Below are 57,671 nucleotides of genomic sequence, written 5' to 3' on the forward strand. Positions count from 1 at the left end.
GACGAACAGGCTGAGCCAGATGCTCGCTTGTGTATTGAATAAAAATTTTCGGTTCGTGCTTTTCGTATGAAACGCACGTCGTTTTGCAAGTAAATATCCACCAAGCGACAAGACGATTAACAGAATGAGTACAAACTGCATATGGATGACCTCCTTTTCTTTCTATATCTGTTTGTATCATATCAATATTTAGAGGAGCTGTGCACTGTGAAAGAACAAATCAGACAATTGATTGAACAAGCATCGACAATCATCATTCATCGGCATGAACGCCCGGACCCTGACGCGCTAGGCAGTCAGTTTGGATTACAGTTGGTTTTACAAAATCGATTTCCCGAAAAAACAGTGAAAGCGGTCGGCGAGATGGCAAGCTCACTTGCATTCATGGGGGCGCTTGATTCTGTGGAAGCAGCGGAGTATAAGCAGGCACTCGTCATCGTCCTGGATACAGCTAATCAAGGACGGATTGATGGAGCGGAAGCGTTGAATGGTCAGCAAACGATTAAAATCGACCACCATCCGGACGAAGATCCCTATGCCGACGTTCAAATCGTTGATACAACCGTCAGTTCGACGTCGGAGCTGTTGGTCCATCTCTTAAATGAATGGGGCTATGAAATCCCGGCGGCAGCAGCGATTCAATTTTATGCAGGGATCGTCGGAGATACAGGTCGTTTTCAATTCAGAGGCACGACAAGCCGGACGTTTTCCGTCGCAGCGCAACTGCTCGATACGGGAATTGATACGGATTGGCTCTATCGAAACATGTACCAGACGGAACTGGTCGCTTTACAGTTACAAGGTTATGTGTTGCAACATATCCAGTTGACGAAAGCGGGTGTCGGGTATGTCGTGTTGACACAGGATACATTGGCGACATTCGATGCGACCGTTGAACAAGCGTCCCTTCTCGTCAACAGCTTTGCAGGTCTGAAAGGCTTAAAAGCATGGGCATTGTTCCTTGAAACAGACAAGGAAGTTCGTGTCCGTCTGCGTTCGAAAGGACCAGTCATTAATGAGGTAGCCAAAGAATTTAATGGTGGCGGACATCCGATGGCATCGGGTGCGACGATCAAAGATTTGACGGAAGTGGATACGGTCGTCTCCCGTTTGAATGAAGTGGCAGAAGCCTTTACGTTCTAATAGAAAAAGGCTGCTCGCCATCATCCTGTTTCGGATACATGGCGAACAGCTTTTTTTAGCATCAATGAGTGGAAGCCTCTTCTTGGGGGATGAACCAAATTCCCCGTTCTGTGTGATCTTCAATGACGTTTAATTCAAGTTCTTTAACGGACTTACGGATTTTTTCAGCGATTTCTTCAGTCTCGGTAAATGCGGTTACCCCTAATTTCAGTTGTTCTACTTTTTCGCGGGCAATCTGGCTACGGTTTAAAATCATGGCAAACTCTCCTTCCGTTCAAGTCATGATGTTCTCTTTTTATTGTAGCGAAAAATGATGGGGATGGCGAGACTGAGAAGCGCATAGATATGAAACTTCTGAAAACGTTTCATTTATAACGAAATATAACCAAATGAGGATGGAGGAAAAAGAATGATCCAACTAAATGTCCGTACAGCATACAGTCCGTTGCAAAGTACGATTCGGATGGATCGTTATCTGGATGAGGTCAAACGACGCGGCTTTTCAGCTGCAGCCATCTGTGAGACATCTTTGACAGGAGTTCCGGCGTTTATGGCAGGTTGTGCGCAACGGGAATTGACTCCGATTGTCGGATTCGAACAAGTCATAGAACCGGATGAACTCACGATTCTGTGGTATGCGAAGACGAGTCATGGACTAAAAGCACTCTACCGACTTGCTAGTGAGATGCCTGTGGACGACTACGCGGAACTGATCGCCGTCCTGGAACCGAAACGACAAGCTCCGGAAGATGAAGCACGCTTACGGCGTCTCGTCGCCCAGTGGATGGGGTCAGCGCACAAAGCGACGATTTTTCTCGGCGTCAAGGCGGTCCGTTCGACCGTTGAACGCGACAGCAGGGAACAGTACCGTCAAGCGGCGAATGCCCTTGGGATCGAAACGATTCCGATTGATCCCGTTCGTTACCTCTTTCGTGAAGAGGTAGAAGCATTTCAAGCTTTACGTGCGATTGACGAAGGGTCGACGTTCGCTGAACAAAAAATCAATCGGTTGGCTCACTTTAAACTAATGGAAGAGTTACACGAACAGTTTACTGATCGGGAACTACGATTGCTGAAACAATGGGCAGAATCGCAGGAGACATTGACGTTGCCTTTTCAATCGCGTCCTCTCCCGCAAGTGACGAATGATTCGAATCACGTGCTGAACCGTTTGGCGCATGATGGCTTACTGGCACATGGTCACACCGGGGAAGAAGCGACAAAACGGTTGAAGTATGAGCTTGAAGTCATTGAAAAGACAGGATTTGCTGACTACTTTTTGATTGTCGAAGACTTAGTACGCCATGCGAAGGTGAAAGGAATCCGTGTAGGACCCGGACGTGGATCGGCCGCAGGATCGCTCGTCAGTTATGCCCTCGGGATTACGACCGTTGATCCTCTGAAGTACGGTTTGTTATTTGAACGTTTCCTGAATCCAGAGCGGATTTCGATGCCGGATATCGATATTGATATCGAAGATGAGCGGAGGGAAGAAGTGCTTGAGTACCTGGTCGAGCGGTACGGAAAACAACATGTCGGTCAGATCGGAACGTTATCGACTCTTGGAGCGAAAGCCGCATTACGCGATGTCGCACGGGTATTAGAGTTTTCTAAAGATGAAACGGACGCGGCAGCAAAACAGTTGGGAAAGGTGACGACGTTACAAGGCCTTGAACAACAGGCATCGATCTACCGTTGGTTCTCGGGCAGTGAAAAACGACGCCAACTACTGCAACTTGCGCAAGCAATTGAAGGATTACCAAGACAACGTTCGATTCATGCCGCTGGTGTCATCATTGGGTCAGATGAATTAATCGAGACGACACCGGTTGATTTGAACGCAAGTGGACGATTCGTCACACAATATTTAATGAAGGCAATCGAACAACAAGGATTGCTGAAGATTGACTTATTAGGGTTACGGAATTTAACACGGCTGCGTCAGATGGAACAATTGATTCAGCATACGTCCCCCGATTTCTCGGTGGAACGGATACCGGACGAGGACAAAGCGACGTTACGATTATTCGCGAAAGGGGAGACGGATCAAATTTTCCAATTTGAATCGGCCGGGATGAAGCAGACGTTACGGGAGGTCAAGCCAAGCCGGTTCGAGGATTTAGTCGCGACGATGTCACTATTCCGTCCGGGACCGATGAAATTCATTGATCTCTATGCGAAACGAAAAGCCGGTCAACCCTATCAAATGGTACATCCGATTTTAGAAGAGATTTTAGCAGCGACGTACGGCGTCATCGTCTATCAGGAACAAATCATGGAGATTACACGCCGGGTCGCCGGATTTACATTAGCACAGGCTGATCTGTTACGACGGGCAATCTCGAAAAAAAGTAGTCAGTCTGTAGAAGCGGAAAAACAGCGTTTTATCGAAGGTGCGGTACAAAATGATTTTGATTTAACGGTCGCCGAAACGTTGTACGATCAAATCGAACGGTTTGCCGGATATGGGTTTAACCGTAGTCACGCCGTGGCGTATACGAAAATCAGTTATGCCCTCGGATACATGAAGGCCCATTATCCACAAATCTTTTCATTGGTATCGATCGATCAACCGGAACGTCTCGTGCGTGTCATGCGGGAAAAACGCCTTCCGGTACTGCCGCCTGATATTTGGATGTCGGATTACCGTTCGGCATTAGAAGGTAAAGGAATCCGGCTTGGGATTCAAACACTTCGGGGAATCACGGAAAAAGACTTTCAGACGTTACGGGAAGCGGCCAAAACCTCGCAGACAATCACACAATTGTTGTCAGCGGTCGGGTGGGGGAAAAAAGAACGAACGAAGATTGAACTTTTGTTATACAGCGGAGCGCTCGATCGTGCGACTCATGGAGACCGGGGGCAGGCGGAACAGGAAGTCCTTGATTACTTTACGATGGCGTCGAATACACTTCTTCCGGATGAACTCGCAAGCCTCGGACGAAGAAAGACAACGGCACAAACGAACCGGACAGCGACGGACTGGGCACGCCTTGAGCGCGAGTCGCTCGGGTTTTGGTTGACCTATTCTCCGTTGATGACCGCAATGAAGCCGCCGGTTGAGACGACGCATTTCCAAACGGTTTCCCTTGAAGGAAATCAAACCAATTATCTGGTCTGTTACATTGAGCAAATCCGTGAATTTAAAACAAAACGTGCCCAGACGATGGCGGTCATGCATGCCGTTGATGGATATTCGACGGAAGAAGTCGTCGTTTTTCCGCAACAGTATGCAGCGTTTAAACGTTCGTTGTATATCGGAAACGTCTTGTTGATTGAAGTGAAGGTACAAGAACGCGAAGGCAATCGTCAATTCGTCCTAGAACGGTTACGTCCTTTAGGGCAGGATGTGTTATTCGTCAAACTATCGTCTAAAAATGATCTCGCTGTTCTTGAACGGATGCTCGAAACCGTCCCCGGCGATATTCCGGTCGTCGTTCGTTATGCTGATACGAATGAGACCAAATCATTGCCTGGAATATATGCCGTTCAACAGGAAGAGGAATTGATGGCGCAGCTCCGAATCCGATTCGGGGAAGCGAATATCATCCTGAAAAATGTCCCTCGTTCGAACTAGTAGTAGGTAATAAGATTTGTTATAATAAGGGGTAATTGGTCTGACCAATGACCGCCGGAATAAGGAAATGACGCATGCGTCAGGAAGGTGGTGCTGTACCAATGGAGAAAAAGCGGAATGCTTTTGAAATGAATATTTCAGCAATCAAAACGATGATCGAACAGGATGGTTTTGTGCCGGGAGATCGAATTCCATCAGAACGTGAATTGGCAGAACGACTGTCGATTAGCCGTCCGTCCGTCCGCGAAGCACTTCGGACGTTAGCCTACCTCGGAATCATCGAGACGAGGCACGGGGGAGGTAGTTTTCTTTTAAACCGTGATGACCATACCTATATTCAGATCATCGCACAATTTTTAGTGACCGGCGATTCAAAGTTTGAAGATTTGGCAGGAACACTTCGTTTGCTTGAACAGGCAGCATTTGTTCAACTCGCAGACGTGTCCATTCTAGAAGCTCACGTCGATTCCGACGCGGTCTTTCGTGAAACGCTGATCGCTACAATCGATAACGATTTGTTTGAGCGGATTTGGCGGCAAGTGAATGCCTTCTATCAAAGTTTTGGTCAAGGGGAGCTCTATACGCGAGCGGAACGGGAAGCTTTTCTAAAACGCTCGTAGGAACCACAAGGGGGAACTAACGTGCAAGCATTTTTTCGAAAACCTAAAAAATTTGTCACTTTGACATCAAAAGAACAACGGGTCGATGTACCGGTTGGTTTAATGACTAAATGTCCGAAGTGCAAACTGATCCAATATACGAAACAACTCGAAGCGAACTTAAAAGTCTGTGCCTGTGGTTACCATCATCCACTGACAGCTACCGAACGATTTGAACAATTGTTTGACGCTGGAACGATTACGTATTTTGATTTACCAGCAGTGAAGGCAGATCCACTCGATTTTCAGGATTATCCGGAAAAGCTGAAAGGAGATCAAGTACGGACAGGGCTTGAAGAAGCGATTGTTTGTGGTGTGGGTCAAGTGAATGGATATCCGCTTGTAGCCTGTGTCATGGATGCACGTTTTCGGATGGGCTCAATGGGGGCGGCAGTCGGAGCTGCGATTGCAGAAGCCATCCGTTACGCAACAAAAGAACGGTTGCCCGTGACAATCTTTTCGGCTTCAGGTGGAGCACGGATGCAAGAAGGAATGGTCAGCCTGATGCAGATGGCGAAATCGAGCTTATTCCTGAAACAACATTCGGATGCAGGGCTATTGTATGTTTCCTGTATGACGCATCCGACGACAGGCGGAGTATCGGCAAGTTTTGCCATGTTGGGTGATTTTAATATCGCAGAACCCGGTGCCTTGATTGGCTTTGCCGGCCGTCGGATCATTGAACAGACGATTCGTGAAAAATTACCGGAAGACTTCCAAACGTCAGAGTTCTTACTGCAGGCGGGACAACTCGACGATGTCGTATCGCGACACGACTTGAAAACCTACTACACACGTATTCTGATGATGCACTCGGAGGGAACCAATCATGCAACCATTTGATCAACCAGTAATCGCATTGCGCGAAAAAATATTAGAACTGCACGACATGGCAGAGACGCAAGGGCTTGATTTTAAAGAAGAACTGAATTTATTGGAAGAACGGCTACGTCGATTAGAACTCGATATTTACGGGAATATGAAAGCGTGGAACCGTGTGCAACTGGCACGGCATCCGGAACGTCCGACGACACTCGATTATGTTCGTCTGATCTGTGACGATTTCATTGAACTACATGGTGATCGGCACGGATATGATGATGCGGCGATCGTTGGAGGGATTGCGATGCTGAGTGGTCAAGCCGTGACAATCATTGGTCATCAGCGAGGAAAAGATACGAAGGAAAATATTCGCCGGAATTTTGGTATGCCCCATCCTGAAGGCTATCGAAAAGCGTTACGCTTGATGCAACAAGCGGTGAAGTTTAATCGTCCGATCATCACGTTTATTGATACGAAAGGCGCGTATCCTGGCCGGGCAGCGGAAGAACGAGGGCAAAGCGAAGCCATCGCGAAGAATCTCTTTGAAATGGCTGGAATGCCTGTGCCGATTATTTCAATCGTCATCGGTGAAGGCGGATCGGGTGGAGCACTTGGAATCGGTGTCTGTGATCAGCTGCTGATGTTAGAGAACTCCACGTATTCCGTCATTTCACCTGAAGGTGCAGCTGCTCTTCTTTGGAAAGATGCCAGTCTTGCTGAAAAAGCGGCAGAATCGATGAAAATTACGGCGCCGGATTTACTTCGACTCGGAATCGCGGATGGCATCATCTCTGAAGTCATCGGTGGAGCGCATTTAGATGTTTCATTACAGGCCGATAAAGTAAAATCTGTTCTAGAACAAAAACTTGCCCAACTGACCCGTTTGACACCAGAACAGTTAATCGAGAAGCGCACAGAAAAATATCACCAAATTGGCACATAACCTGCATGTAATCGCTATCATGATTGGCATTCCTTATTTCGTGATGGGATGAACAAACTGCTGTAGAAAGTTTATGCAGTCTGCCCTGTTGTAAAACAACAAAACTACGTGCTATTTTAGACTAAGATTAATGGAGAGGTGATTAACGTGAGTTTGAAACGGATTGCTGTTTTAACAAGTGGAGGCGACGCACCAGGCATGAACGCTGCAGTGCGTGCTGTAACACGTAAGGCGATTTTTCATGGACTGGAAGTATTTGGCGTCTATAACGGATATCAAGGTCTGATTAACGGAGATCTCGTCCAATTGAACCTAGGTTCAGTCGGTGACATCATTCAACGAGGCGGAACATTCCTTCGTTCTGCACGTTGCCCAGAGTTCCGGACAGAAGAAGGACGTGCGAAAGCTGTCGTCAATCTGAAGAAATTCGAAATTGATGCACTCGTTGTCGTTGGTGGTGACGGGTCTTATCGTGGTGCTCAAAAATTGACGGGACTTGGTTTCCCGACAATCGGTCTCCCGGGAACGATTGATAACGATATTCCAGGTACGGATTACACGATTGGTTTCGATACAGCACTCAACACGGCACTGGAAGCGATTGATAAGATTCGTGATACAGCGTCGTCGCATGAGCGGACGTATGTCATCGAAGTCATGGGACGCGACGCAGGGGATATCGCTCTCTATGCTGGATTAGCTGGCGGAGCGGAATCAATCTTGGTCCCTGAACGACCAGAAGATTTAAAAGAAGTCCTAAACCGGATTCAAAGCGGTGTCAATCGTGGTAAAAAACACTCGATCGTCATCGTGGCAGAAGGTGCCGGACGTGCGCAGGATGTTGGAGACGAGATTGCCAAAGAGACCGGACTTGATACACGTGTCACAGTATTAGGTCATGTTCAACGTGGTGGTGCGCCGACAGCTGCTGACCGTGTATTGGCAAGTCGAATGGGTGCCTATGCAATCGACATCTTGCTTGAAGGTAAGCAAGGACGTGTCGTTGGTGTACGTGGTGGCAAGATGATTGATCTTGATATCGATGAGGCGTTGGACGAAAACAAACACGAACTGGATCTTGAAATCTTAGAGTTGTCAAAACAACTATCAATCTAAGATAGACCGATTATCAGTCGGAGTAGAATAGGTTTTATTGGCATTGTGATTGAACAGCCAAACATTGTAGGAGGTTTATGGAATATGCGCAGAACTAAAATTGTATGTACGATTGGACCGGCGTCAGAAAAACGTCTTCCAGAAATGATTGAAGCGGGTATGAACGTTGCTCGTCTTAACTTCTCACACGGTGACTATGAAGAACACGGTGCCCGGATCACGGACATCCGCCGTGCAGCGGAAGAAGCAAACAAATTAGTCACAATCCTTTTAGATACAAAAGGTCCTGAAATCCGCACGCATACATTTGAAGAAGGCAAAGCCCTTCTCGTACGCGGCAAACAAGTCATCGTCGTCAGCGGTGACGCAAACGAAATCGTCGGAACAGCAGACAAGTTCTCTGTGACATATGATGGTTTATATGATGATGTCGAAGTCGGTTCGATGATCATGTTAGATGATGGGTTAATCGGACTTCGTGTCGCAGAAAAACTCGAAAACCGTGAACTCCTTTGTGATATCGAAAACGAAGGAATCATCAAAACGAAAAAAGGTGTTAACTTACCAAACGTAAAAGTTAACTTACCTGCTTTGACAGACAAAGATATCGCAGACATCGAGTTCGGAATTCGTAGCGACATCGATTTGATCGCTGCTTCATTCGTTCGTCGTGCATCTGATGTCGTTGCCATTCGTCAATTGCTCGAAAAACACAATGCAAGCCACATTAAAATCTTCCCGAAAATTGAAAACCAAGAAGGTGTCGATAACATCGAAGAAATCATCGCGATTTCAGACGGTCTGATGGTTGCACGTGGTGATCTTGGAATCGAGATTCCGACGGAAGAAGTTACACCAACACAAAAAGATCTCATCAAAATTTGTAATGATTACGGTAAACCGGTCATCACAGCAACGCAAATGCTTGACTCGATGCAACGTTTCCCACGTCCGACACGTGCAGAAGCATCAGACGTCGCGAACGCGATTCTTGATGGAACAGATGCGATCATGCTTTCAGGTGAAACAGCAGCCGGGGATTACCCGATTGAATCTGTTCAAATGATGCACACGATCGCAAAACGGACAGAAAAAATGCTCGACTACAAGATGCTCCTGAAAGATCGTCAAACACGCAGTGAGCACACTGTGACGGATGCAATCGCTCAAGCCGTTACGCATACAGCCATCAACTTGGACGCTAAAGCAATCTTGACACCGACTCAGTCTGGTTACACAGCTGCCCGGATTTCAAAATACCGTCCAGAGTCAAACATCGTTGCCGTCACACCGAGCGCGCGTGTTGCACGTCAACTCAATATCGTTTGGGGTGTTTACCCGATTGTTGTCGACCATTTGTCAGACAACACGGATGATATGTTGACACTTGCTGCTGATACAGCAAAAGAAGCAGGATTTGTTACAGACGGTGACCTCGTCGTCATCTCTGCAGGTATCCCGGCTCTTACAGCAGGTACAACAAACATGTTAAAAATCCACATCGTCGGTAAAGAGATCACAAACGGTCGCGGAATCGGTGAACGTGGTGTCGTTGGCGAAGTCGTCATCGCGCATACAGCTGAAGAAGCAAACGCAAAAGCAAAACCAGGTATGATTCTTATCACGAACTCAACGGATCGTGACATGATGCCTGCAATCGAGATGGCTGCAGCAATGGTCACAGTAGACGGCGGATTGACAAGCCATGCTGGAATCGTTGGTCCTTCACTCGGTAAACCGGTTATCGTCGGTGTTGAAAATGCCATGACAATCTTCACAGATGGTCAACGTATTTCAATCGATCCTTTAACAGGTAAATTGTACAACGCATAATCAATGAAACGGATATGGCAAAAGCCATATCCGTTTTTTCAAATCGGGGGTTTGCACATGGAAGCCTATCTTTTTTTGATTGGTCTCGTGTTGATTGGTGTCATCGCTCAAAATAAATCGTTGATCATTGCAGCTGCTTTTTTGCTCATCATCAAAGCGATTGGTCTCGACGGTCGCCTGTTCCCGTCCTTACAGGCGAAAGGCATCACATGGGGAGTCACGTTGATCACGGCGGCGATCCTAGTACCAATTGCAACGGGAGACATCGGATTTAGAGAGCTGCTGAATAGTGTACGGGGACATATCGGTATCATTTCATTTTTAGCAGGAATTTTTGTTGCAATCATTGCAGCCCACGGCGTTGGTCTGATGAAAGAAGATCCGCTCGTCACGACTGCACTGCTTGCTGGAACGATATTGGCCGTCGGACTGTTTCGAGGTGTACCGGTTGGTCCGTTGATCGGAGCAGGAATCGCAGCTCTTGTCATTGGAATGTGGGATATCATCGTCAAAGCAATCAGTGGTTAAGTGATGTAACGATAGTGAAGTGAATTAATTTTTTGATAATAGTATGCAAGTTCGTTCACTTTTTGGTTAATTTTGTTTATACTAAGGACAGAAACAAGATGGTCTATTCAAGAGCAAACGGTTCGGCGTGGGGAACGACTCTTGCGTAGACGTCTTTTTTTCAATACGGAAATGAAAGCGTTTTAAATTTCTGGGGGAAAAAAAGGGGGATTTTTGTATGACACAAACAAAAGGTTTAGAAGGAATCGTCGCGACAGCATCGAAGATCAGTTCGATCATTGATGGTCAGTTGACGTATGGTGGGTATACAATTGATGATTTGGCGGAGCACGCCTCATTTGAAGAAGTGGTCTTTTTACTTTGGAATGACCGCTTACCAAAAGAAGACGAACTGAAGCAACTTTCAGAAGCTTTGATTTCTGAAGCAACAGTCGCACCAGCAGTCCTTGAGACATTAAAAGTGGCGCCAAAAACCGCCAACGCGATGTCAGCCATTCGTACTGCTTTATCACAACTCGCATTATACGATGAATCGGCTGAAGATATGTCGACAGAGGCGAATTACGCTAAAGCCATCAAACTCCAAGCGCAGATTGCGACACTCGTAACAGCGTATGCACGAATCAAAAAAGGCCAAGAGCCGGTTGCACCGAAAGCAGGACTTTCATACGCAGCGAACTTCCTCTACATGCTGACAGGCGAAGAGCCGACAGAAGTAGCAGAAAAAGCCTTTAATCAAGCGCTTGTGCTGCATGCGGATCATGAGCTGAACGCTTCGACGTTTACAGCACGTGTCTGTGTTGCGACATTATCGGATATCTATTCAGGCGTCACGGCTGCGATGGGGGCACTCAAAGGTCCACTTCACGGTGGAGCGAACGAAGCCGTCATGAAAATGTTGCTGGAAATTGATTCAGTTGAAAAGGTTGACGAGTATGTTCATAATAAACTTAAGAACAAGGAAAAAATCATGGGCTTCGGTCACCGTGTCTACAAGGACGGCGATCCACGTGCGAAGCACCTCCAGGAGATGAGCCGTCAATTGACAGCTCAAATCGGAGAACCGAAATGGTACGAGATGTCAGTCAAGATTGACCAAATCGTCCAATCGGAAAAAGGATTGAAACCGAACGTCGATTTCTATTCGGCTTCGACGTACCATGCACTTGGACTTGATACGGAATTGTTTACACCAATCTTTGCCGTCAGTCGTATGTCAGGTTGGTTAGCGCACATTTTAGAGCAGTATAGCGACAACCGCCTCATTCGTCCACGCGCCGATTATATTGGTGAAACACACCGGACATACGTGTCCATGAACGAACGTTAAAAAAGACGGAGAGGAGAAATCCTCTCCTGCTTTTTGATGACATCAATCATATTCAAGGGGGATTTTACAAATGGCTACAATTCAAGGCGAAAACATCACAGTAACAAACGGGACACTTAACGTACCAAATGCACCAATCATTCCTTTCATCATCGGTGATGGCACTGGACCTGATATCTGGAATGCTGCAGTTCGTGTCTTTGACGCTGCTGTCGAAAAAGCATACAACGGTGAAAAGAAGATTGAATGGAAAGAAGTCTACGCTGGAGAAAAAGCCTTCAACAAAACAGGCAACTGGCTTCCGGAAGAAACACTTGACCTGATTCGCGAACACATCATCGCGATCAAAGGACCACTCACGACACCGGTCGGCGGCGGAATCCGTTCGTTAAACGTTGCGCTTCGTCAAGAACTTGATTTGTATACATGTCTTCGCCCGGTCCGTTACTTCACAGGTGTTCCTTCACCGGTTAAACGCCCAGAAGATACAGACATGGTCATCTTCCGCGAAAACACAGAAGATATCTACGCTGGGATCGAGTATGCGTCAGGCAGCGAAGAAGCACAAAAATTACTTAACTTCCTGCAAACAGAGATGGGTGTCAACAAAATCCGTTTCCCTGAAACGTCTGGTCTCGGAATCAAGCCGATTTCTAAAGAAGGAACAGAACGTCTTGTCCGTGCAGCGATTGAATATGCACTCGAAAACAAACGTGCTTCATTGACGCTCGTTCACAAAGGTAACATCATGAAGTTCACAGAAGGTGCATTCAAAAACTGGGGTTATGAACTCGCAGAACGTGAATACGCAGAACATGTCTTCACATGGAACCAGTATGACCGAATCAAGGATGAAGAAGGTGCTGACGCAGCAAACAAAGCACAGTCTGAAGCAGAAGCAGCAGGCAAGTTGATCGTCAAAGATTCGATTGCTGATATCTTCTTACAACAAATCTTGACGCGTCCAAAAGAGTTTGATGTTGTCGCAACAATGAACTTGAATGGTGATTACATTTCAGATGCTCTTGCAGCACAAGTCGGTGGAATCGGGATTGCACCTGGTGCCAACATCAACTACATGACAGGTCACGCGATTTTCGAGGCGACTCACGGTACAGCACCGAAATATGCAGGACTTGATAAAGTAAACCCATCTTCTGTCATTCTTTCAGGAGAAATGATGTTCCGTCACCTTGGATGGAATGAAGTCGCTGACTTAATCATTCAATCGATGGAAAAATCAATTGAAAACAAAGTCGTCACGTATGACTTCGCACGTCTCATGGATGGTGCGACAGAAGTGAAATGTTCTGAATTCGCGGACGAACTCATCAAGAATATGTAATTTAATCTTGACTAGGGGGACTGGACAATGAATCGACGGAAAAAGATTTCGGTCATCGGGAGTGGATTCACAGGGGCAACAACAGCACTGTACCTTGCTCAAAAAGAGTTAGGGGATATCGTGCTCGTTGATATGCCGCAACAGGAAAACGCGACCAAAGGAAAAGCACTTGATATGCAGGAAACAGCACCGATTCAAGGTTTTGATGCCTGGATCAACGGGACATCGGATTATCAAGACATCGAAGGATCTGACATTGTCGTCATCACGGCGGGGATTGCCAGAAAACCCGGGATGAGTCGCGAAGATCTTGTCAGCACGAATGCAAATGTCATGAAAGCCGTTACGAAAGAAATCGTGACCCATGCACCGGAATCCATCATCATCGTGTTGACGAACCCTGTCGATGCGATGACATATACCGTCTTTCAAGCATCCGGTTTTCCGAAAGAACGCGTTATCGGCCAGTCCGGTGTATTAGATACAGCACGTTTTCGGACGTTCGTCGCAATGGAACTGAATGTCTCCGTTAAGGATATTTCCGGATTCGTGCTCGGTGGGCACGGGGATGACATGGTTCCCTTGTTACGCTATTCCTATGCAGGTGGTATCCCACTGGAAAAACTGATTTCACCTGAACGATTAGCGGCCATCGTTGAGCGAACACGTAAAGGTGGCGGCGAAATCGTCCAGTTACTTGGAAATGGCTCGGCCTATTATGCACCGGCAGCGGCCATTGTTGAGATGGTGGAAGCGATTCTAAAAGATCAGCGGCGAATTTTGCCGGCGATTGCCTATCTCGAAGGAGAGTACGGATATGAGGACTTGTACCTCGGTGTTCCGACTATTCTTGGGGGAAATGGTGTTGAACAAGTGCTCGAGTTGGAATTGACGCCAGATGAGAAGCAAGGTCTGGATCGGTCTGTTTCAACGGTTCGTTCCGTTCTTGCGCTTCTGTGAAGCAATGATTTTTAAAAGTATGATGTAAAGGTGAGTTCGATTAATAAATCGGTCTCATCTTTTTTGTGTAGTTTTTTTGAAGCAAACTAAAATCAATGAAGGGGAGGTGACTTTGCTTGAGTTTCCTCTTTTTGTAAAAAACATGTAGCATGAATGCTACTTATTTAGGGTAAACGAATAAAGTACGCTATTTTTGAAAATTCAAAGGGGGAACCATCATGCGCGCTGTCACTTATCAAGGTACAAAAAATGTCGAAGTGAAAGATGTCCAGGATCCGTCGATTGAGAAGAACGATGATATCATCGTCAAGATTACGTCTACTGCTATCTGTGGGTCAGATTTGCATATCTATCAAGGAAACATGCCGGCGAAAAAGGATTATGTCATTGGACATGAACCGATGGGGATCGTCGAAGAAGTAGGCCCTGACGTGACGAAGGTCAAGCGGGGCGATCGGGTTGTCTTACCGTTCAACGTTGCGTGTGGTCATTGTTTCTACTGTGATCACGATATGGAGAGTCAGTGTGATAATTCCAATGGGAACCCACACGTCGATACAGGCGGCTATTTTGGATTTACGGAAGAGTTCGGCGGGCATCCCGGTGGACAAGCAGAGTACTTAAAAGTCCCGTTTGGAAACTTCATGCCGCTCGTCGTTCCTGAATCATGTGAACTGGAAGACGAAGCGTTGTTGTTTTTGTCGGATGTTATTCCGACAGCGTACTGGAGCGTCATCAATTCAGGGGTCAAAAAAGGGGATACCGTCGTCGTCTTGGGGTCAGGACCTGTCGGATTGATGACACAGAAATTCGCCTGGATGCAAGGAGCAAAACGGGTCATTGCGGTCGATGAACAAGTGTACCGTCTGAATCATGCGAAGATGACGAATCGGGTCGAGACCGTCAACTTACAAGATCATCAGGAAACCGGACAATATTTAAAAGAACTGACACAAGGCGGGGCGGACGTCGTCATTGATTGTGTCGGATTTGACGGGAAGATGTCCGCGCTTGAAAAAGTGGAACAGAAGATCGGGTTACAAGGCGGAACATTGAGTGCAATCAATATCGCCAAAGACGCTGTCCGGAAATTCGGAACGGTCCAACTGACAGGGGTCTATGCCAAAAAATACAATCAATTCCCGCTCGGTGATTTCTTCACCCGAAACATCACGTTGAAGATGGGGCAAGCACCGGTCGTCCATCTGATGCCGGAATTGTTCCAAAAAATCATCAATCAGGAATTTGATCCAACCGATATCATCACCCATAAAATTGATTTGGAGCAGGCGGCTCATGCCTACCAAACGTTTAATGATCATGCTGATGGATGTATCAAAGTCATCTTGAAACCATAATGAAAATCATACAAAAAGACCGCTTCGAATCGAAAGCGGTCTTTTGCATGAAGATATTTCTTTTGATTTATCCGATACGCGTCACAGATTAAAAGAACAGGACGGGCCAAAGGAAACCAACGGCCAAACCAAGCAGAAGACCTACAAAGACCTGGAACTCGGTATGTCCAACCAATTCGTTGAGCAACGGTGTTTCGTGGCGGATTCCTTTGAAGTAATCATTCAGCAGTTTGGCTTGAAGACCAACGGCTTGGCGGACTCCGGTCGCATCATACATGATGATGACGGCGAAAATCGCAGCGAGGGCAAACAGCGATGAGCTAAAGCCTTCTTGAAAACCAATTACGACAGCCAGTGCGACGACAGTCGAACTATGTGAACTCGGCATGCCGCCTGAGGCAAACATGATTTCAAGATCAAATTTCTTTGTCTTAATTAAACCGGTGACGAGTTTTGCGGCTTGGGCGATGAACCAAGCGGTGATTGCTGCAAATAACGGGTTATTCCATTCCATATCCATTCCTCCACATGATGACGATATGTAACTGTTTCCCCAATTCCTCCATTTCAACACGGGAAACTACTGGAAGAACGAGTCCGACCTTAAAGATTGTGTAAAGAAACGACGGAAAGATTTGTGGTTTAGTAGTGAAAGTCGTTAAGATGAAGACAGAAGAAGTGGATTCCACGGAATTCCTCATTCAAAGATGAAATGCGCTGAGGAGGCCAACTGTCTTGAAAGATAAAATAATCGTTGTCGATGATGAACTCTCGATTGCCACACTTTTAAAGTTTAATTTAGAGCAAGCCGGTTTTATTGTTGAAACTGCCCATGATGGTATGACGGGTCTGAAGTTAGCGGAGAAACAAGATGCTGCGTTGATCGTCCTCGATCTCATGTTGCCGGAACTGGATGGACTGGAAGTCTGTAAACGACTGCGCCAACAAAAAATCAATACACCGATTTTAATGCTGACGGCAAAAGATGATGAGTTTGACAAGGTACTCGGTCTGGAGCTTGGAGCAGATGACTATTTGACGAAGCCGTTTAGTCCGCGTGAAGTTGTGGCACGTGTCAAAGCCATCCTGCGCCGGATGAACCAGCAAACCGTTGCGGAAGAAGTGACGGATGGGACAATCTTGATTGGAGACGTCAAAATCGTGCCGGATAACTACGAAGCATTCAAAGCGGAAGAGCGACTCGAATTAACACCAAAGGAATTTGAACTGTTGGTGTATCTCGCGAAAAATAAGGGACGTGTCTTGACGCGTGACCAGTTATTGTCCGCCATTTGGAATTATGACTTCGTCGGGGATACACGGATCGTTGACGTCCATATCAGTCATGTCCGTGAAAAAATCGAACCGAATACGAAAAAGCCGATCTACATTAAAACGATTCGAGGATTAGGTTATAAGATGGAGGAGCCGAAAGCGGAATGAGTAAATACCGCAAACGATTCATTCTGAAAATGTTGTCTTTTATCAGCCTAGTATTAATCGCACTGGGCTTTTTGCTTGGACAATCATTTAAAGATTTTTATATCAATAATGAAAAAGAAAAATTAGTGGATGAGACTTCACTGGTGGAGACGATTTTACGGGAGCGGACGGTTCCGGATATGGCAGCATATGTCGATAAAATGTATGCCGAATCGAATTTCGACATGATTTTATTTAATGGTCGTGGGGAAATCATTGCCGGAACTCCGGTCGATGTCACGAAGCTGAACGTGCGGGCCATCAATTTTTCTGCCATTCCGAACGATGGAACCTTCGAATCGAAAGTCGATGAGACGAGTCTGCAATATACGAAACCTGTCCTGACGGCTGACGGCGGGGAAGTCTACATCAGTTTCATCCGCTATACAAAAGATTTGAACATGATTTATTCGCGGATTTGGACCGTCATCATCTTATCTCTTCTGACTTCGCTTTGTATTATTTTCTTCGCTGTCTACAGTTCGACAAAACGTTTTTTACGACCGATTGCGGAAGCGACAGAAGTCTTATACGAGTTGTCACACGGGAACTATAAATCACGTGTCTACGAATTGACTGCACCGGATGAATCGAGAGATCTCGGGAAATCCATTAATCTGTTGGCCCGGAACCTAGAAAATGCGTCTTCCGGCGAAGCGATGCAACGGGCGCGGCTTGAGTCTCTGATTGAATACATGGGGGCCGGCTTGATGTTGATTGATGAAAAAGGCTATGTCTTGCTTGTCAATCGAACATACCGCGAAATGTTCAATATCTATGACCAATCGAACGGACAGTTGTACTACCGGGTCTTACCAAATGAAAAGATGAGTCAAGTGATCGAAGATGTCTACCTGACGGAAAAACCAAACCGGAAACAATCGAGTGTCCGATTTGGTTTGAACAGTCGGACTTTCATGGTCAGTGCAGCACCGATTTTCGGAAAAAACGGACGGGTCCAAGGGACGACAGTCGTATTTAACGATATTACAGAGATCAAAAAGCTCGAACAGATGCGCAAAGACTTCGTCGCAAATGTCAGTCATGAGTTAAAGACCCCACTGACTTCCATCAAAGGATTTGCCGAAACACTACTCGATGGAGCGCAAGACGTACCGGAAATCAGGGAACAGTTCCTGAACATCATCCACGATGAATCCGAGCGGATGCAGACACTGGTTGAAGATTTACTTGAACTGTCGCGTCTTGAGCAGGACAATTATCAGCTGGAGACGACGATTGTCGACGTCACAAGCTTACTTCGTGAAACAGCAACGCTGTTACAACGAAAAGCAACGGAAAAGCAGATGACGATTCACCTCGAAACAGAAGAAGAAGTGTTTATCCGTGCAGATTTAAATCGTTTGAAGCAAGTCGTCGTCAATCTTGTAGCAAACGCCTTGAACTATACGCCGAACGGTGGGAATGTCTGGATCAGTCTAGAGGACGGGGAAGAAGCCGTCATGCTCCGCATTAAGGATGATGGGATCGGGATTCATCCGAAAGAGATGCAACGGATTTTTGAAAGGTTTTACCGGGTGGACAAAGCACGAAGCCGGAACTCGGGCGGGACAGGTCTTGGTCTGGCGATTGTGAAGCATATCATTGATCTCCACCATGGAACGATTGAAGTCGAATCTGAAGAAAATGTCGGGACAACCTTTACGATACGTTTACCCAAAAAGGGATGAGGATTCATATTCCCTTTACAGAAGGATCGTATGCTTAAAGTACCTTCTTCATCATCTGTGCCTCGACTGGTTCAGCTCCCATGTCGGGACACGCAGTGGCGACTGGCTTTTTAGCTGGTCGTCTTTTTTTGTCTGCTTTTTTAGCGAACAAATGTGTGTAGAGTGATACAATAAGAACAGAAAATCTTCCAAAGGGGCGTAGATGATGGAAAATAAACTTTTATTGATTGATGGAAACTCACTGACGTATCGTGCTTTTTTTGCGTTACCACCGATGACGGATGCGCAAGGACGCAACACGAATGCTGCTTACGGTTTCACGATGATGTTGTTGAAATTACTTGAAGAGGAACAGCCGACACACATGCTCGTCGCATTTGATGCATCGAGCGAAACGTTCCGGCATGACGTATATCAAGAATATAAAGGAAGTCGTGAAAAGACACCTTCCGAGCTTCGGGAACAGTTTCCGATTGTGCGGGACATCTGCGAAGCGTTAGGCATTCAAATGATGGAACTGCATCGTTATGAAGCGGATGATCTGATTGGTACATTGGCACAAACGATGCCGGCTGATCGAATCCGAATCGTGACGGGAGATAAGGATTTACTTCAACTCGTGACGGATCAGGTCGAAGTGTTGATTACGAAGCGTGGCATCACAGACGTTCTCTGTATGACAGAAGAATTATTTGCCGAAACTTATGGTGGACTGAAGCCAATCCAGATGATTGATCTGAAAGGGTTGATGGGTGATAAATCCGATAACATTCCAGGAGTGCCGGGAATCGGTGAAAAAACAGCCATCAAATTGATTTCTGCGTATGGATCCGTCGAAGGTCTGTACGAGCATGTCGAAGACTTAAAAGGGAAACAAAAAGAAAAAGTCGTCGCAAATGAAGAATTGGCTCGATTGTCGAAAGAACTGGCGACCATCAAGTTGGACGTTCCACTCGATGTGACACTCGACGATTTACAAATCAGTGACGTCGATACACAAGTACCGTATTCATTGTTCCAATCACTTGGCTTTAAGTCCTTGACGAACCGGTTTGCTCCGGTCGTCGAAGAAGCGGATAAAGAACAGTTAAACATCCAAGCGATTACTTCGCTCCCGTCAGATGTGACAGACGCTGTTTTGGTCGTTGAACAACTGCGTGAAGATTATATGGAAGAAGACATTATTGGATTCGGTATCGCAACGCCGGATCAAATTTATGTCGCTTCATCTGAACTCGTCAATGATCCGGCATTCCGTGACTGGATTGAATCAGAACATCAAAAAATTTGTCTGGATGCGAAGCAAGTTGCGTTTGCTTTACGTAAACACGGGTTAAAATTAACGGCATATGATGACTTGTTACTCGCCGGTTATTTATTGAACTTGAGCGGAGGGACCACCCTGGCTTCGATTGCCGGACATTACATGCTGATGGCACCAAACGAAGAATCCGTTTTAGGGAAAGGTGCAAAACGTCTTGCTCCGGCAGACGAGTTGTTGCATCCTTACTTGGCGGAAAAAGCGCGCATGATTGAACTGTTGTTCCCGAAAGTCAAAGAAGAACTGAAGGCAAACCAGCAGTTTGAATTATACGAAACGCTGGAACGTCCATTATCCGGCGTGTTGGCAGAAATGGAATGGACCGGAATTCGCGTCGACGTTGGAACACTTCAGGAGATGCAAACAGATTTGGCCGGACGTCTACATGATTTAGAACAACTGATTTACGGAGAAGTCGGAGAAGAGTTCAACATCAACTCGCCGAAACAACTCGGCGTCATCTTGTTTGAAAAACTTGAATTACCTGCCTTCAAGAAAACGAAGACCGGTTATTCAACAGCGGCCGATGTACTTGAAAAACTTCGTCCGTTACATCCGGTCATCGACCACATCATGTTATACCGGGAATTACAAAAACTGCAATCGACGTATGTCGAAGGGTTGCAGAAGGTCATCAAGGAAGATGGGAAAATTCATACACGATTCGCCCAAACGATTGCTCAGACGGGACGCCTCAGCTCTGTTAACCCGAACTTACAAAACATTCCGGTCCGGATCGAGGAAGGTCGGAAAATCCGCAAAGCGTTCGTTCCGAGTGAACCGGGCTGGTCCTTGTACGCCGCCGACTATTCCCAAATCGAATTGCGGGTCATGGCGCATATGTCGGAAGACAAAACACTTGTCCAAGCGTTCTTGGACGATGCCGATATTCACACACAGACAGCGAGCAGTGTCTTTGGTGTCGCACCCAATGACGTCACAGGTAATATGCGCCGTCAGGCCAAAGCCGTCAACTTCGGAATCATTTACGGCATCAGTGATTACGGTTTGTCACAGAACTTGAATATCTCACGTAAAGAGGCGCAAGACTTCATTGACCGTTACTTTGAATTGTTCCCGCAAATCAAGTTGTTCATGGATGCCGCCATCGAAAAAGCACGTATGAACGGTTTCGTCGAAACATTGATGAATCGTCGTCGGAATATTCCCGATATCAATTCGAAAAACTTTAATTTACGCGGTTTTGCAGAACGGACGGCCATTAATACACCAATACAGGGTTCAGCAGCCGACATCATCAAAAAAGCAATGCTCGATGTTCATGCAGCACTGGAAGCATCTCCGCTGCAGGCTCGTCTGTTACTACAAGTACACGATGAATTGATCTTTGAAGCGCCGGATGAAGAACTGGATGCACTGAAGACGCTAGTCAAACAAGCCATGGAACAGACGGTTCACTTATCTGTACCATTACGCGTTGATGGGGATGCCGGTCATTCATGGTACGAAACTAAATAAGAAGTTGTCAGAGGAGGAAGTAAGTTGCCTGAATTACCTGAAGTCGAGACCGTCAGACGAAGCTTGGAACGGACGGTCTCCGGAAAAACGATTTCTTCTGTCAAAGTATTTCATCCGAAGATGATTCGGGGAATGGAAGTCGCACCGTTCGTTGACGCATTGAAGCAAGAGCGAATCGAACGCGTCGAACGTCGGGGGAAATTTTTACTATTTACGTTTGAACGGTTTTATCTCGTCAGTCATTTGCGGATGGAAGGGAAGTACTTCCCTTATCCACAGGCGATTGAGAAAGATAAGCATACCCATGTCATCTTCCGCTTTACAGACGGCTCGGAACTGCATTACAACGATGTCCGGAAATTCGGCACGATGGAGTTACGGGATAAAGAGACGGCCATGCAGGTTCCGCCGCTTGCGCAACTCGAACGGGAACCGTTTGATCCGACGTTTACGGCTGAAGTTTTGGCTGAAAACCTGATTCGGAAAAAACGCAGTCCGATTAAAACGGCATTGCTCGATCAATCGATTTTTTTAGGACTGGGAAACATTTATGTCGATGAAACGCTGTTTGCGGCCCGGGTCCATCCGTTAACGAAAGCGGGTGCACTGACACTCGACGACATCTCACGGATTCATGTCGCTGGTGTCGAGGTCTTGAAAAAAGCCGTCGAAAGCGGCGGAAGTACGATTCGGAGTTATGTGTCGCCGACCGGAAAAGGGGAGTTCCAATTGCAATTGGCGGTATACGGGCAAACCGGGGCACCTTGCCCTAGATGCGGGACGGCAATCGAAAAAATTAAAGTCGGCGGACGAGGGACGCACTTCTGCCCGACCTGTCAACAGGTGGCTTTATGAGAATCGGACTGACCGGAGGAATTGCAACCGGAAAAAGTACGGTATCTGCTTATTTGCAACAACAGGGTGTCGTCGTCATCGATGCCGATTTGGTCGCCCGACAAGTCATCGAACCGGGCGGATTGGCTTATGCGGAAGTCAAAGCAGCATTTCCGACAGCTTTCATCGACGGACAGCTGGTCCGTTCCAAGTTGGGTGATATCATTTTTCACGATAATGAAAAGCGGATAATCCTGAATGAATTGATGCATCCGAAAATTCGGAAACAGATGTTAGAAATGGCGACTCAACAGGAACAGACTGGACAATCCATCGTCGTTTTTGATATTCCATTGCTGTTAGAAGGAGACTGGAAACAACTTGTCGATCAAGTCGTAGTGGTCTACTGTCCTGCCGAATTACAAAAGCAACGGCTGATGGAGCGAAATCACCTAACAGCTGAAGAAGCACAGGCCAGAATGAATGCGCAACTGGATATCGAACAGAAAAAGCGTCTGGCAGACTACGTTCTGACCAATGAAAGTACACGAGAAGCATTATACCGACAAATCGATAGCTGGTTAAAAACGATTCGTCCCGTATAAAGGCAAATCTCTTGGATCTGTTTTCTATCTCGAAAAGTGTTTTCGTCATCCAAGTGGGAGAAAGTTACCAACTTCTCTCACTTTTTTTAGATTACGTAATGAAATCGCTTACATTTCATGATATAGTTCTATCTGTAAACGGAGCATCATCCGTCACATTGAAGGGGGATCCGCAAATGGGAGTCAAGGTGGCAGTTAACGGTTTTGGTCGAATTGGTCGAATGGTATTCCGGCGTCTCATCGCTGAGGGGAAAAGTGAGGTCGTCGCCATTAACGCAAGTTATCCGGTGGAAACATTGGCACATCTCATCAAATATGACACGGTTCACGGGAAATTTACTTATCCAGTTGACATCATTGACGGGGCATTGATGGTAAATGGACGACACATTCAAATCGTCAGCGAACGCGATCCGGAGCAGTTGCCGTGGGGACAACTGGGCATCGATATCGTTGTCGAAGCAACAGGGAAGTTTAATTCGAAAACGGGTGCTGAGAAACATTTGACGGCTGGGGCAAAAAAAGTCGTCATCACTGCACCGGCAAAAGGGGATCTGCGCACGATCGTCATGGGGGTCAATGACGAGATGTATGATCATGAGACGGACGCAATCGTCTCGAACGCTTCATGCACGACGAACTGTCTTGCACCTGTCGTTCAAGTCATCGACCGGGCATTCGGAATTGAATCGGGTCTTGTGACGACGATTCATGCCTTTACGAATGATCAAAATAATATCGATAATCCGCATAAGGATTTACGCCGGGCACGTGCTTGCGGATCGTCGATCATTCCGACTTCGACCGGAGCTGCCAAAGCGATTTCACTCGTCTTACCGCATCTCGAAGGGAAACTCAACGGACTGGCACTCCGTGTTCCGACACCAAACGTTTCACTGGTCGATCTGGTTGTGGAAGTCAGCCGTGATACGACCGTCGCTGAAGTCAATGAAGCATTCGTCAAGGCAGCGGACGGAGCACTCGACGGCATACTCGGTCTGACGATGGAACCGCTCGTTTCGATTGACTTTAACGGAGAAGAAAAGTCGACAGTCGTCGACGGTCTATCGACGATGGTCATGGGAGGACGACAGGTTAAAGTCCTCGCCTGGTACGACAATGAATGGGGTTACTCATGCCGTGTCGTCGATCTCGTTCATCTGGTCGGTGCACATATCGAGGCAAGTGGAAACGAACAAAAACAACTGGAGTTAAAATAAAATAATAATGAAGAATCGCTCTACAGCAACCTGTAGAGCGTTTTCTTTAAGAAAATATATTAAAATTCGAAATTTATCCTTGTGTATCTTTTTGATACTCGCTATAATTCAAATCGTGAACTTCAATCGGTCTGGCAATCGCAGCTTAAAGGGTTAGGACCTCTCTGGACTAACTTTCCCCCGTGGGTGCGAACGACTCAGGCGCAAAGTAAGTGATCGACTACTTTGAAGACCATTGAATGTAGGGGGGATCCACAAATGGATACTATGGGAAGACACATTATTGCAGAACTTTGGGATTGTAATCCTGAAAAATTGAACGACATGGAATTTGTAGAACGACTTTTTGTTGATGCAGCACTTCAAGCAGGTGCGGAAGTACGCGAAGTCGCATTCCATAAGTTTGCTCCACACGGCGTCAGCGGCGTCGTTATTATTTCTGAATCGCACTTAACGATTCACAGTTTCCCAGAGCATGGTTATGCATCGGTTGATGTATTTACATGTGGCGATCGAATCGATCCAGCCATCGCAGCGCATTATATCGCTGACGGACTCGATGCGAAAATCCGTGAAAATGTCGAAATTCCACGTGGTATGGGACCTGTTGAAGTTCCAGCTGCTACGGTTCAGCACGTTAACTGACAAAAACACGAATCAACAAGCTCTCGTCTTATGGCGAGGGCTTTTTAATATGTCTGACGTCTGTTATTCTTAATAGTAGAAGAAAACAGAAAAAGGTGATGACGGAATGGGACTGAAGGAACGATTACAAAAACAAATGGAAACGTCGGATACACATAAAAATGAAAAGTTACGGACCCATTACTATGCAGCAACGGTAGAAATGTTGTTTACGGGAGTGGAGGCGACGGTAACGAAGCAACAGGGAACAGTTAAGCGAATCGATCAAGGACGCGGAGAACTTGCGTTTAGTGCACCTGGCTTAGATGGTCTTGCGACTGTCATCATGGTGGGATCCGGCCGTACGGCAGTTGACCTTTTTTTACACCGTGACGGGTTGCTTGGTCCCGACCTTGAAAAATGGATCGAGTCAATTTATCAAGGGCTTGATTCGACGTATCGCTTAAAAATGATCGGTACGAAAGAAATTACGTGAATGGAGGTACGACATGCGTTGTCCAGCCTGCAACTATAACGGGACAAAAGTATTAGATTCGCGACCCGTGCAAGATTTTGGTTCGATTCGCAGACGGCGGGAATGTGAATCATGTGGCTATCGTTTTACGACATTTGAGATGGTGGAACAAACTCCTCTCATCATCGTCAAAAAAGATGGAACACGTGACGAATTCAATCGGGACAAAATCTTGCGTGGATTAGTCCGAGCATGTGAAAAACGTCCGATTTCCATTGAACAACTGGAAACAGTCGTCAGCCGGGTTGAAAAAACACTACGAGCAACAGCACAACATGAAATTCCGAGCGAACAGGTCGGACGGCTTGTGCTGAATGAACTCGCTTCTGTCGATGAAGTGGCGTATGTTCGGTTTGCCAGTGTCTATAAGCAATTTAAAGACATCAATGTCTTTTTCCAAGAATTATCCGAATTGATGGAACGTCATCAAGACAACGAACGGGAAAATCAAACCTAATGAAGGAGAGGTCGTCTGACTGTTCAGAACGCCCTCTCTTTTTCTCACGAAAGAAGGGATGAAGCAAATGATGGAACGTGAATTGTCAGGGACCGATCTCTGCTTGATCATGAGTAATGGCGTCGTCGACCGGGAAGCGTATCAGTCCCTCTACTATCTGTATCAGCCAATCATTGGTGTAAAGGCGCTTGGTCTGTACCAAACGTTTTGGAGTGAGATGATTCCCGGTAAGACGAAGTCGCAATACATCTCGCATGCAGAACTGGGCACGTTGCTCGGATTTTCAGTCGATGAATTCAAAGAAGAACTGTTTAAACTCGAAGGGATTGGTTTAATCCGGACGTTTGAAGCAAAACAGGCGGCCTACCGATATGTCTATCAAATCCGTGTCCCGTTAGCACCGAACACATTTTTAAATGACGGAGTGCTGTCGAGCTTACTGTTCTACCGCGTCGGTGAAATTCGTTTCCGAGCCTTGCAGAACCGTTTCCGGACGGATCCGTTACCTAAAAATGTTGTCGACCGGACCGTCCGGTTTGATCAAGTATTTGACGTTAAGGCGGGACTTGCCTCTGCGCATCAGCCGAAATCTTATGCGAAACAGGAACGGGCAGCCTATGAATTTGACTATTCGTTTGATCTTGAAGAAATGAAACGTCAAACCGATCGGTTCTTGCCCCGGAGCTTTTATACGAAATCGATTGACCATCTTCTGTTGAAGCTCGCTTATGTCACACAATCGAATGAAGCACTCATGGCAGAGCTCCTGAACGCCCGTTTCCGTCATGAAGCGTACTTGCCGATGACAGACAGTGAAAAGCAAGAACGGTGTAAACAGATGATGTTATCTGCGAAGCAGAAACTCAGCCGGGAAAAGAAAGCCAAGGTTGCAGTTCTCGAAGAAGTAGAAGTCGGAGAGCTGAGCGAAACGGAGACGATGGAAGGAACGCATCCGAAGCATTACGTTGCGAAACTAAGAAAAGTCAAAGCGTTGTCGGAGCGAGATGAAGAGTTGATTCAGCAACTAATCATCGACTATGAGATGTCGTCCGGAATTGTCAACGCTGCTTATTATTACGCGTTGGTCATTAAAAAGGATAACCGTTTCAGTAAAAACTTCCTTCTTTCCATCGTTGATGACTGGAAACAAAAAGGATACGTTACGGCAGCCGAAGCATTGGCTAAAACGAAAGAACAAGACGAATTGATTTCGAAAAAACAGGATCAAAAACAAGAGCGTTCGCGGCAAACGGTTGGTGGACGAAGAGGTCGTTCCAATGCGACCGGTCCGAATCCGAAATGGTTGCAAGAAGAAAAAGAAAAGCAACAGCAGTATGAAGCGACAAAAAAAGCCAGTTTTGAAGCTGAGGTGCCAGATGATGAAGAAATGGAACGGATTCTGCGGGAACTCAAAGGCAAATAAAGGAGTAGTGAGATGGAACATATCCAATCATCGATTGAAAAGATTTTAAACCGGCCGGACGTGGCAGAATCGGTTCGAGCCATTCATCAGCGTGTCTTGTCACATCCGGGAGTTATCATGTTTTTACGGACGCACCCGGAAATTGATCAACGGACGATTGAACGGGGCATGCTGAAACTAAACGAGTATGCTGAACAGATGCACGGGAATCAAATCATTGAAAAGAAAGCCGTCATCGAAGGGTATCAACCTGTCCTGCATTTAGAAAAAGGTCAGATCATGGTTGCTTATGAAAAAACCCAGGCATTACGAGATCGTGAAAACGAGCGGGCTCTCGAAAAGAAATTTAAAAGTCTGTTCTTACCGGATGAAGTCCGGGATGCGAACTTCAGTGACTTTGATTTGACGACGACGGACCGGAAGCTCGCTTTGCGTGCAGCTTCACAGTTTTTAAATGCCGCTCGTTCGAAACAACAAGTAAAAGGCTTGTACCTGCACGGTAGTTTTGGCGTCGGGAAAACGTATCTGCTTGCTGCAATCGGGAATGCGTTAAAAAAAGAACGGGTTGCAACGATTTTGGTTCACGCGCCCGGTTTCGTCTCGGAAGCGAAGCGGCGGATCAGGTCGGACAGTTTCGATACATTTTTGGAAAGTTTTCAGACCGTTCCTGTCCTCTTGATAGACGATATCGGAGCGGAGTCAATCAGTCCATGGGTACGAGATGAATTATTTGGGATCATCCTGCAATACCGGATGATGCATCGTCTGCCGACTTTGTTCAGTTCCAACCTGTCGTACGACGAACTGGAGTTGCATTTCGGGATTACGAATGACCAGGGAGACAAACTGAAAGCGATGCGTCTGATGGAGCGGATCCGGACGACGACGAATCCTGTCGAGTTTTTAGGTGAAAACCGACGCCGCTATTAATTTCTCTTGTCAAAGAAGTTCGACTTTGGCTATACTAAGGACACAATCTGTATAGATGTCAGCTACGATTGAGGACATGAAAAATGAACAGGGACCAAACAAGCGAGAGAAGGATGGTGAAAGCTTCTCATGGAATCCGTCATTTCTTTACTCCCTCATAGCTCAGGCGGGGATAATCCGCTTGCGCATCACGCCCGTTATCGCGTGTTCGAGCCGGTGCATGGAAACATGTTCGGGAACGAGGGTGGTACCACGAGATTGAGACTCGTCCCTTTTTGAGGGATGGGTCTTTTTTATTTTAATTTATAGGGGGAAGCAGTCATGTCAAACATTGCTCTTACATTTCCAGATGGTGCAGTAAAGGAATTTGCAGCCGGAACTACAGCTGAAGAAGTTGCCGCTTCAATCAGCCCGGGATTACGGAAAAAGGCATTTGCCGCAAAATTAAACGGACAAGTCATTGATTACCGTCGCCCGATTGAGGAAGATGGTTCAATCGAACTCGTCATGCCGGACTCAGAAGAAGGACTGGACTTGATCCGTCACTCATCCGCCCACTTGATGGCTCAAGCCATCAAACGTCTGTATCCGGATGAAACGATTCACCTTGGAATCGGACCGACGATTGAAAACGGTTTTTATTATGACATCGATATGGAGCGTCGTCTGACAGAAGAAGACCTGTCGGAAATCGAAAAGATGATGAACAAGATCGCCGGTGAAAACTTACCAATCGAGCGCGAAGTCGTTTCGCGTGACGAAGCACTTGCTGTTTATCAAGAATTAAACGATCCACTCAAAATTGAACTGATTGAATCGATTCCAGCCGATCAAGACTTAACATTTTACCGTCAAGGCGAGTTCTTTGATCTTTGCCGTGGACCACACGTACCGGCGACGGCTAAGTTACAAGTCTTCAAGTTGATGAGTATCGCCGGTGCTTACTGGCGTGGCGATTCAAAAAACAAGATGCTCCAACGGATTTATGGGACAGCTTGGGCGAATAAAGACCAACTGAAACAACACCTTCATTTCTTGGCGGAAGCGAAAGAACGCGATCACCGGAAACTCGGGAAAGAGCTCGATTTGTTCTTCACATCTCAAGATGTCGGACAGGGTCTGCCGATGTGGTTACCAAAAGGGGCGGCAATCCGACGGACGGTCGAGCGGTATATCGTCGATAAAGAACTTGAACTCGGATATGAGCATGTCTATACACCAGTTCTCGGTTCTGTTGAACTGTATAAAACATCGGGACACTGGGATCACTATCAAGATGATATGTTCCCGAAAATGGAGATGGACAATGAAGAATTGGTTCTCCGCCCGATGAACTGTCCGCACCACATGATGATTTATAAAAATGAACCGCGGTCGTACCGTGATTTACCGCTCCGCGTCGCAGAACTCGGTGGGATGCACCGGTATGAGATGTCGGGTGCGTTAACGGGTCTCCAACGTGTCCGTTACATGGTCCTGAACGACGGTCATACGTTTGTTCGTCCGGATCAAATGAAGGAAGAGTTCAAAGCAATCGTCCACTTGATTCAAGAAGTATATGCTGATTTCGGCATCACCGACTACAAGTTCCGTCTGTCGTATCGCGATCCGGCTGATAAAGAAAAATACTTCGACAACGATGCGATTTGGGAAATGGCGCAACGTGAATTAAAAGAGACAATGGATGAGCTCGAGCTGCCGTACTTTGAAGCAGAAGGCGAAGCGGCATTCTACGGGCCGAAGCTTGACGTACAAGTCCGGACAGCGCTCGGTAAAGATGAGACGTTATCAACGGTTCAACTCGACTTCCTCTTGCCGGAACGCTTTGAGCTGACGTACAAAGGAAATGACGGACAAGATCATCGTCCTGTTGTCCTACACCGTGGTGTCGTCTCAACGATGGAACGGTTCGTCGCGTACTTGATTGAAGAGTACAAAGGGGCATTCCCGACATGGCTCGCACCAGTTCAAGTGAAGTTGATTCCAGTCTCAAGCGTGCATGAAGACTACGCACGTGAAATCAAGGCGATGCTCCTGAAAAAAGGGATTCGTGTCGAAACGGACTTCCGTGATGAAAAGCTCGGTTACCGGATTCGCGAAGCACAAGTCAACAAAGTACCAGTCATGCTTGTTCTTGGTGACAAAGAAATCGAAGCGCGCGAAGTCAATATCCGCCGTTACGGTTCAAAAGATTCAAGCAATGCATCACTGGAGCAGTTCGTCAGCGATTTGGAACAAGAAATCGCAAACCGTTCAAAATAAGCATGTAGTAATATCAAGAAGAGGATGGCTCACAGCTGTCCTCTTTTTTGTTCTCTACAGATTCTGTGTTCGAATACCGATAATAGGAACAGGGAAGGGAGACGAGGGAATGAAAATAAGAATGATGTTCGGCGTATGTCTCATTTTGGTATTTTTACTTTTACCTGATACAGAACACGCGACAAGTATGAAAAGTTACCGGATTACGCCACAGACAGAACCGATTGATCCTGTACTTCGCGCATATTCGACATACAATGCCCAAACCAGGAATCATTATACACTTCGGTCGTACCTCGAAAAAATCGAGGCGGAAGGCGGAGGAACGTTAGTCTTGTCAAAAGGAGTATATTTGTCCCCGTTACGTGTCGGAGTTCCTTCCAATACGACCATCATTTTAGAGGATGGTGTCATCATTAAGAAGACGAATGAGACCGGGACGTCAAAACTTCAAGCGACAACAAGTATCTTTGATTTGGTACCACCTTCTGTTTTACGACTAAATAGAACAGTCGGAACATACAGCGGATCCAAAAACATCAAAATCATCGGGCAGGGGAATGCTCAAATTGATTTAAATTATTTTTCGCGCGGCTCGGCTTTCGCGATCGCACATAATGAAAATCTGTATCTTGGAGGAATCACGATCCGTCATCAACAAGGATCACATGCGATTGAACTGGATGCGACAAAAACGGCACTCATTGAAAACATGCATTTTGTCGATGCAAAGATGATTGCCGGGACAGGTCCAAATGAATCCATTAATCTGGATACGCCGGATCCGGTGACGAAAGGATTTCAATGGAAATGGTCGGCACAAGACCGGACACCGAATCACGATATTACGATTCGAAACAATGACTTTATCAACATCAATGTCGCAATCGGCACACATCAATACTCTCAAGATCGTCCGCACACGGCGGTCCGTATTTTAAATAACGTGATTGACGGAACAAAAGATCATGCGATTTCAATGATGAACTGGAACCAACCGGTCATTCAATACAATACGATCCGAAACGTTCATCGGACAGATGGCAAAGCCATCGCTATCTTAGGACGCGGAGTAGTCGGTGGCAGCATCAAACATAATCGACTCGAAAAGATTGACCGGGCCATTCAATTTCAGCCACACGTCAATTATGGATTTAAGCCGCTTTACAATCGATTTACGGATAAAGAGAAACTAAGTTTTCGTCAGAACGAAGTCAATCAAGCAACAGTAAATCAAGTCGTTTTGTTTTCCAAGTTAGGTGTCTTTTCGGCGGAAACATCGGAACGGTTTAATTTTATTCCATAAAAAAAGCCTATTCCTTTACGGAATAGACTTTTTTTTGGAAACATTATTTTTGCATTTGTTGCAAGAATGGTTGGATATCGACTTGTAACGCTTCTGATAATTTCTTACCAAGGGACTCATCTGCCCGGTAGAAGTTACAGATGGCAAGCAAGACGGTATTTTCATGGCGGACTTGTGTTAAGTCATCCACTAAATTATTCAGGAGTGCCGTTTGTTCTTCTTCTGTCATACGACGGTATACGTCACCGGCTTGGCCGAAGTTGTTTGTTTTTTCGATTTCGAGACGACCGTGGATGTCATCATACAACGGCTGGTTTTCTTCCGTGTATTCCGGTGTCTGTTTCGGCTCATCCTGGTAACGGTTTGGTTCATAGTTGACCGGGCTTGATTGTTGTCCGACCGGCATTGCACCATCACGTTGGTAGTTGTTGACTTGTGCGAACGGACAGTTGATAGGCAACTGTTGGTAGTTTGTTCCGATACGGTAACGTTGCGTATCTGAATATGAGAAGAGACGACCTTGAAGCAATTTATCTTCCGACGGCAACATTCCTGGAATCAAGACACCCGGGTTAAAGCCGACCGATTCCGTTTCAGCAAAGTAGTTGTCGACGTTTTTGTTTAAGACCATTGTTCCGACATGTTGGAACGGAATGACATCCTCGAACCAATCTTTTGTTGCATCGAGTGGATCAAAGTCGAAATTGTCGACATCAGCCGGATCAAGAACTTGAACGAACAAATCCCACTCCGGGAACTCGCCGTCTTCGATTGCTTGGAACGTATCGTTTGAAGCATGATTGAAATCTTTTCCTTGAATCTCTGTCGCTTCGTCCGCAGAGAGGTTATGGACGCCGATTTTTGGAACCCAACGTAATTTAACATAAACCGTGTTGCCGTGTGCGTTTACCCATTTAAAGGCATGGACGGATGAACCGCGCATTTTACGGTAGCTAGCCGGAATACCCTCATCTGTAAAGAGGTGCATCAACATGTTTGTCGATTCCGGGCGTAATGTCATGAAGTCCCAGTAGCGGTCAGGATCTTGAATATTCGTACGTGGATCCGGTTTTAGCGAGTGGACCATGTCCGGGAATTTCATCGCATCGCGAATGAAGAAGACCGGTAAGTTATTTCCGACGAAATCCCAGTTGCCTTCTTCTGTATAGAACTTAACAGAGAATCCACGTGGGTCACGTAATGTTTCAGGAGAATGTGTACCGTGAATAACGGTTGAGAAACGAGCGAATACAGGAACCTCCGTACCTTCGTTTTGAAGGAACGCCGCTTTTGTATATTTCTTCATCGAGTTTTTAACCGTGAAGACGCCATGTGCACCAAAACCACGGGCATGAACGACACGCTCAGGAACACGTTCCCGGTCGAAATGGGCCATTTTCTCAATCAATTGATAATCTTCGAGTAATGTTGGACCGCGACGGCCTGCTGTGCGCGAATTCTGATTGTCGCCAATCGGGACACCCTGGTTTGTGGTTAATCGTTTTTCACTCATGAATAATTCCCCCTTATGTATAAGATTACATTGATTATAAAACAATAATTATTCTAAATAAAGAATAATGCTCTGCGAATTCTGAAAACTTTTTCTGACTTTTTTTATTTACCCATGGAAACAACCTTAGAAACTTCTTGCTAAACGGACAGAGGATTGCTATTATAATCAAGTATCTGAGCAACGTTCTAACCGAACAGATATAGCGGCTTGACATCGAGGGAAAACAAGTGCTATGATAGCAAAGTGAAATGACAACAAAGCAGAAGCATCCCGCTTCTCACCACGTATAGCAAGCTATGCTGGTCCATCATGATGATATGTGATAGTAGAGTGTTCTCTGACTATTGTATACTTTATGAGTGTGGGCGGGAAAAACTGCCGACGCTTTTTTTATAGCGTTTTATATCATTCATTTTTCGTGCTCTGCACGATGGAGGTGCTAACCATTAGCAAAGATCTGTTAATCAATGAAGGCATTCGCGCTCGAGAAGTTCGTCTTATCGGAGCGGATGGTGCTCAACTTGGAGTCCAGTCACGTACAGAAGCGTTACGTTTAGCTGAGGAAGCTGACCTTGACCTCGTCATGGTCGCACCACAAGCGACGCCGCCGGTATGTAAAATCATGGACTACGGTAAATACCGTTTTGAGTTACAAAAAAAGGACAAAGAAACTCGGAAGAATCAGAAAGTGATTCAGATGAAAGAAGTCCGTCTCAGCCCGACGATCGAGGAGAATGACTTCCAAACGAAATTCCGTAATGCGAAGAAATTCTTGGAGAACGGCAACAAAGTGAAAGCGAGTATTCGTTTCCGCGGACGTGCCATCACTCACTCAGAAATCGGTAGACGTGTCCTCGAACGTCTCGCTACAGAATTAAGCGAGTTCGGTGTCATTGAACAGAGACCGAAGATGGAAGGACGCAGCATGTTCCTAGTGCTTGCTCCAAAGAAAGAAGACTAATCGAATCGAAGTAGGAGGGAATCTCTCATGCCTAAAATGAAATCGCACCGCGGTGCTTCTAAGCGTTTCAAACGTACTGCTTCTGGTAAATTGAAACGTGGTCGTGCTTACACAAGCCACTTATTCGGTAACAAATCAACTAAAGCGAAACGTAAATTACGTAAAGCTAGCATGGTATCATCGGGTGACTTTAAACGTATCCGTCACATGATCGCTAAGTAATTTACCCAATCGTACACAGATTTAGGAGGGAATTTATATGCCACGCGTAAAAGGCGGATATACGACTCGTCAACGTCGTAAAAAACAACTCAAATTAGCTAAGGGCTATTACGGCTCGAAACATACACTCTTCAAGGTTGCAAAACAGCAGGTCATGAAATCTCTCATGTATGCTTACCGTGACCGTCGTCAAAAGAAACGTGACTTCCGTCGCCTCTGGATCACTCGGATCAATGCGGCTGCACGTATCAACGGTCTTTCTTACAGCCGCATGATGCATGGTCTTAAATTAGCAGGTATCGACGTTAACCGTAAGATGCTCGCTGACCTCGCAGTTACAGATGCAACTGCATTTGCTTCACTTGCTGACACAGCAAAAGCAAAATTGAACGCTTAAGTTCTACAATTCGTCGGGGAATTTAATTCTCCGACGTTTTTTTTGGATTCATGGTAAAATAAAAAAGCGCATTTTATGGGCTGAGGCAATTTTTTTAGATTAAAAGGAGAATTAAGATGGACTGGTTGACACTTTTTGAAATGCAGGAACAATTGGATAAACGGATTCAGTCAGAACATAATTTGACGGGTAATCAATTTGATGAACGTTTGCTGGCGCTATTAGTGGAGCTTGGTGAGCTTGCGAACGAAACGCGTTGTTTTAAATTCTGGTCGACAAAAGGACCATCGGCTCAAGTCACGATTCTCGAAGAATATGTGGATGGTGTCCATTTTCTACTTTCTTTAGGACTTTCTTTAGATTATCGTAAAAACGAATTTGTCGAAGGTGATTATTATCTGACGGCGACAGACGCGTTTTTGGATGTCTATAATAAGACAAACGTGTTTGCGATTTCACGAACGGAACAAAGTTATGATGTTCTGATTGGTGCTTATCTCGCATTAGGTGCTACACTTGGATTTACACAAGAAATGATTTTCAAAGCTTATGTCGCGAAAAACGAGGCGAATCACGTTCGCCAAGACAACGGTTACTGAGGAGGAAATCAGATGAATGAACAATTACATATGCTGAAACGTCTTACGGACGCAACGGGTGTTCCCGGAAATGAGAAAGAAGTACGTCAATTAATGCGCGAATATCTCGAACCGCATGCAGAAAACTTCCATCAAGACGGATTAGGCAGTTTGTTTGCCGAACGTCAAGGAGCGGGAGAAGATGCACCGCGGATTTTGATTGCCGGGCATATGGACGAGGTCGGATTCATGGTCACGAAGATTGATGAGAAAGGATTCCTTCGCTTCCAACCACTCGGTGGATGGTGGGGACAGGTTCTTCTTGCACAGCGTATGAATATTGTCACGTCATCTGGCGAAGTTATTCCAGGTGTGATTGGTGCGAAACCACCTCATGTTTTACCACCGGAAGCGCGCAATAAACCAGTCGATATCAAAGAGATGTTCATCGATATCGGGGCTACTTCGAAAGAAGAAGTCGAGGGTTGGGGAATCCGACCGGGAGATACGGTTGTTCCGCATTGCGAATTTACTGTGATGAAAAATGATAATTTCCTGATGGCAAAAGCATGGGATAACCGTGTGGGTTGCGCCATTGCAATCGAAGCAATCAAACGCTTAAAAGAAGAAGGACACCCGAATACGATCTTTGCCGGTGCTACCGTACAGGAAGAAGTCGGCTTACGCGGTGCTCAAACGATTGCAAACTTGCTTCGCCCGACGATCGCGTTTGCGGTCGACACAGGAATTCCCGGCGACACACCAGGTATGACGGATCGTGAAGCTTTGTCGAAACTTGGAGAAGGCGTTCAAGTCATCCTGTTTGATGCCACGATGATTGCACACCGTGGATTGATTGATTTTGTCACAACTGTTGCTAAAGAAGAAAACATTAAATATCAATTGGATCTGACACCGGGTGGTGGAACGGATGCAGCGAAGTTCCATCTGTCTCATACAGGTGTTCCTTCACTTGCATTGACTGTTCCGATCCGCTACCTGCATACAAATGTTTCAATCATGCATAAAGCAGATTTCGAAGCAGCCGTCGACTTGATCGTCGCGGTAACAAAACGTTTAGATGCAGAGACGGTCCAAGCGATTTACGAGGGGTAAACTATGAAACACATTTCATCTGCAAAAAACGAGATCGTTAAACAATGGAAAAAATTACTGACTAAAAAAGGGCGTCTGCAAACGAAACGTTTCCTGATTGAAGGGGAACATTTAGTCGAAGAAGCTGTCCGCGCCGGTATCATCAAGGAATTGATCGTCCGCGAAGACGTTCAAGTACCGGGTTCGTGGAAGAAGAATGCCGCTGATTTGATCACGATTGATGAATCAGTCGCAAAAGTGCTCTCTGAAACAGAAACGACACAAGGGATTTTTGCTGTCTGTGAGATGAAACAGCAAACTGAACGCTTGGAACGTGGGCGTTACCTCTTACTCGACCGTCTTCAGGACCCGGGTAATGTTGGTACGATGATTCGGACAGCAGATGCTGCCGGATTCGACGGAGTAATCATCGGACATGGAACGGTTGATGTCTACAACAGTAAAGTCCTCCGGGCGACACAAGGATCTATCTTCCATTTACCGGTCATCATGATGTCACTTGAAGAAGCCGTTCAAGACTTACATGAACTGGGTGTCTTCATTTTAGGGACTGACTTACGTGGAGCTCAACCTTACACAGATGTTGAGAACCTGGGTGCCATCGGATTGATTATCGGAAACGAAGCGCAAGGTGTTGCTCCTGAGTTGCTTGATCAGTGTGATGGCCGAGCGTATATCCCGATTCGCGGAAAAGCGGAGTCCTTAAATGCAGCGGTTGCCGCCGGTATTTTACTTTATCATTTTGCTCCGGCTGATTGAATCAAAGGGACGTTCATGCTAAAGTGAATTACAGCATCATATTTACCTAGACAACGATGGAACAGAGTAGGTTAGAAAACGATTCGATCAGGGAGAGGAAGCCTTAGACTGGGAGCTTCCTTACGAGTCTGCTAGCTGAATTCACTCCGGAGTCGCACGAGAGATCGTGACGGGAGGCGCCCGTTATCGCGCCACTTGAGGACTTGAGGAATTCAGGTTGAACAAGGGTGGTACCACGATTAAATTGAATCGTCCCTTCGGCATTTTGCCGGAGGGACGATTTTTTTATTTGGAAAAGGAGTGAGGAATATGCGCGAACAATTAGAGGCACTGCGCGATGAAGCGCTACAACTGGTCAAGCAGGCAAGTACACAAAAAGAATTAAACGATGTCCGAGTGAAATATCTCGGTAAAAAGGGACCGATTACAGAAGTTCTTCGGGGAATGGGAAAACTTTCGGCAGAAGAACGGCCGGTCGTCGGAGAAATCGCAAATGCCGTCCGAGGTGTGATTCAAACAGAGCTCGAACAACGCCTTGTGGATGTTAAACAACAAGAAATGGATGCGAAATTAGCACTCGAAGCGATTGATGTGACACTTCCTGGTCGTCCGAAACAGGTCGGACAAGCGCATTTACTGCAACAAGTGACAGATGAAATCGAAGATATCTTCGTCGGACTTGGGTATACGATTGCTGAAGGTCCGGAAGTCGAGCAAGACTTATTCAACTTCGAGATGTTGAATTTGCCGAAAGATCATCCGGCCCGTGATATGCAGGATTCGTTTTACATCACGGATGAGATTTTAATGCGTACCCATACATCACCGGTACAAGCGCGGACAATGCTCGCTTCAAAAGGTGAACCGATCCGGATCCTTTGTCCCGGAAAAGTCTATCGCCGGGATGAAGATGATGCGACGCACTCGCACCAATTCATGCAAGTCGAAGGTTTGGTCGTCGGTGAAGAAATTTCAATGGCAGACTTAAAAGGAACACTTGAAGCATTCGTTAAACAAATGTTCGGGGAAGCACGTGAAATTCGTTTACGTCCAAGCTTCTTCCCGTTCACAGAACCATCGGTCGAAGTCGATGTGTCATGTTTCAAATGTGGTGGTAAAGGTTGCAACATTTGTAAGCAGACAGGCTGGATTGAAATTTTAGGAGCAGGTATGGTTCATCCGCATGTGCTCGAAATGGCGGAATATGACAGTACGAAAATGTCTGGCTTCGCCTTCGGAATGGGGATCGAACGAATCGCCATGTTGAAATATGGTGTTGATGATATTCGCCACTTCTATACGAATGACGTTCGCTTCAGCGAACAGTTTTAAGGGGGAAAACAGATGTTAGTCTCAAAACAATGGTTACAGGAATTTGTTGATGTTCGTCATAAGACGGGTCAGGAGTTAGCTGACTTGATTACAAAAAGCGGGATTGAAGTCGAAGGGGTCGAGGTACGGGACGCTGACTTGAATAATATCGTCGTCGGTCGCGTTCTGACAAAAGAAAAACACCCGGAAGCCGATAAATTAAACGTCACGACGGTCGATATCGGACAAGAAGAGCCGGTTCAAATCGTTTGTGGTGCACCGAATGTCGATGCCGGACAAGATGTCATCGTTGCCCGTGTCGGAGCCCGTCTGCCTGGCATCAAAATCAAACGCGCTAAACTGCGGGGTGTCGTTTCAGAAGGAATGATCTGTTCGCTTGAAGAACTCGGATTCGAGAAAAAATACATCCGTGAAGATGAACAGGATGGTATTCATACGTTCCGTGAACCGGTCACACCGGGTCAGGACGTCCTTGAATTACTTGGAATGCATGATGAGGTACTGGAACTTGGATTGACGCCGAACCGTTCCGATTGTTTGAGTATGTACGGCGTGGCGCACGAAGTCGCAGGAATCCTGAATTCAACGCCGGTCTTCCCGAACGTGGAAGTACCAGAAGGAACGGTATCGACAGAAGTCACCGTTCAACTGGACTCGGAAGCCTGTACATTCTATGCGGCCCGGGAAATTCGTGATATTACAATCGGTGAATCGCCATTATGGTTAAAAAATCGTCTGATCGCGAACGGAATCCGTCCGATCAACAATGTCGTCGACATCACGAACTTTGTGTTACTGGAGACGGGACAGCCGTTGCATGCTTTTGATGCAAAAAAATTGGGACAGCAAATCGTCGTGCGCCAGGCAAAATCCGGTGAAACGTTCCAGACGTTAGATGAAGTCGAACGGACACTTGATCCGTCGATGCTCGTCATCACAGATGGCGACCGTCCGGTGGCACTTGCCGGTGTCATGGGGGGAGCGAACACGGAAGTCGATACAGAGACGACTTCAATCGTCCTCGAGTCTGCTTATTTTGCACCGACATCCGTTCGAAAAACAAGCCGTGTCCTAGGTCTTCGTTCGGATTCGAGCTCACGTTTTGAGAAAGGTGTCGATCCGCGTCGTGTCGTGTTAGCGCTTGATCGGGCCGCAATGCTGATTGCGGAACTTGCAGGAGGTACGGTATTATCCGGAACAGTCCAAGCCGGCACACTTCAACTGGAGGATCATTTGATCGAAGGCAGTGTCTCGTATATCAACCACCGTCTTGGTATGGAAATCGAAGGTACTGTCATGAAAGATTTGCTCGAACGTCTTGGTCTTGAGGTCGAGCTGTCAGCAGATGCATTGACAGTCAGTGTACCGACGCGTCGTCAAGATTTAATGATTCCGGCTGATTTAGCGGAAGAGGTCGCCCGTCTTTATGGATATGATGCGTTAACTTCCAGCTTACCACGGGAAGCGAGTCGCGGTTTCTTACCGAAACGTAACCAGCATCGCCGTAAAATCCGTCATCTTCTTCAAGGCGCGGGTCTTTCACAGGCCATCACGTACTCCTTGACGAGTGAGCAACGCGCAATGCAATTCAACGAACAGCAGGATTTACATCCTGTTAAACTAGCGATGCCGATCAGTGAAGCCCGTTCAACACTCCGGACCTCGTTGATTCCAGGATTGCTTGAAGTCGCACAACACAATGCGGCGCGACAACATGCAGACCTTGCCTATTATGAACTCGGAAGTGTTTATCTGCAACGTGATGCTTCACTTGAGACCTTGCCGCTTGAACAAGAAATGGTAGCAGGAATCATGGTAGGGCTGGCAGAGCAGCATCGTGTTCACGGGACGCATGTCAAAGCAGATTTCTTCGTCATGAAAGGAATCGTCGAGACGCTTGCCGAAGCACTTGATGTCGCCTTAACGTATGAAGCTGTAGCGATGCAGTCGATGCATCCAGGTCGGACGGCACGAATTTTCCTTGACGGTGAAGCGATTGGATTTGTCGGACAAGTTCATCCGGGCTTATCGAAAGAAGAATACGGTCTGAAGGAAGTATATGTCTTCGAACTCGATGCGATGGCATTGCACTCAAAAGAAGCACGCGTCTACCAAGAGATTTCACGTTTCCCATCGATGACACGTGATGTCGCGGTTGTATTGAAGCGTGAAGTATCAGCGAGTGAAGTCGAAGCGGTCATCATGCAAGCAGCAGGTCCGCTACTGAAACAAGTGGAACTGTTTGATGTGTATACCGGTGATAATGTCGGAGCTGATCAAAAGTCGTTTGCATTCTCGTTACGGTATCAAAATAAAGAACGGACGCTCGTCGATGAAGAAGTCGCGACAGCGCATCAACAAGTAATTGAAGCGCTTCAAGCATCGTTTGAAGCCGAATTACGTTCTTAATCGTGTCATACAGCGTTCAAAATGTACTCAGAAGAAAATGATTACCCGAAAAAGGGAGCTGGATGAATTTACATCCAGCTCCCTTTTGCTATATACAGAAAATCATGAAGCAAGTTCGTGCTCATGCGGGGGGGCATTTCGTCGGTTGAAGATAAAGTAGATGAAACCACTTGTGAGGACGATGGCACTGCAAAATAAAAACATATTCGAGTAGCCGATTTTGGCTGCAAGACCCGACAGTAATAATGCGCCGAGACCAAACCCGCTGTCGTAAGCCAAGAAAAAGGTGGAAATGGCTTTCCCTTTTTGGTGGGGTGCGGCATAGGTCAGCATCACCGTCTGGAGTCCGGGGAAAATCGAAGCTGATCCAATTCCGATGATGAGTGCAGCCAAAAGTAATCCCGGTAACGAAGGGAAAACTCCTAAGAGAATAAAACCGAGACCATAGAGCAGGTAAGAAGGAAATAAAACGAAACCAGGTCCTTTTTGATCAAACCATCTGCCGGCAAGCGGACGGATTGCTACCATGCCAAGAGCGACGATGGCATAAAAGTAAGAGGCATAGGAAATATGACCAATCGAATCCGTATACAGTGAAATAAAAGCCGCTGTACTGGAGATTGCGACACCGGCTAAAACGGTTGCCAGTAATAATAACGGACGAGATAGGAAAAGTGATTGATGAAGCCGGAAGACCCGGGTATTCGGTACATGTTGACTCGTCAACGGCAAACGGATCATCAGAACGAGTGAAACGAATGCAAGCAATGCGACTGTGATGAAATAAAGGAAAAAGGCATCGTGTTGAATCAAACTGAGTCCAATGACCGGTCCGAGAACGGATGCGAGATTCATGGATAAAACAAAGTACCCCATGCCTTCACCTTGGCGGGTTTTCGGAATGAGTGTCGTTACGGCCAAGCTGATGGAAGAAGACAACATTCCGAAACTAAAGCCGTGAAGAATGCGGACGATGATGAGATACAAAAAAGAGTTCAAAGGAAGAACCAATAAATATAAGAGACTCATCGTCGTGAACAATGTTGCTGAAATTAACAGCATCCGTTTGACATCATGCCGGTCAAGCCAATGACCAATTAATGGTCGGGAACAGACAGTTGCTAAAATGAAGCTGGTTACGACCCAGCCAAGTGCAGCTTGTGACACATCAAATTGTTTAGCAGCAAGTAACGGAAGTGAAGCATTGAGTAAATAAAACGTAATGAATAACAACAGGTTAATCAATAAAGTCAGCACGTAATGACGATGGAATAAACGGTTTTTCAAAGCAAATCCTCCTGTTCATCTGGACGGTGTATTGCAAGTAATTGTGTCATCACCGCTGCAATGATGGTCTGATCTTCGAGTGAAACAGATTGCAGAAATGCGAGATGAGCTGACTGGACGGCTTGATCGATTTCACGATAAGAGTGACGTGCGGAAGGTGTTAAAGTAACTAAACGTTTACGCCCAGAACCCGTTCGCGTGATGAAGCCCAACTCTTCAAGACGAGCGACTGCTTTTGTGACAGCGGGTTTTTCAATGACCAGGTATTTGGATAAGGCCACTTGCGAAACGGGTTCGAGAATGGCGACGGCTTTGATCAAACCCCATTGCCCGGTGTGTAGCGAAAAAGGAAGAAGCGCGGCATCGATATCACGTTTGGCCAGGCGTGCTACTTTGGATAGTTGACCTAGCAAATCTTCTTGGAACGTGGTCATACAAAAAACCTCCTATAAGTTAACTAGTTAACTTATAGGAGTATATCGAATGGATGACGCAATGACAAGTTATTTTTCTGAAGAGAGCGGAAGGATTACTTGAAATATAATCCGGATGATTTTGAGCCGTTGATTTTCGCAGTGATCTTATGTCTAACGTATTGTAGTGTTAACCGCATTAAATGAAGGATTTGAAAATTTTTAATGCCAAAATCATAGGTTATTAAAAAATAAAACGTTATAGCTTGCTGCAAATAGGGTACTTTTACGAAAAGAGAGCTGTTCTTCAATATTGGTCTGAATTTGTCGGAGAATCCCTTTGATTCTAGGTAACAATACATGTTAAAAAAGTCGGATATATAATCTTCCATTACTTAGTTGTACCATCATCACCTGAAGTTTAACTGAAGATAAAACGACCTATGCGCTTTTTTAAAGACAAAACTGGTCAGAATAATGTCACCGTTCGCTTAAACTTAGGAGGAGAGAACATACATCATGAATCGTCCATATAAACATCTGTCAGAATTAATTGCCCCATTCCGGCTTACATGTAAAGAAAATCCCTCCATCACGAGTATCGAAACAGACTCACGTGGAGTGACGAAGGGTAGTCTGTTTATTTGTGTAAGAGGATATACCGTCGATGGTCACCAGTACGCCGAAGAGGCCGTTGCGAACGGGGCCGTTGCGATTTTAGCAGAAGAACCACTCCATGGATTAACCGTTCCGGTCATCGTGTTACAGGATACAAAACACGCTGCAGGAAAAGTGGCGGATCTGTTTTATGATCATCCGAGTCAAAAATTGCGGGTTTACGGTATAACGGGTACGAACGGGAAGACAACGACCACAAAACTGACCTATGATTTGTTTCGATCAGCCGGACATAAGGCAGGAATGATCAGTACGATTGGATCGATGATTGACGGGGAGATGATTGATACACCGAATACGACGCCGGAAGCCATCATTCTACACCGTCTGTTACATCAAATGGTTGAGCAAGGTGTCACGGATTGTATACTCGAAGTTTCTTCTCATGCTTTGATGGAAGGGCGTACAGAAGGGATCCGGTTTCATGCAGCGGCGTTTACGAATCTGACACATGATCATCTCGACTATCATGCCTCGATGGAAGAATACGCGGAGGCAAAAGCCTTGTTGTTCAAACAAGTGGCAACGAGCGGTGGTCAGGCAATTGTTCTTAATGAAGACGATCCAGCGAGCCGAGTGATGGCAGAAGCAGCGGAAGGAGTACCTGTCATTTGGTATACGACAGATGCTCTCTCTGAAGCACCGATTACTGTAGAATGGAAAGAAAAAACAGTCAGTGTTCGAATTGACGGAACAGTAACCGAGGTTCCAGTCTTTCTTCTTGGTGATTTCAATGCTGCGAATCTTGCTGCGGCAATCGGACTGATGCAAGCCGGTGAAGTCAATATGTATCAATTGATTCGACACATCCCGGAACTTCGTTTGCCAAAAGGACGTTTGGAACAGATTCCGTTCGAAGGGTGTGAAGTATACATTGATTATGCGCATACACCGGATGGACTGGAGAAATGTCTGAAATCATTATCTCTTCCAGGTGAACCCTTATATCTGGTATTGAGTGCAGCAGGTGAACGCGATCGTTCGAAACGAGCGGTGATGGGGCGGATTGCCAGTCAGTATTGTGACGGAATCATCGTGACGGTACATGACCCGAGGCTTGAAAATCCACAGCAAATCATTAAAGAGCTTCTGACAGACATTGCTCCACGGAAAATCATTACGTGTCATGAGTCACGAAAAGAAGCGCTCCAGATTGCGGCAAAGATTGCATTAGCCGGGAAGCGGATGGTCATCGTCGGTAAAGGACATGAACGGTTTGAACAGATTGGAACTGAGCATGTTCCGTTTGATGAAGTCAAGATTTTAACGGATGAACTGATTCGATTATCCGGTCAAGAGTCTGCCATGTGAAAAACCGACCACTTTTAATTATGGTCGGTTTCTTTTCTTAGCTAAATCTTCTGCTTTTTTTGTATTGGCGAAATGATATTTTGTCCATTCTTGTAAGCGTTCTGGTCCATATTTTAACAACAGGGAAGCAGCGACCTGGTCGACTTTCGCACCGGCGCCTTTAGGAATTTCCGTCCCGGTCTGTCGGCTCAATTGATCCATTTCTTTCAGAAAGATAGCTCGTGCTAGGATGGAGGCTGCAGCGACAGCGACATGTAATCCTTCTGCTTTCGTCGAAAAATAGACATTGTCTTTGACTTGTTTTGTTTCTCCGGAAAGATGTTTGTAATAGGTCGCTTTTTCAGCAAATTGATCAATCAAGATCGCTTGCGGCGGCGCTTCCAGTTGAGCGAGTAATCCATTGAGCGCCGCATTATGAAGCAGGGCGGTCATTTTGCCTTGTGTCATCGTCCGTTGCATTTGATTGTAATCCGGATTATGCAGGATACGGTATTCATAAGGAATGACAGCATGCAAATCACGCGCAATCGAACGGATTTCCGGATCAGAGACATTTTTAGAGTCGCGGACCCCGAGCTCACGGACCAGTTCAATTTTTGTGCTGTCGACATAAGCGGCAACGACGACTAAAGGACCAAAAAAGTCACCTTTTCCGACTTCGTCACTGCCGACGACCGACCAGTTGGCGAATCCTTCGGGTAAAGAGGCACTTGCTGTCGAAGCGGTTTTTTTTGCCGCAGGCGAACCATATCGGGCAGCGACAGCTTCCGCCCCCTGTCCTTGAAACATGACCTTCCCTGAATTATAGACGGTCAAAATACATCCGGTCGTTCGTGCAGCGAAACGTGCATACGGAGGAGGCGAGACCTGATGACGTCCGAAATCCGAAATGACGGTTTCTTGTTTTTCTTTTGTTAACTTTAAAACGACTGTTCCCATGACATGATCACCCTTTCGGAAATAAGCATACCATCCTTAAGTCGGATGGTGGACTTCTTTTCCTATTTCAAAAATGATGGTACTATATGAAAGAAGCAAAGTATGAGGAGGACAGGAAAATGGCTGATTCAGAAGGGTTGAACCGGACGACGATTCATATTGCAGGAAACGATTATACGATTGTCGGAACGGAGTCACCTGAACATGTACGCGAAGTGGGTCTCCTCGTGGATACAAAAATTCGTGAAATCAGAGACCAGGCACCACAACTCGACGTTCGACAAATTGCTGTCTTGGCAGCTCTCAATATCGGTAGTGATTATGTCAAAATCAAAAAGAATTTGGGTGAATTTTAAACATGGTTTCTCTTGTTATCTTACTGTTTTTAGCTTTAGGCACGATGACGGGTGTCCGTCGGGGTGTTGTGTTACAGGCGGGTCATTTGTTGAGCTTACTCATCTCGTTTATCGTCGCGCTATCATTTTACGATGAACTGGCCGAGAAGTTTAAGTTATGGATTCCCTATCCGTCGACACTAGATGATGCGGGCATCGATTTGACGATGTTCTCCATCCCGAGTTCAGTCGGTTTGGATGAAGTGTTTTATAAAGCCTTTTGGTTCATCGTCCTGTTTTTTGTGACTAAAATCGTGTTATCGATCATCATTGCGATGTTTGATTCGCTGACGAATATTCCGGTTCTCAAGCAGGTAAAAGGTCTGTTAGGTGGAGTCTTCGGATTCATCGAGATGTATATCTTCATCTTCTTGATTTTGTTCTTGGCCGCTTTTGCGCCGATTCAGTCGATTCAGGATGCCATTGCGAATTCGAGTTTGGCCTCGTTTATGATTCAACATACACCAGTGCTTGCCGATTGGTTGATGCAAAAAGTCGGTTTGATAAAATAACGTGCTCCCGTTGAATGGGAGCTTTTTTTGAGGGGAGAATTGAACATGCGGACGACACAAGATGCGATTCGACATTTAGAAAGAATTTCAGTTTATCTCGAAGTAAAAGGCGAAAATCCATTTAAAATCAATGCATTTCGAAAGGCAGCGAGTCTGCTCGAAGCGGCAGAACTGGATTTTATGGCAATTGAAGATTTTACAGCGATGAAAGGAATCGGTAAAGGCACGGCAACCGTCCTTGAAGAATTCCGTGAAACAGGAACGAGTACAGCCTTAACAGAACTCGAACAACAGGTACCGGAAGGATTAATCGCCTTACTGAAGATTCCTGGACTTGGCGGGAAGAAATTAGCGAAGCTGCATGAAGTCGGGGTCATTGATGCAGATTCCTTCGCTGAGAAACTGGCGGATGGTACAGTGGAAGCAATGCCAGGCTTCGGAAAAAAGACTGTCGAAAAATACAGTAAGGCACTGGAAACGTTCGAGACACGACCAGAACGATTACCGTATGGTGTCATGCGCAAAAGTGTCAGTGAACTGGAGCGGACATTAGCCGGTATCGACCAAATCATTCGTTTTGAAGTCGGAGGTAGTTTCCGACGGGCGGAAGAAACGTGTAAGGATCTCGATTTCATCATCTCAACGGATCAGCCAAAAGAAGTGAAGGCACAGTTGCTTGAAATTGAACAAATCGATGAAATCATTGCTGCCGGGGAAACGAAGGTCTCGATTGTCCTCAAACGAGATGATGCATACATTGCGGTTGATTTCCGATTAGTGGATGATTTGGCGTTTGCTTCGACATTACATCACTTCACAGGCTCGAAAGATCATAATGTCCGGATGCGGCAACTGGCGAAAGAACGCGGCGAAAGCATCTCCGAGTACGGTGTCGAAACCAAGGACGGTCTGTTCCAACCGAAAACGGAACAGGAACTGTTTGCCCGTTATGATTTGCCGTTCATCCCGCCAGAACTGCGGGCAGGTCGTCTGGAGTTCGAAGCGAATTTAGACACGTTGATTCAAGAGACGGATATCCAAGCCGATGTCCATATGCATACGACATGGTCGGACGGTACATTGTCCGTCGATGAGCTCGTCGACGCCTGTGCGGCGCGGGGATATTCCTGGATGGCCATCACCGACCACAGTAAATATATGAAATTCGTTAATGGATTGACGGAAGAACGATTGCGGAAACAGCGTGTCGAAATTGAAGCAGCACGGGAGAAACATCCGGAGATGACGATTTTATGCGGTGTCGAGATGGATATTTTACCGGATGGCTCACTGGATTACGACGATGATTTTTTACAAGAGATGGACTATGTCATCGCCTCGATTCATTCCAAGTTTGATCAGACAGAAGAGGAAATCATGCAACGGCTTGAAAATGCCTGCCGCAATCCCTATGTCTCCTTGATTGCCCATCCAACCGGACGGATCATCGGACGCCGGGACGGATATGCGGTCAACATCGATCGATTGGTCGAGCTGGCTGCTGAAACCGGAACGGCACTGGAGATGAATGCAAATCCCGGACGGTTTGATTTAACTGCCTCGTCTCTTGCAAAAGCGAAAGCGGCTGGAGTCAAACTGATGATCAATACCGATACCCATCGTCCGGAAATGTTAGAAGATATGAAACTTGGTGTCCTGCATGCACGTAAAGCATATTTGGAACCATCCGATGTCATCAATACGTGGACTGCAAAAGAAGCGCGGGCTTTTTTTGATCGAAAACGTTTAGGAGTGAAGTAAATGAATGCCAATGCACTACGTGTATTAGAATACGATAAATTAAAAGAACTACTCGCAAAACAGACAGCCAGTTCACTTGGCGCCCAATTCGTGCGGAAGATGGAGCCGGCAGAAGATTTCGAACAGGTGAAAGCATTGCTCGCTTTGACGACAGAAGCAACGACAGTCTATCGACTGCGCGACCGTTATCCATTTGGTGGACTGACGGATGTCCGCAGTGAGGTGAAACGGGCGGAAATCGGCTCGGTCCTCTCGACAAGTGAGTTACTTGCGGTTGCAGACGTCGTTTATTCCGGACGTCAAGTTAAGGCCTTCCAGGAACGTCTGCATGAAGATCACCCGGATTTGCGGTTACCGGCACTGGACAGCAGAATCGAACAGATTACGAAACTGGTGGAAATCGAACAAGGTATTCGTCATGCGATCGATGATCAAGGGACGGTTCAAGACTCGGCAAGCGATAAGCTGCGGTCCTTACGGAGTCAATTACGCTCCCTTGAAGGGCAAGTTCGCTCGAAAATCGACGGCGTATTGCGCAGTAAGTCGAAGATGTTATCTGATGCCATCGTGACGATGCGCAATGATCGTTATTGTGTACCGGTCAAACAGGAGTACCGTCAAGCTTTTGGCGGCATCGTCCATGACCAATCGGCGTCCGGGGCGACGTTATTCATCGAACCGCAAGCCGTCGTTGCAGCCAACAATGAAATTCAGGAGGCACGCCTTAAAGAACGTGCGGAAATCGAACGGATTTTAGCCCAACTTTCAGCGCTCGTCGGCTCGGTCGGCGATTCGCTTCGAATCAATGTCGACGTCTTGGCAGAGCTCGATTTCATTATGGCAAAAGCCTTATACGGACATACGATTCGTGCTGTTGAACCACGATTAAATGAAAATCGGCATATCGTCTTGAAAGAAGCACGGCATCCGTTCATTCCAGACGATGAAGTCGTTCCGATTACCGTATCACTCGGCGGAGAATTCACATCACTCGTCATCACCGGACCGAATACCGGCGGGAAAACCGTCACACTGAAAACGATTGGATTACTGCAATTGATGGTTCAATCCGGTTTATACGTTCCGGCAGCGGACGAGACGGAGCTGAGTGTCTTTGATGCGATTTATGCCGACATCGGAGATGAACAGTCCATTGAACAGAACTTGTCGACCTTCAGTTCCCATATGACGAACATCGTTTCAATGATGGGCAAAATTGATTTCATGAGTCTTGTTCTGTTTGATGAGCTCGGAGCCGGAACGGATCCGACAGAAGGGGCGGCACTTGCGATTGCCATCTTGGATGAAGTGAAACGACGCGGCGCACGTGTTGCTGCAACGACTCACTATTCGGAGCTGAAAGCATACGGCTACAACCGGGAAGGTGTCGTTAACGCCTCGATGGAGTTTGATGTCGAGTCGCTTAGTCCGACGTACCGCTTACTAATCGGTGTACCGGGACGTTCGAATGCCTTTGAAATTTCGAAACGACTCGGGCTAGAGGACCGCGTCATCGATGCGGCCCGTGATCAAGTCGGAACAGATGCGCAGTCCGTCGAAACGATGATCGGACGACTCGAGGAAGCGAAACAACGTGCTGAATCCTTGGAGCGGGAATTGTTGCAGGAGCAACAACGATTGGTGGAAGAACGGGAAGAATTCGAGCGGGAACAAGCTGAAATTCATCAAGAGAAAAACGAAATTTTAGCAAAAGCAGAAGAAAAGGCAACGCGTGCCGTCGAACGGGCACAAAAAGAAGCAGAAGCAGTCATCAAGCGTCTGAAAGAATTACGTGACGCAGGAGCTGTCAAAGAGCATGAACTGATTGAAGCCCGGAAACAGCTGGAGCAAGCGAAACCTTCGTTACAAGATCAACGGATTGCCAAGGTCAAAGCAAAAACGAACCAGGCTCCGGTATTTGCAAAAGGCGAAGAGGTAAAAGTGACGACATTTAACCAAAAAGGATACATCATCAATCAAAATTCGAATGGTGAATACACGGTTCAAGTCGGAATCATGAAAGTGAACGTCAAGCCGGGTGATCTGGCCAAAGTCGGTGAAGCTAAAACAGCTTCGAAAACTAAAAAACGATCCGGTGGAACGAGTATTACGAAACAATCCGCTGCTTCAGCCGAACTGGACTTACGCGGTGTCCGTGTCGAGGAAGGGCTGGCCAAGCTCGATCGGTTCATGGATCAGGCTTTACTGTCCAACTACGAACAGATACGTGTCATCCATGGTCTCGGGACGGGAGCAATGCGTCAAGGAGTACAAGAATATCTACGTGGCAACCGTCATGTCAAAACGCATCGCTTAGGCGGTCAAGGTGAAGGTGGACATGGCGTAACGATCATCGAATTGAAATGAGGCGCGGTTAGGTGAATATTTTTGAAAACGTCTATGTCTACACGACAGCTTTGTATTCGGTTGCGGGACTGTTGATCATCATGGGTCTGGCACTTTTTGAGTTGACAACCCGGTACCGAAACTGGGAACATATCAAGAGTGGAAACATCGCCGTTGCGCTTGCGACCGGCGGTAAGATCATTGGTCTGGCAAATATCGTGCATTTTGCCGTTCAAAGTGAACAGCGTGTCGGAGCAATCTTTTTAGAAAGTGCCTTCGGATTTTTACTGTTGATTTCGACCTATTGGATTTTTGAATTCTTGACTCCGAATCTTCCCGTTGATCGGGAGATCGAAAAAGGAAATATCGCTGTCGGTATCATCTCCTGTTCGTTATCGATCGGGATGTCTTATGTGATCGGTTCAGCGTTAGTGGGGTGAACAGGTGTTAGAACGATTAGCAAAAATCATGTTCGGCGTATCGATTGCCTTTTTGGTCGTCGGTCTGTTATGGATTTTTATGAATTAAAAGAACTGGCTCTGCCAAGTGATTATTCCGTACTGAGATCGATTCAGTACGGAATTTTTATTGGTAGGACACAAAAAAATGAAGGAGGAAACGACTATGAATGTCAAAAAAACCAATACGAATGAAATACGGCGGCGCGCCTTTGAAGCGATGCAACTGATTTCCTGGAAAGATATCTTTTGGGTCATCATCGGTTCAGCTATCCTGGCGTTCGGCATCAACTACTTCACGATTCCGAATGACTTGTCTGAAGGAGGATTGATCGGGATTACCGTCATCTTCTACTACCTGTATGGGTGGGATACCGGCTTAGTCTCGTTACTTGCCAATGCGTTATTGTTTGTCGTCGGCTACCGCTTCTTAAGTCGGAAAACGATGATCTATTCCGTCATTTCCGTCGCGACGACCTCGTTCGTCCTGTCGTCAACGGCATCACTCGCGACGAGTTCCGACAGCCGGCTGATCGGGACGGTCTATGCCGGAATCTTGATTGGTCTTGGAATCGGTCTTGTCATCCGGGCAGGCGGGACGACCGGCGGCGGTGTCATCATCGCCCGGCTAATGAATAAGTATTTGAACTTAGGGATTGCCGTGTCGATGTTCATCATCGACGTGACGGTTGTCGGAGCCTCCGGATTTTTGTTCGGTGAAGAAACGATGCTGTATACGTTGATTGCCATCATCATCGGTTCGTATTTGATTGATTTGGTCAGTGAAGGATTGAACGTCCGGGAAGCGGTGACGATCATCAGTCACCGTCAGGAAGAAATCGCAACGATTTTGACTGAAACACTCGGACGAAGTGCGACCGTCATCCACAGTCACGGTCATTTCACAAAACAGAAAAACGACATGTTATACATGATTGTCGACAAACGTCAGCTCGCGCCATTGAAACAAATCGTCGAAGCGGCCGATCCACGTGCTTTTGTCGTCATTCATAAAGTACGTGAAGTCATCGGTGAGGGATTCACCTATCCGTCGCGCTAACTATCGATCAAAGCAACCACTTGCGAAAGGGCAAGTGGTTTTTTTATGGTGTTTTCAAAATACCTGTGATTGGGAAAAATGTGAAATTTATTTTACAACAGGACTAGCCGCTGTGGACAAATTACACGTATAATAAAAATGAATAGTAATTCAGTCACAGGGAGGGATTTGAATGGATTCAGCATGGTTAAAGGATTATCCGGAACAAGTACCCGCATCAATCACCTATCGCGAGATACCACTCTATCAAGCACTTGAAGAGGCAGCAGATGAGTTTCCGGAGCGGAGAGCCCTTAGTTTTCTCGGGAAACGAATGACGTTCCAGGAAGTACGGCATGAAGCGCGGAGCTTTGCAAAAGTCCTGCAAGATGCCGGTCTTGAAAAGGGTGACCGGGTCGGTTTGATGTTGCCGAACTGTCCGCAATATATGATCAGTTACTACGCGGTGTTGTACGCCGGTGGAATCGTCGTTCAAGTCAATCCATTGTATACCGACCGCGAACTGGAACAGATTTTGGACGATTCGGGGGCGAAGATGCTCGTCACACTGGATTTGCTGTATCCGAAAGCGTCGCGTGTCAAAGCAAAGACGTCTTTAAAAACCGTTGTCACGACAAGCATTGCTGACTATCTTTCATTTCCTAAAAATAAACTGTATCCGATCAAGTCCCGTAAAGACAATAACATCATCATTGATACGACGGGATCGATTCCGTTTCTGTCTCATCGCGGAAGTGCGATGATTGAACCGGTGATCATCAATCCAAAAGAAGACATCGCAGTGTTACAATATACAGGTGGAACGACCGGTGCGCCTAAAGGAGTTATGTTGACGCACTTTAATCTCAGTGCCAATGTCGAACAGATCAGTCATTGGTTCTATAAATATTCTCGGGGAGACGGGCGGAAGTTGTTGGCAGTCGTCCCGTATTTCCATGTTTACGGAATGACGTGTAACCTGAACTTCGGTATGTTCAATGCTTATGAACAAATCATTTTGCCGAAATTCGACTTGGAACAGGTCCTGAAGACGATTGATAAAGAAAAACCGAGTCTGTTTCCCGGCGCTCCGACGATGTATGTCGGATTGTTAAATCATCCGAAACTAAAGAAATACGATTTATCCTCGATCGAAGCATGTATTTCCGGATCAGCACCGCTTCCGGTCGAAGTACAAGAGAAGTTTGAACAGGTGACAGGCGGACGCATCGTCGAAGGGTATGGCTTGTCGGAAACAAGTCCCGTGACGCATACGAACTGTATCTGGGATAAACGCGTTCCGGGAACAGTCGGAATTCCTGTTCCGGATACAATCGCTAAAATCGTTCAACCGGACGGAGAGACGCCTGCTGCACCAGGAGAAATCGGAGAGATTCTTGTCCGTGGTCCGCAAGTCATGAAAGGATATTGGAAACGCCCGGAAGATACGCAGGCTGTCCTGCGTGACGGATGGTTGCATACGGGAGACCTTGGATATGTCGGTGAGGACCATTATTTCCGGATTGTCGACCGGAAAAAAGATTTGATTATCGCATCGGGATTCAATATCTATCCACGGGAAGTCGAAGAGATTTTGTACGAACATCCGGCGGTAAAAGAAGCCGTCGTCATCGGTGTGCCGGACGCTTACCGGGGTGAAACCGTCAAAGCCTTCATCGTTTTGAAAGATGACGTGCAGACGACAGAAGAAGAACTCGATCAGTTTTGCCGGAAAAGTCTGGCTTCCTTCAAAGTACCGAAGCAGTATGAGTTCAGACAAGAGTTACCGAAAACCTTCGTCGGAAAAATTCTTCGCCGTGTCTTAGTCGAGGAAGAACGGGCAAAACAACTGGAAGAAAGCAGTTGACAGCTCGAAATGACATGATAGAATAAATATGAATGAACCATCATTCATTTTATGTGTTAGGAGATAGCCTTATGAAAAGAACGATGTCTAAGAGTGATCGCATCATTGATGCGGCAGTGAAGGTGATTGCGAAAAATGGATACCACGGTGCCAAGGTAACAGCTATCGCGAAAGAAGCAGGCGTAGCGGATGGAACAATTTATCTTTACTTCAAGAACAAAGAGCACTTATTGATTTCTTTGTTCCAAGCCAAGATGGGTAGCTTCATCGAATATTCGGAAGCGCAAATCGCACATCATCAGTCAGCGACGCAACAACTGGCAGCGCTCATTGAAGCGCATCTCGAACAATTGTCGGTTGATTATGATTTGGCCGTCGTCACGCAAATCGAGTTACGCCAATCGAATCAAGAGATGCGGCATAATATCGCAACTGTTTTAAAACCGTATCTCCATCTGATTGATCGTGTGATTCGAAACGGGATGGAATCGGGAGAGTTCTCAAACGAGCTGGATTATCGTTTAGCACGACAAATGGTATTCGGAACGATTGACGAAGTCGTGACCAGCTGGATGGCGAGCGGATTTAAATACGAGTTGCTCGAGACACGTCACGGTATTCATCGCATGCTAATTAAAGGGCTGAGTTAAGCCCTTTTCATGAAAAACTTTTTGTAAGCGGATACAAAAATGATGGTGGTCAATAGAAGTTGATATGAGGGGGAACGAAGAATGGAAATCTACGTCTTGTTAAAACGAACATTTGATACGGAAGAAGCAATCCAGCTCGAAAATGGTCAAATCGAAGAGGATGGTGCGGAATTCATCATCAACCCTTATGACGAATATGCAGTCGAAGAAGCCATCCGTGTACGGGATGCCCAATCTGGAACCGTGACGGTCGTTACCGTCGGACCGGAAGATGCGGATAAAGAACTTCGGACGGCGCTTGCGATGGGAGCCGATCAAGCAGTCCGGATTTCGATTGAAGATGATATTGAAGAAGCAGATCATTATTCGATTTCAGAAGTGTTGGCCGGATATCTCAAGGAACAGACTGTCGATTTAATTATCGCCGGAAACGTCGCGGTTGACGGCGGAAGCGGACAAGTCGCTCCACGTGTCGCAGAACTGCTCGATATTCCATACGTCACTACAATTACGAAGCTCGAGTTAAACGGAACGGATGCCGTCGTGACACGTGACTCAGAAGGGGATACGGAAGTCATTAAAACATCGTTGCCGTTGCTCGTAACAGCCCAACAAGGATTAAATGAACCCCGTTATCCAAGCCTTCCGGGTATCATGAAGGCGAAAAAGAAACCGCTCGAAGAACTTGAATTATCGGATCTGGAATTAGACGAGGACGAGTTGGCACCGCGTCTTGAGACGATTGAACGCTTTTTACCGCCAAATAAAGCAGCCGGTAAAATTCTAGAAGGTGATTTGTCGACACAAGTCCAGGAACTCGCTTCATTATTACGCAACGAAGCAAAAGTTGTTTAAGGGGGAAGAAACGATATGTCAAAAGCACTTGTACTTGCAGAATCACGGGACGGGAATTTACGAAATGTGTCATTTGAAGCGATTGCAGCGGCAAATTTAGTTGCAGACGAAGTCGTGGTTGCCTTAATCGGACAAAACGTAGCGGCAGATGCAGCACAACTTGCGACACGAGGTGCAAATCAAGTCCTCGTCGTTGAAGACGAACGGTTGCAGCACTATACACCGGACGGATACGGGCAAGTCTTCATGCAACTGCTGGATCGCGTTGCGCCAGACGTCATCGTATTTGGCCATACATCACTCGGTAAAGATTTGTCTCCGAAAATCGCAGCGAAACTGCAAGCGGGATTGATCAGTGATGTCACATCAATTGAAGGAACAGGACCGGACGCATCCTTCATCCGACCAATTTATTCAGGAAAAGCTTTTGAAAAAGTAAAAGTTTCAGAAGGAAAAACGCTCTTTACAGTCCGTCCGAACAACATCGAACCAATGGCTGAAGGCTCTTCCGAGGGGACTGTCGAATCGGTAACCGTTGAGTTAAAAGATTTACGGACAATCGTTTCGGAAGTCGTTCGAAAAGCAACCGGTGGTGTCGATCTATCGGAAGCAAAAGTTATCGTTGCCGGTGGGCGGGGCGTCAAAAGTTCGGATGGTTTTGCACCGCTTCAAGAACTGGCGGATTTACTCGGCGGCGCAGTTGGTGCATCACGTGGTGCCTGTGATGCAGACTATTGTGACTATGCCCTGCAAATCGGTCAGACGGGGAAAGTCGTGACACCTGACTTGTACATTGCTTGCGGGATTTCCGGTGCGATTCAACATTTAGCCGGTATGTCGAACGCGAAAGTCATCGTCGCCATCAACAAAGATCCGGAAGCGAATATCTTCTCGGTAGCAGATTACGGAATCGTCGGCGACCTATTTGATGTCGTACCGTTGTTAACGGCAGAATTCAAAAAAATGCTGGTCCATTAAGATACAGGAAGAGAAGCGAAGAGTAACTTCTTTGCTTCTTTTTTAGTGCGATGACTTGTCTGAGCAGTTTCGTTTGTTGTAAGGTAGGGCTGTGCTATACTCAAGTCAGTAAAAAGATGGGTTCGATAAATAAATCAAACCGATCTAAAAATAGGAGGTTTTTCTCAATGGCAATCGTACACGCAACTAGCCAATCGTTTAAAGAAGATACACAAGAAGGTCTCGTTCTCGTTGATTTCTGGGCAACATGGTGCGGACCTTGTCGCATGCTTGCTCCTGTTCTTGAAGAACTCGATGCGGATATGGAAAACGTAAAAATCGTAAAAGTCGATGTTGACGCTAACCCGGAAGTCGCTGGAGCTTTCCAAGTCCAAAGTATTCCGACACTCGTCTTGTTCAAAGACGGTCAACCGGTTAATAAAACAATGGGCTTCATGCCTAAAGACGCTTTAAAAGAATTCGTTGAGACATCTAACTAATTCTAAGCGCTATTCAAAAGGCATTCCGTCAATCGACGGAATGCCTTTTTTTGTTGGATCAACCAATCGGTGAACAGAGTTCAACCAAATGACCATCGGGATCAAGCACATAGGCGACGGTTTGTCCCCAGGGCTTTTGGGTTGGTGGTAAGACCGTTTCATGTCCGGCAGCTCGGATCGTTTCGTACAATGAAGCGACATCATCGGTCACAAAACCGAGTTCAATCGATTGCTGCCCGGTTTTGTCCGGTATCTCATAGGGAATCATGGAACGAACGTCTTCTTTTGTATTGAAAGCAAGAATTGTCGAGCCGGTTTCGAATTCCGTATAACTTCCATGCTCAGCCTTAATCGAAAGACCAAGCAGACCGTGGTAGAACAGACGTGTTTTTACGGGGTCCGTAATGTAAAGAATCGTATAGCCGTAATCAACCATGTCAACTCCTCGCTTTCAGTTGTCAGTCTTCCAGTAATGATGCAATATCAGATGCGGGTGTCGGATAAGCAAAACTCGTTTTCTGAAGAGCAGAGCTCGGAATCCGGTGCTGCATGGCAAACGAAAAATAGTTAGCCAGTTCGGCGGCATGCACACCGATGAAGTGAGCACCCAGAATCTGATCGTCTTCCCCA

The 57,671-nt window shown here is 46.3% G+C and carries 54 protein-coding genes (2 of these 54 only partly in view); 45 read left to right on the forward strand and 9 right to left on the reverse strand.

The window, feature by feature from the left end; translation table 11 throughout:
* Positions 1-141, reverse strand: partial view of a YtpI family protein gene (locus P402_RS0105195; protein ID WP_026827734.1) — the 5' end (the start) only. Its footprint begins 177 nt before the window's first position; only the first 141 of its 318 coding nucleotides appear in the window; the start codon lies at positions 139-141; its stop codon lies off the left edge, out of view.
* A 66-nt stretch (positions 142-207) separates the two neighbouring features.
* Between P402_RS0105195 and P402_RS0105200 the strand changes: the two genes are divergently transcribed.
* Positions 208-1,143 (forward strand): DHH family phosphoesterase, encoded by a 936-nt coding sequence (locus P402_RS0105200; RefSeq protein WP_026827735.1) that lies wholly within the window; start codon positions 208-210, stop codon positions 1,141-1,143.
* Between the two features lie 61 nt (positions 1,144-1,204).
* Here the strand turns inward: P402_RS0105200 and P402_RS0105205 are convergent, their stop codons facing one another.
* The gene (locus tag P402_RS0105205) at positions 1,205-1,399 is read right to left on the reverse strand and encodes a hypothetical protein (RefSeq protein WP_026827736.1); all 195 of its coding nucleotides are present in this window, start codon (positions 1,397-1,399) and stop codon (positions 1,205-1,207) included.
* Positions 1,400-1,552: 153 nt separating this feature from the next.
* Here P402_RS0105205 and dnaE point away from each other — a divergent pair, with 153 nt between their 5' ends.
* The 11 genes from dnaE to P402_RS0105260 all read left to right on the forward strand — a co-directional run bounded on the left by dnaE (position 1,553) and on the right by P402_RS0105260 (position 15,614).
* Positions 1,553-4,720: a DNA polymerase III subunit alpha gene (gene dnaE / locus P402_RS0105210; RefSeq protein ID WP_026827737.1), complete on the forward strand. Its 3,168-nt coding sequence runs from the start codon at positions 1,553-1,555 to the stop codon at positions 4,718-4,720.
* Positions 4,721-4,794: 74 nt separating this feature from the next.
* The gene (locus P402_RS16260) at positions 4,795-5,340 is read left to right on the forward strand and encodes a FadR/GntR family transcriptional regulator (protein ID WP_235188824.1); all 546 of its coding nucleotides are present in this window, start codon (positions 4,795-4,797) and stop codon (positions 5,338-5,340) included.
* A gap of 21 nt (positions 5,341-5,361) precedes the next feature.
* Entirely contained in the window at positions 5,362-6,222 is an 861-nt protein-coding gene (gene accD, locus P402_RS0105220) for an acetyl-CoA carboxylase, carboxyltransferase subunit beta (protein ID WP_026827738.1), read from the forward strand.
* Positions 6,209-7,144, forward strand: a complete 936-nt coding sequence (locus tag P402_RS0105225) for an acetyl-CoA carboxylase carboxyltransferase subunit alpha (protein ID WP_026827739.1) — start codon at positions 6,209-6,211, stop codon at positions 7,142-7,144. The genes accD and P402_RS0105225 overlap by 14 nt, the downstream gene beginning before the upstream one ends.
* Before the next feature lie 153 nt (positions 7,145-7,297).
* Positions 7,298-8,260 (forward strand): 6-phosphofructokinase, encoded by a 963-nt coding sequence (gene pfkA, locus P402_RS0105230; protein ID WP_026827740.1) that lies wholly within the window; start codon positions 7,298-7,300, stop codon positions 8,258-8,260.
* An 84-nt stretch (positions 8,261-8,344) separates the two neighbouring features.
* The gene (pyk, locus tag P402_RS0105235) at positions 8,345-10,093 is read left to right on the forward strand and encodes a pyruvate kinase (protein ID WP_026827741.1); all 1,749 of its coding nucleotides are present in this window, start codon (positions 8,345-8,347) and stop codon (positions 10,091-10,093) included.
* A 51-nt stretch (positions 10,094-10,144) separates the two neighbouring features.
* Positions 10,145-10,621: a DUF441 domain-containing protein gene (locus P402_RS0105240; RefSeq protein WP_200868731.1), complete on the forward strand. Its 477-nt coding sequence runs from the start codon at positions 10,145-10,147 to the stop codon at positions 10,619-10,621.
* Positions 10,622-10,838: 217 nt separating this feature from the next.
* Positions 10,839-11,951: a citrate synthase gene (gene citZ, locus P402_RS0105245; protein WP_026827742.1), complete on the forward strand. Its 1,113-nt coding sequence runs from the start codon at positions 10,839-10,841 to the stop codon at positions 11,949-11,951.
* Between the two features lie 70 nt (positions 11,952-12,021).
* Positions 12,022-13,296, forward strand: a complete 1,275-nt coding sequence (gene icd, locus P402_RS0105250; RefSeq protein WP_026827743.1) for an NADP-dependent isocitrate dehydrogenase — start codon at positions 12,022-12,024, stop codon at positions 13,294-13,296.
* A gap of 27 nt (positions 13,297-13,323) precedes the next feature.
* Complete coding sequence (gene mdh / locus P402_RS0105255) at positions 13,324-14,256, forward strand: malate dehydrogenase (RefSeq protein WP_026827744.1); 933 nt, start codon at positions 13,324-13,326, stop codon at positions 14,254-14,256.
* 218 nt (positions 14,257-14,474) lie between these two features.
* The gene (locus P402_RS0105260; RefSeq protein WP_026827745.1) at positions 14,475-15,614 is read left to right on the forward strand and encodes a zinc-dependent alcohol dehydrogenase; all 1,140 of its coding nucleotides are present in this window, start codon (positions 14,475-14,477) and stop codon (positions 15,612-15,614) included.
* Positions 15,615-15,702: 88 nt separating this feature from the next.
* On the opposite strand, the gene P402_RS0105265 is transcribed toward P402_RS0105260, so the two are convergent.
* Complete coding sequence (locus P402_RS0105265; protein ID WP_427374138.1) at positions 15,703-16,134, reverse strand: divergent PAP2 family protein; 432 nt, start codon at positions 16,132-16,134, stop codon at positions 15,703-15,705.
* Positions 16,135-16,349: 215 nt separating this feature from the next.
* On the opposite strand from P402_RS0105265, the gene P402_RS0105270 reads away from it, so the two are divergent.
* From P402_RS0105270 to P402_RS0105330, 13 genes are all read left to right on the forward strand, one after another.
* Positions 16,350-17,057, forward strand: coding sequence for a response regulator transcription factor (locus P402_RS0105270; protein WP_026827747.1), 708 nt, complete (start codon positions 16,350-16,352; stop codon positions 17,055-17,057).
* Entirely contained in the window at positions 17,054-18,787 is a 1,734-nt protein-coding gene (gene pnpS, locus P402_RS0105275) for a two-component system histidine kinase PnpS (RefSeq protein ID WP_026827748.1), read from the forward strand. The genes P402_RS0105270 and pnpS overlap by 4 nt, the downstream gene beginning before the upstream one ends.
* A 202-nt stretch (positions 18,788-18,989) precedes the next feature.
* Positions 18,990-21,587 (forward strand): DNA polymerase I, encoded by a 2,598-nt coding sequence (polA, locus tag P402_RS0105280; RefSeq protein ID WP_026827749.1) that lies wholly within the window; start codon positions 18,990-18,992, stop codon positions 21,585-21,587.
* 24 nt (positions 21,588-21,611) lie between these two features.
* On the forward strand, positions 21,612-22,442 hold the full coding sequence (mutM, locus tag P402_RS0105285) for a DNA-formamidopyrimidine glycosylase (RefSeq protein WP_026827750.1): 831 nt from the start codon (positions 21,612-21,614) through the stop codon (positions 22,440-22,442).
* Positions 22,439-23,026, forward strand: coding sequence for a dephospho-CoA kinase (coaE, locus tag P402_RS0105290; protein WP_026827751.1), 588 nt, complete (start codon positions 22,439-22,441; stop codon positions 23,024-23,026). Before mutM ends, coaE begins: the two co-directional genes overlap by 4 nt.
* Before the next feature lie 176 nt (positions 23,027-23,202).
* A complete protein-coding gene (locus tag P402_RS0105295; RefSeq protein ID WP_026827752.1) occupies positions 23,203-24,246 on the forward strand; it encodes a glyceraldehyde-3-phosphate dehydrogenase in 1,044 nt (347 codons plus the stop codon).
* Positions 24,247-24,504: 258 nt separating this feature from the next.
* Entirely contained in the window at positions 24,505-24,891 is a 387-nt protein-coding gene (gene speD / locus P402_RS0105300; protein WP_026827753.1) for an adenosylmethionine decarboxylase, read from the forward strand.
* Positions 24,892-24,997: 106 nt separating this feature from the next.
* Positions 24,998-25,366, forward strand: coding sequence for a hypothetical protein (locus tag P402_RS0105305; RefSeq protein WP_026827754.1), 369 nt, complete (start codon positions 24,998-25,000; stop codon positions 25,364-25,366).
* Positions 25,367-25,379: 13 nt separating this feature from the next.
* Entirely contained in the window at positions 25,380-25,862 is a 483-nt protein-coding gene (gene nrdR / locus P402_RS0105310; protein ID WP_026827755.1) for a transcriptional regulator NrdR, read from the forward strand.
* 67 nt (positions 25,863-25,929) lie between these two features.
* Positions 25,930-27,285, forward strand: coding sequence for a replication initiation and membrane attachment family protein (locus P402_RS0105315; RefSeq protein ID WP_026827756.1), 1,356 nt, complete (start codon positions 25,930-25,932; stop codon positions 27,283-27,285).
* A gap of 12 nt (positions 27,286-27,297) precedes the next feature.
* Complete coding sequence (gene dnaI / locus P402_RS0105320) at positions 27,298-28,215, forward strand: primosomal protein DnaI (protein WP_026827757.1); 918 nt, start codon at positions 27,298-27,300, stop codon at positions 28,213-28,215.
* Between the two features lie 321 nt (positions 28,216-28,536).
* Positions 28,537-30,477, forward strand: a complete 1,941-nt coding sequence (gene thrS, locus P402_RS0105325; protein ID WP_026827758.1) for a threonine--tRNA ligase — start codon at positions 28,537-28,539, stop codon at positions 30,475-30,477.
* Between the two features lie 121 nt (positions 30,478-30,598).
* Positions 30,599-31,783 (forward strand): hypothetical protein, encoded by a 1,185-nt coding sequence (locus P402_RS0105330; protein ID WP_235188825.1) that lies wholly within the window; start codon positions 30,599-30,601, stop codon positions 31,781-31,783.
* A gap of 43 nt (positions 31,784-31,826) precedes the next feature.
* Here the strand turns inward: P402_RS0105330 and P402_RS0105335 are convergent, their stop codons facing one another.
* Entirely contained in the window at positions 31,827-33,296 is a 1,470-nt protein-coding gene (locus tag P402_RS0105335; RefSeq protein ID WP_026827760.1) for a catalase, read from the reverse strand.
* Between the two features lie 433 nt (positions 33,297-33,729).
* Between P402_RS0105335 and infC the strand changes: the two genes are divergently transcribed.
* The 8 genes from infC (at position 33,730) to pheT (ending at position 41,073) form a co-directional block, all read left to right on the forward strand.
* The gene (infC, locus tag P402_RS0105340; RefSeq protein WP_012371059.1) at positions 33,730-34,260 is read left to right on the forward strand and encodes a translation initiation factor IF-3; all 531 of its coding nucleotides are present in this window, start codon (positions 33,730-33,732) and stop codon (positions 34,258-34,260) included.
* Between the two features lie 27 nt (positions 34,261-34,287).
* Positions 34,288-34,482, forward strand: a complete 195-nt coding sequence (gene rpmI / locus P402_RS0105345) for a 50S ribosomal protein L35 (RefSeq protein ID WP_012371058.1) — start codon at positions 34,288-34,290, stop codon at positions 34,480-34,482.
* Positions 34,483-34,519: 37 nt separating this feature from the next.
* Positions 34,520-34,879 (forward strand): 50S ribosomal protein L20, encoded by a 360-nt coding sequence (gene rplT, locus P402_RS0105350; RefSeq protein WP_012371057.1) that lies wholly within the window; start codon positions 34,520-34,522, stop codon positions 34,877-34,879.
* Between the two features lie 116 nt (positions 34,880-34,995).
* Positions 34,996-35,478, forward strand: a complete 483-nt coding sequence (locus tag P402_RS0105355; RefSeq protein ID WP_014970974.1) for a dUTP diphosphatase — start codon at positions 34,996-34,998, stop codon at positions 35,476-35,478.
* A 12-nt stretch (positions 35,479-35,490) separates the two neighbouring features.
* Complete coding sequence (locus P402_RS0105360; protein ID WP_012371055.1) at positions 35,491-36,573, forward strand: M42 family metallopeptidase; 1,083 nt, start codon at positions 35,491-35,493, stop codon at positions 36,571-36,573.
* 3 nt (positions 36,574-36,576) lie between these two features.
* Positions 36,577-37,332 carry a TrmH family RNA methyltransferase gene (locus P402_RS0105365; RefSeq protein WP_026827761.1) on the forward strand — a complete coding sequence of 252 codons (756 nt, stop codon included), beginning with the start codon at positions 36,577-36,579 and terminating at the stop codon, positions 37,330-37,332.
* A 309-nt stretch (positions 37,333-37,641) separates the two neighbouring features.
* Entirely contained in the window at positions 37,642-38,664 is a 1,023-nt protein-coding gene (gene pheS, locus P402_RS0105370) for a phenylalanine--tRNA ligase subunit alpha (RefSeq protein ID WP_026827762.1), read from the forward strand.
* Positions 38,665-38,676: 12 nt separating this feature from the next.
* On the forward strand, positions 38,677-41,073 hold the full coding sequence (pheT, locus tag P402_RS0105375; RefSeq protein ID WP_026827763.1) for a phenylalanine--tRNA ligase subunit beta: 2,397 nt from the start codon (positions 38,677-38,679) through the stop codon (positions 41,071-41,073).
* 102 nt (positions 41,074-41,175) lie between these two features.
* Here the strand turns inward: pheT and P402_RS0105380 are convergent, their stop codons facing one another.
* Positions 41,176-42,360, reverse strand: a complete 1,185-nt coding sequence (locus P402_RS0105380; protein ID WP_026827764.1) for an MFS transporter — start codon at positions 42,358-42,360, stop codon at positions 41,176-41,178.
* Positions 42,357-42,794: a MarR family winged helix-turn-helix transcriptional regulator gene (locus P402_RS0105385; protein WP_026827765.1), complete on the reverse strand. Its 438-nt coding sequence runs from the start codon at positions 42,792-42,794 to the stop codon at positions 42,357-42,359. The genes P402_RS0105380 and P402_RS0105385 overlap by 4 nt, the downstream gene beginning before the upstream one ends.
* A 498-nt stretch (positions 42,795-43,292) precedes the next feature.
* On the opposite strand from P402_RS0105385, the gene P402_RS0105390 reads away from it, so the two are divergent.
* Positions 43,293-44,762, forward strand: a complete 1,470-nt coding sequence (locus tag P402_RS0105390; protein ID WP_051525123.1) for a UDP-N-acetylmuramoyl-L-alanyl-D-glutamate--2,6-diaminopimelate ligase — start codon at positions 43,293-43,295, stop codon at positions 44,760-44,762.
* An 18-nt stretch (positions 44,763-44,780) separates the two neighbouring features.
* Here the strand turns inward: P402_RS0105390 and rnhC are convergent, their stop codons facing one another.
* Positions 44,781-45,701 (reverse strand): ribonuclease HIII, encoded by a 921-nt coding sequence (rnhC, locus tag P402_RS0105395; RefSeq protein WP_026827767.1) that lies wholly within the window; start codon positions 45,699-45,701, stop codon positions 44,781-44,783.
* Positions 45,702-45,820: 119 nt separating this feature from the next.
* Here rnhC and zapA point away from each other — a divergent pair, with 119 nt between their 5' ends.
* From zapA to trxA, 11 genes are all read left to right on the forward strand, one after another.
* A complete protein-coding gene (gene zapA, locus P402_RS0105400; protein ID WP_026827768.1) occupies positions 45,821-46,057 on the forward strand; it encodes a cell division protein ZapA in 237 nt (78 codons plus the stop codon).
* Between the two features lie 2 nt (positions 46,058-46,059).
* Positions 46,060-46,608, forward strand: a complete 549-nt coding sequence (locus P402_RS0105405; RefSeq protein ID WP_026827769.1) for a CvpA family protein — start codon at positions 46,060-46,062, stop codon at positions 46,606-46,608.
* Between the two features lie 45 nt (positions 46,609-46,653).
* On the forward strand, positions 46,654-48,369 hold the full coding sequence (polX, locus tag P402_RS0105410; RefSeq protein ID WP_026827770.1) for a DNA polymerase/3'-5' exonuclease PolX: 1,716 nt from the start codon (positions 46,654-46,656) through the stop codon (positions 48,367-48,369).
* Positions 48,370-50,736: an endonuclease MutS2 gene (locus P402_RS0105415; RefSeq protein WP_026827771.1), complete on the forward strand. Its 2,367-nt coding sequence runs from the start codon at positions 48,370-48,372 to the stop codon at positions 50,734-50,736.
* An 11-nt stretch (positions 50,737-50,747) separates the two neighbouring features.
* Positions 50,748-51,155 carry a DUF350 domain-containing protein gene (locus P402_RS0105420; protein ID WP_012371039.1) on the forward strand — a complete coding sequence of 136 codons (408 nt, stop codon included), beginning with the start codon at positions 50,748-50,750 and terminating at the stop codon, positions 51,153-51,155.
* Between the two features lie 184 nt (positions 51,156-51,339).
* Complete coding sequence (locus P402_RS0105430) at positions 51,340-52,233, forward strand: YitT family protein (RefSeq protein ID WP_034769765.1); 894 nt, start codon at positions 51,340-51,342, stop codon at positions 52,231-52,233.
* A gap of 172 nt (positions 52,234-52,405) precedes the next feature.
* Positions 52,406-54,079 carry an AMP-binding protein gene (locus P402_RS0105435; protein WP_026827773.1) on the forward strand — a complete coding sequence of 558 codons (1,674 nt, stop codon included), beginning with the start codon at positions 52,406-52,408 and terminating at the stop codon, positions 54,077-54,079.
* 71 nt (positions 54,080-54,150) lie between these two features.
* On the forward strand, positions 54,151-54,729 hold the full coding sequence (locus P402_RS0105440) for a TetR/AcrR family transcriptional regulator (protein WP_012371036.1): 579 nt from the start codon (positions 54,151-54,153) through the stop codon (positions 54,727-54,729).
* A gap of 81 nt (positions 54,730-54,810) precedes the next feature.
* A complete protein-coding gene (locus P402_RS0105445; RefSeq protein WP_012371035.1) occupies positions 54,811-55,584 on the forward strand; it encodes an electron transfer flavoprotein subunit beta/FixA family protein in 774 nt (257 codons plus the stop codon).
* Positions 55,585-55,599: 15 nt separating this feature from the next.
* The gene (locus tag P402_RS0105450; protein WP_026827774.1) at positions 55,600-56,562 is read left to right on the forward strand and encodes an electron transfer flavoprotein subunit alpha/FixB family protein; all 963 of its coding nucleotides are present in this window, start codon (positions 55,600-55,602) and stop codon (positions 56,560-56,562) included.
* Between the two features lie 116 nt (positions 56,563-56,678).
* Positions 56,679-57,041, forward strand: a complete 363-nt coding sequence (trxA, locus tag P402_RS0105455) for a thioredoxin (RefSeq protein WP_081776614.1) — start codon at positions 56,679-56,681, stop codon at positions 57,039-57,041.
* A gap of 58 nt (positions 57,042-57,099) precedes the next feature.
* Here the strand turns inward: trxA and P402_RS0105460 are convergent, their stop codons facing one another.
* Complete coding sequence (locus P402_RS0105460; protein ID WP_026827775.1) at positions 57,100-57,477, reverse strand: VOC family protein; 378 nt, start codon at positions 57,475-57,477, stop codon at positions 57,100-57,102.
* A gap of 22 nt (positions 57,478-57,499) precedes the next feature.
* On the reverse strand, positions 57,500-57,671 hold the 3' portion of the coding sequence (locus P402_RS0105465) for a dihydrolipoyl dehydrogenase family protein (RefSeq protein WP_012371031.1). It continues 1,151 nt past the right edge of the window; the window shows 172 of its 1,323 coding nt (coding positions 1,152-1,323); its start codon lies off the right edge, out of view; its stop codon occupies positions 57,500-57,502.

The organism is Exiguobacterium sibiricum 7-3 (genome assembly GCF_000620865.1).
Taxonomy (GTDB): domain Bacteria; phylum Bacillota; class Bacilli; order Exiguobacteriales; family Exiguobacteriaceae; genus Exiguobacterium_A; species Exiguobacterium_A sibiricum_A.

What these genes read in the sequence shown, in the direction of transcription:
- rpmI (WP_012371058.1), top strand. Translation starts at nt 34,288, where the DNA reads ATGCCTAAAATGAAATCGCACCGCGGTGCTTCTAAGCGTTTCAAACGT.
- P402_RS0105330 (WP_235188825.1), top strand. Translation starts at nt 30,599, where the DNA reads ATGATGTTCGGCGTATGTCTCATTTTGGTATTTTTACTTTTACCTGAT.
- P402_RS0105265 (WP_427374138.1), bottom strand. Translation starts at nt 16,134, where the DNA reads ATGGATATGGAATGGAATAACCCGTTATTTGCAGCAATCACCGCTTGG.
- rnhC (WP_026827767.1), bottom strand. Translation starts at nt 45,701, where the DNA reads ATGGGAACAGTCGTTTTAAAGTTAACAAAAGAAAAACAAGAAACCGTC.
- P402_RS0105205 (WP_026827736.1), bottom strand. Translation starts at nt 1,399, where the DNA reads ATGATTTTAAACCGTAGCCAGATTGCCCGCGAAAAAGTAGAACAACTG.
- icd (WP_026827743.1), top strand. Translation starts at nt 12,022, where the DNA reads ATGGCTACAATTCAAGGCGAAAACATCACAGTAACAAACGGGACACTT.
- zapA (WP_026827768.1), top strand. Translation starts at nt 45,821, where the DNA reads ATGGCTGATTCAGAAGGGTTGAACCGGACGACGATTCATATTGCAGGA.
- P402_RS0105460 (WP_026827775.1), bottom strand. Translation starts at nt 57,477, where the DNA reads ATGGTTGATTACGGCTATACGATTCTTTACATTACGGACCCCGTAAAA.
- P402_RS0105445 (WP_012371035.1), top strand. Translation starts at nt 54,811, where the DNA reads ATGGAAATCTACGTCTTGTTAAAACGAACATTTGATACGGAAGAAGCA.
- P402_RS0105450 (WP_026827774.1), top strand. Translation starts at nt 55,600, where the DNA reads ATGTCAAAAGCACTTGTACTTGCAGAATCACGGGACGGGAATTTACGA.
- pheS (WP_026827762.1), top strand. Translation starts at nt 37,642, where the DNA reads ATGCGCGAACAATTAGAGGCACTGCGCGATGAAGCGCTACAACTGGTC.
- P402_RS0105415 (WP_026827771.1), top strand. Translation starts at nt 48,370, where the DNA reads ATGAATGCCAATGCACTACGTGTATTAGAATACGATAAATTAAAAGAA.
- P402_RS0105305 (WP_026827754.1), top strand. Translation starts at nt 24,998, where the DNA reads ATGGGACTGAAGGAACGATTACAAAAACAAATGGAAACGTCGGATACA.
- citZ (WP_026827742.1), top strand. Translation starts at nt 10,839, where the DNA reads ATGACACAAACAAAAGGTTTAGAAGGAATCGTCGCGACAGCATCGAAG.
- dnaE (WP_026827737.1), top strand. Translation starts at nt 1,553, where the DNA reads ATGATCCAACTAAATGTCCGTACAGCATACAGTCCGTTGCAAAGTACG.
- polX (WP_026827770.1), top strand. Translation starts at nt 46,654, where the DNA reads ATGCGGACGACACAAGATGCGATTCGACATTTAGAAAGAATTTCAGTT.
- P402_RS0105405 (WP_026827769.1), top strand. Translation starts at nt 46,060, where the DNA reads ATGGTTTCTCTTGTTATCTTACTGTTTTTAGCTTTAGGCACGATGACG.
- infC (WP_012371059.1), top strand. Translation starts at nt 33,730, where the DNA reads ATGGAGGTGCTAACCATTAGCAAAGATCTGTTAATCAATGAAGGCATT.
- rplT (WP_012371057.1), top strand. Translation starts at nt 34,520, where the DNA reads ATGCCACGCGTAAAAGGCGGATATACGACTCGTCAACGTCGTAAAAAA.
- pnpS (WP_026827748.1), top strand. Translation starts at nt 17,054, where the DNA reads ATGAGTAAATACCGCAAACGATTCATTCTGAAAATGTTGTCTTTTATC.
- P402_RS16260 (WP_235188824.1), top strand. Translation starts at nt 4,795, where the DNA reads ATGCGTCAGGAAGGTGGTGCTGTACCAATGGAGAAAAAGCGGAATGCT.
- mdh (WP_026827744.1), top strand. Translation starts at nt 13,324, where the DNA reads ATGAATCGACGGAAAAAGATTTCGGTCATCGGGAGTGGATTCACAGGG.
- P402_RS0105225 (WP_026827739.1), top strand. Translation starts at nt 6,209, where the DNA reads ATGCAACCATTTGATCAACCAGTAATCGCATTGCGCGAAAAAATATTA.
- P402_RS0105390 (WP_051525123.1), top strand. Translation starts at nt 43,293, where the DNA reads ATGAATCGTCCATATAAACATCTGTCAGAATTAATTGCCCCATTCCGG.
- P402_RS0105355 (WP_014970974.1), top strand. Translation starts at nt 34,996, where the DNA reads ATGGACTGGTTGACACTTTTTGAAATGCAGGAACAATTGGATAAACGG.
- speD (WP_026827753.1), top strand. Translation starts at nt 24,505, where the DNA reads ATGGATACTATGGGAAGACACATTATTGCAGAACTTTGGGATTGTAAT.
- P402_RS0105430 (WP_034769765.1), top strand. Translation starts at nt 51,340, where the DNA reads ATGAATGTCAAAAAAACCAATACGAATGAAATACGGCGGCGCGCCTTT.
- dnaI (WP_026827757.1), top strand. Translation starts at nt 27,298, where the DNA reads ATGGAACATATCCAATCATCGATTGAAAAGATTTTAAACCGGCCGGAC.
- polA (WP_026827749.1), top strand. Translation starts at nt 18,990, where the DNA reads ATGATGGAAAATAAACTTTTATTGATTGATGGAAACTCACTGACGTAT.
- nrdR (WP_026827755.1), top strand. Translation starts at nt 25,380, where the DNA reads ATGCGTTGTCCAGCCTGCAACTATAACGGGACAAAAGTATTAGATTCG.
- pheT (WP_026827763.1), top strand. Translation starts at nt 38,677, where the DNA reads ATGTTAGTCTCAAAACAATGGTTACAGGAATTTGTTGATGTTCGTCAT.
- P402_RS0105295 (WP_026827752.1), top strand. Translation starts at nt 23,203, where the DNA reads ATGGGAGTCAAGGTGGCAGTTAACGGTTTTGGTCGAATTGGTCGAATG.
- P402_RS0105440 (WP_012371036.1), top strand. Translation starts at nt 54,151, where the DNA reads ATGAAAAGAACGATGTCTAAGAGTGATCGCATCATTGATGCGGCAGTG.
- P402_RS0105335 (WP_026827760.1), bottom strand. Translation starts at nt 33,296, where the DNA reads ATGAGTGAAAAACGATTAACCACAAACCAGGGTGTCCCGATTGGCGAC.
- P402_RS0105260 (WP_026827745.1), top strand. Translation starts at nt 14,475, where the DNA reads ATGCGCGCTGTCACTTATCAAGGTACAAAAAATGTCGAAGTGAAAGAT.
- P402_RS0105385 (WP_026827765.1), bottom strand. Translation starts at nt 42,794, where the DNA reads ATGACCACGTTCCAAGAAGATTTGCTAGGTCAACTATCCAAAGTAGCA.
- trxA (WP_081776614.1), top strand. Translation starts at nt 56,679, where the DNA reads ATGGGTTCGATAAATAAATCAAACCGATCTAAAAATAGGAGGTTTTTC.
- P402_RS0105365 (WP_026827761.1), top strand. Translation starts at nt 36,577, where the DNA reads ATGAAACACATTTCATCTGCAAAAAACGAGATCGTTAAACAATGGAAA.
- thrS (WP_026827758.1), top strand. Translation starts at nt 28,537, where the DNA reads ATGTCAAACATTGCTCTTACATTTCCAGATGGTGCAGTAAAGGAATTT.
- P402_RS0105315 (WP_026827756.1), top strand. Translation starts at nt 25,930, where the DNA reads ATGATGGAACGTGAATTGTCAGGGACCGATCTCTGCTTGATCATGAGT.
- pyk (WP_026827741.1), top strand. Translation starts at nt 8,345, where the DNA reads ATGCGCAGAACTAAAATTGTATGTACGATTGGACCGGCGTCAGAAAAA.
- coaE (WP_026827751.1), top strand. Translation starts at nt 22,439, where the DNA reads ATGAGAATCGGACTGACCGGAGGAATTGCAACCGGAAAAAGTACGGTA.
- P402_RS0105435 (WP_026827773.1), top strand. Translation starts at nt 52,406, where the DNA reads ATGGATTCAGCATGGTTAAAGGATTATCCGGAACAAGTACCCGCATCA.
- P402_RS0105360 (WP_012371055.1), top strand. Translation starts at nt 35,491, where the DNA reads ATGAATGAACAATTACATATGCTGAAACGTCTTACGGACGCAACGGGT.